This is a genomic window from Rhodohalobacter sp. 8-1 (genome assembly GCF_038150125.1).
GTDB lineage: Bacteria > Bacteroidota > Rhodothermia > Balneolales > Balneolaceae > SW132.
The window spans coordinates 115,343-173,013 of the sequence record NZ_JBBVMF010000010.1; the positions used below are offsets into that span (position 1 = coordinate 115,343).

The following is a 57,671-nucleotide window of genomic DNA, read 5'->3' on the forward strand; positions in this document are numbered from 1 at the left end:
CTACGTTTACATACTTAGAAGTGTCAATGAAGATTGGCAATATTTTGGGTACACTTCTGAATTAAAGCATCGGCTCAACGATCATAATCAAGGTAAAGTCAAGTCTACGAAAGAGCACCACCCTTTAAGATAGCTAGTTATATTGCCATTTAGAATAAAGAGATCGCTATAAATCTCGAGAGGTATTTAAAGAGTGGTTCGGGTATAGCGTGGCGAAATAAAAGATTACTTGATGTATGAGTACTGCTTGATCTCCGAAGCTTCAGCGCAGGAGGTCCGGGCCCACTTTTATATTTTGGGATGAATTCAGGGCAAAAATGCCCATTTATGCACTTCTGCACCCCAAAAATCCCTAAAACTTACAGTTTGAAAGCGACCTAAAGTGACCGGAAACGAGTCACTCGATCACTTTCACTCCCATTCGTGGGGCCACTTTGGGGCCAAGATATAAGAGAGAGTGCTAATCAGGGTCTATTTTAGAGAGAGAATGTGGTCTCGATAAGAAAGTCATATTATAAGAATCTACCCAAGTTGTGGTTAAAAGCCTCCGTGGTTCAAATTCACTTCTATATTTCAGTTTCCAACAAAGATTTATTCTTTTAAGTTAACTGAAACACTCTTCTCAGTTTTTAGCATGCCAATCACTGCTCAGCAAATCAAACTCTTCCAATCTCTTTTCAAAGGTCGGGAAGATGTGTATGCCAGACGCTGGGAAAAGGAGGGTCGCAGCGGATATATGCCGGCTTATGATGTGGATTGGGAACGGTATGAGAAGCATAAAGCGCTTGGCGGGACATTTCAGGATTTCAAACACAAAACGTTATCACCTCTGACACCACACGTCATCAAAAATCATTTGTTGGGTAAAGAAACGGTTGGAATCTACCCGCTGCTGAAGAATAATACATCTTGGTTTTTAGCGGCTGACTTTGACGGGGAGAACTGGCTGGATGAAAGCCGCCGATTCATCAATATCTGCAAGCAGTATCAAATTCCTGCTTATTTAGAACGGTCCAGATCCGGAAACGGAGGTCATGTGTGGATCTTTTTCCAGGAACCGTATCCCGCCTGGAAGAGCAGGAAAATTGCTTTCAATCTGTTGCGAAACGCAGGCATACTTTCGGAGTTTGAAAAAGACGCAAGTTTCGACCGACTGTTCCCAAATCAGGATTCACATTCTGGTAAAGGATTTGGACACTTGATTGCCCTGCCGCTCAATAAAAACCGTATGGCTGATGGAAACAGCTCATTCATTGATCCCGAAACCGAGCAGGCGCTCAATGATCAGTGGAGCTTTTTGGAGAGTATTCAGAAAGTAACAACTGCTGAACTTGATCAGATCTACCGCTCAATTTATCATTCTTCTTCAAAATCTACCGTAAGTCCTTCTGCATCCAGCGAAACGCTTCAAATTGTCTTGAGCAATCAGGTGAAGCTAAACAGAGAAAAGCTATCTCCTGAAATTATTAAATATATCCGGGATGAGCTAAATTTTATCAATTCGGACTACTTGGTGAAAAAGCGGATGGGGCGAAGTACCTGGCAGATAGAAAGATACTTCAAACTAATTGATGAGCAGGATGACAGCATCACAATACCCAGAGGGTTCTTACCGAAACTGATTGCTTTTGCTCAAAAACAGGATATTCAATATAGCATTGAGGATCGGCGTAAGAAGCTCTCTCCGGTTATTTTCCATTCAAGTATAAAACTTCACGCATGGCAGCAAGAAGCATTAGAGCCGACAACAAAAAAGGACTTTGGCGTGCTTGTAGCTCCGCCCGGATCTGGGAAAACAATTATGGCGCTGGAGCTCGTTGTCCGAAAACACCAGCCGGCCCTCATAGTGGTGCATCGCAAGCAGCTGTTCGATCAATGGATTGACCGAATTGAATCTTTTTTCGGGATTCCTGAACGGGAGATTGGCAGGTATTCCGGATCTCATAAAAAAGAGGGAAAGATAATTTCAGTAGGGATGATTCAAACCCTGAAACAGCAGGAAATCAGTGAAAAAATAAGATTCATTCGGGACAATTATTGTGGATGAATGCCATCATGTTCCGGCGAAGACATTTCGAGAATGCATCACCCAGTATAAATCCTATTATTTGTATGGGCTCACGGCCACCCCGATGCGGAAGAATAATGATGAAAACCTGATTTACGTTTATATCGGAAATATTCTGTCTGAAATACCTTCGGATTATCTTAATTCTGATAAATCCGCAACTATTCAGATTAACATCAGAAATACAAAACTGCAGGTCCCGTTTGATTATAAGGTTGATGATTACGAAACTCTTTCAAGAATACTGGTCCATGACACTGCCCGAAATCAGCTAATCGTCGACGATCTGAAAAAAGTTACAGATCAGAAAAAGACCGTTTTACTGCTTACAGAGCGTAAAGCCCATATCGAGGTACTGAACCTTTATCTGAAAGAACAGTTTGAGACCATTAGCCTGAGCGGGGACGACTCCAAAGGAAGCCAGCTATCTAAAATGAAACAGATCCGGGCGGGTCATTTTCAGATTGTGCTGTCCACCGGCCAGTTTTTTGGCGAAGGAATCGACGTGGATCGGTTTGACTGCCTGTTCCTGGTTTACCCGTTTGCCTTTAAAGGGAAGTTGATTCAGTATATCGGCCGGATAACGCGGTCGAACCAGCTGCCTGTGATATATGATTATCGTGATCGTCAGATCAGTTATTTTGAGAAGTTATTCAAAAAGAGGAACCGGTTTTACAATGACATTCGAAAAGCCAATCAGGTAACACTGGATTTGTAGAGGGCTTGCTCCAAAAAGAGGCCATTGACAGAAAACCTTTTTTTCAGATTTCCATTTTATCACTATACTATCGAGTGAGCGAAGAAATATCCTGACCCGCTCTCTCAAACAAAAAATGTTTGAATGATTTTATCCATGAACCCGGGCCGATTATGCTTCAGGGAGATCACGGACCTATTGAATTTAGAAAACTTGTGATAACTCCGTCTTCAAATTAATTCTCATAAAGTAGTCACCCATTAACGGGCAGAGCGGTTCATTGCCGCTCTGTGCATCCCGGATGTATTTATGCTATCTCTTTCATGTTGACAGGGTCCCAACGTATCATTCGCTCTTCATCCATGCTGGTGTTCGTTAGCAGGGCGGGAGCTGCTGCACGGAACCCAAATGTAGAATCTTCAAAGACAGGAGATCCGTTTCGAATTGAGTCAAAGAAGTTCACGAAGTGATCCAGTCTTGAGTCGTACCCATCAGGAGTGCGATATTCTTCGGTCTGATTCATTTCGGGTTGAAACTGTACTTCGCCGGCATGTTCTTGCTTGAAATTTTGTATGAACTCTTCCTGAACCACTTCTGAAAATGTGAGCAGAGAGTTATAGCCTTTGAGATCTTCCAATGTGGGTTCTCTACGCGGAATCCGGGTTAATTTTACATTATTTCCCGGAGATACCTCCATCGCACCTTCATCGCCGATAAACTGAAATCGCGTACCCGTACCGCCGCCATCAGCCAGGTTACTTTGCAAAGTAAGTGTAAAATCGGGGTGATTGTCTGTTTCGGGATAGTGATACTGGCCGTTGATCACATCAGGTGCTTCTCGTCCGTCAAACCAGGAACGCAGGCCACCGGCAGCAGCTATGCGTGTTGGCCCCGCAGAGCCCAATACTGTATGAATACCCGTGAAAAGGTGTACGAAAAGATCACCGGGAACGCCTGTTCCGTAATCATCATAGCATCTCCATCTGAAGAACCGTTTTGGGTCCCAGGATACATCGGGAGCATTTCCAAGGAATGTGTCCCAATCCACCGTTTCAGGAGTAGCATCTTCAGGCATAGAATATTGCCAGGCTCCCAGAGAAGAGTTACGGTTATAGACGGCCACTACTTGGTTCAATGTCCCGATAGCTCCGGATTCATACAACTCTTTTGCTTTCAAAAAGATCAGGTCGCTGGTAAACTGGCTGCCAACCTGCAGAACAGCATCGCTGTTACGGTCTGCATTGATTACGTCTGCCCCCTCTTCAATTTTTTGGACCATTGGTTTTTCACAATAAACATGTTTACCGGCCTCCAGGAAATCAATTGAATGCCGGGCGTGCCAATGGTCTGGCGTGCACAGAAGAACGGCATCCACATCATCCCGATTCAAGATTTCACGATAATCTTTAGTTGTAAATACATCTTTACCAAACACCTCTTTAGTTCGTACAAGACGTGAATCATAACAATCGGCTGCAGCTACTAACTCCACCCCGGGAACTTCAAGTGCGGTGGGCGTATCATAATGAGCAATAATTCCCATGCCTATTGTAGCGATTTGGATACGGTCATTTGCTGCAAACTTTTTTTTCCAGTCCCGGCTCTTAAGTTCTTCATAGCGACTTGCTGCTTCTCCCTTAAAAGGATTAAAAGCCAGGCCAGCCATACCAAAAGCACTGTTTCTTAGAAAATTCTTGCGAGAAATATCAGACATGGTAAACTCCTTGTTAAGTGATCAAAAGTTGGTATTTGTGCTTAAAATCAGAATGATTATTTAATATCGACTAAAAATTACTTTTAACTCTGGCAGATTATCTTACTGTTGTTCGTTTCATCAAATCGGGGGCTGAAAATGATTGCTAAAAAATTCGCCAATTCGTGAAAGAGATCAAATCTCCTTAATGTAAATATTTCGAAATTGAACAAGGGAAGGTGAACTTGCCCATTCTCCATCAACTTTGTTGCCGTGATGCTGAAGTGCAATAGGTCCGCGATCGTCTACATCGGGAAGCTGCACATCTTCAATGATTGTTTGTTCATTGAGGACGACAGTCAAACGGTCTCCTATCATCGTAATTTCAAACGTATTCCACTCACCGATGTGATTATCAGCGAACGTTGAGGGTGTAACTCCGGCAACTACCTCAGGTGGCATATTGGAATCCATTCTGTATCCGTAAACTTCACCTGAACCGATTGGCCAGCTCCAAATATTAACCTGGGCTTTCGACATTCCACGCAAATAGATACCTGAATCGGCATCAGGGACTGACATTCTGATAGCCTCACCATTGGCATTCAGTTGATGAGAACCATCAGGCCGAATGATTGGAACATTTGGATTGGTAAAGGGAGTATCTTTAAGCCGCCAATCGATGCGGAGAACAAAATCTCCATAGTCATCCTCTGTCCAGAGGTTTTTATCTCCTTCCGCTTCACTCATTGCATCGTAATCAATTACCCCGTCTATGACCTGCCAGTGACCGCCATCACCTTCGGGAATCATCCATCCGGAAAGGTCCTGTCCATTAAAAATAGACGTATAATCATCGTTCTGGCCATTACTTTCCGTACACGTTACGATAAATGCGAAAAAAAAGAGTGTAATAGCTAGAAGTTTAATTTTTGTAATGTAGAGATTATTCATAAGTCAAAATATTTGATTCAGTTAGCTGAACAATTGATCGGGATTGTCAATTAAAAAGGCCGTTAACCTGAATATATCACAGTAATTTAATTGAAATATGTATAGTTACATGCGATATATAAGTTAAGATCAAATGTTACGTGTTTAACAAAGGTACTGAGTCTTCACGGCAAAAATTTAACGCTTCGTTTCGTTTTCCTAAAGAATCAATAAGTGAAAGGGTAAAATCGCTTGCTCAAAAATCCTTCAGCTGCACAACTTTACCGCCGCTATGTCATCTTAGCCTTGCTGAGCGTTAAATTTTTTAGTGAAATAACTGGAACAATATATAAATATAGTTGAGATAATCGAGTGGAAGGAGATAAATTCTCAAAATGATATGGCCTTAGAGTTTAATCGCTCAGAGTTTTATCGAAAAGTTGGGGTTAATCCAAGTAGCCATAAGCCATAATTAAAGGTTTTAGCTACCGATTTGAACACAGCTTTTATAAACATAGCAGATAGCCTGCAATGTTCTTTGTACTCTACCTATATGTGTGGGCCTTTGGAGAATTAGAAAAATTAAAAGTCGCTGCTCAGGTTGGTGAATACAATGCTGAGGGTTTGAACTATTTAGTGATGGTGAATAAATAAGGTTCTATGTTAATCGGGACAGGATCGTATTGTTGACTTCAAAATACCAGTGTAGATTGGAATTGTATTTTACAAGAATAAAAGGGTATTTATTTTTACCCACACCTATCAACATAGCCATAAATAAAAAAGCCCGGCTAAAAACCGGGCTTCGTAATATTTAAAAGAAAAGTATACCGCTTCACTGTAGATGAGCAGGAGGGGATGTTGCTTCAATGGCCGTAAATGTTTCGAGGATCTTATATTTGTGTTCAGATCCCTTGGGTACAAAGTAAGAGTCGCCCTCGGTAAGTTCTTTTACCTCGTCAGCCAGGTGAAGCTCTGCTTTGCCTTTAAGAACATAACCAACTGTTTCGTAGGCACTTCGATGAAATTCTTTATCCGCGCCGGGCTCTTCATTTTTCCAGATTCTGAGTCCAACGTTTTCACCCGTTGCCAGGATTTCTTTGGGTGTATCTTTTTCCGGCAATTTTCCTTTTGATGTTTCTTCTATCTCTGAATTCATAATAGTTTTTATATAATTAGTTAATCTTTACTTCTTATAAAACACAGGTCGCGCCTCAGTCATTTCATAAGGATATTTATTTCATCAAAAAGGCAAAAGGATAAGTGCCGGCGTAACAGGTCGTAGTCTAATCTGAATATTATTATAATGATAATCGTGAGGGACCAGGTTCTTAAATAAATAGCATGATTTCGATTCATCAGACAGGAGCATATTATGGTGAGGAATAGTGACTGTATATTTGCGCGATTTATTTTGAATTTTCAGGCAGCAATTAATTGTTAGGATAAATAAAGAGGTTAAAAATTCCTCTAATACACATATCAAGATTAATAATAAAATATAAGGAGAGTATTATGATTGCAGTTACAGGAGCAACCGGCACGATTGGAAGTGAACTCATCAGGCTATTGTCTGAGTCTGGCGTTGAAGCAAAAGCACTATCCCGTAATCCGCCAAGAAAATCGGAGCTTCCGAATATAACCTGGGTCGAGTGCGATTTAGAAGACCCGGACTCACTGAGAGACGCTTTTTCAGGATGCGATAAACTGTTTCTTCTAACCGGGAATACGGAAAAGATGGTGACATTACAGACGAACGCCATCGAGGCTGCTAACAAAGCGGGCATTAAACATGTGGTTAAGTTATCGGCTCTTGGGGCGTCTGAACACTCCAAATCAATAATTGGTGTTTGGCACTATATTGTCGAGGAGTATTTAAAAGAATCCGGACTGGGATGGACCATGCTCCGTCCTCACGTATATATGCAGAATCTAATTGAGCAGGAAGATTCAATCAATCGGGAAGATGGGATGTTCTATTCACCATCCGGTGACGCTAAAATTCCCCTGATCGACACGCGGGATATTTCCCTGGCAGCCAAAGAGATATTATCCGGGGGCAGCCATAGCGGAGAAACCTACACGCTGTCGGGACCAGAGGCGATTTCGTACCATGACTGCGCTGCCGTTCTCTCTGATGTTTTGGCCCATACGGTAGAGTATGTCCCGGAATCGTTTGATGACGCCTGGACCAGAATGCGAGACCAGGATTTTCCAATCTGGCTGATCAGCGGCCAGCTTGCCCTGGCAGAGTACCACAGGGAAGGTAAAGGCACCCAAATTATTACCGACTCAGTTAAAGAGATCACCGGGCAGGAGCCCCGTTCGTTCGAAGCATTTGCAAAGGATTACTTTGGTGACCTGGAGTGGAAAGAGTTGTGGAGATCTCCTTTGGGTGAAAGTTAAGTGGTGCAGCTGTTTTTATAGAACCGATTAAAGGTAAAGCAAGACACAAGATCCGCCCACAGGAGCTATAACCGAGCGGGTTTTTTAAGCTTATTGAGGCTGTCCAAAAAAGGCGTTTAATAAAGAACTTTACTGTCAATATTGTCATGCCGGACCCGATCCGGTATCTCCTGCCTATATTGAAACGGGAAATCCCGCATCAAGCACGGGATGACGCCCTTTTGGAGAATCTCAGTGTTAGGTATAAGTCGTTCGTTATGCCATTGTATTACGTTTTGGACAACAAATAAAACTTATCACTATCTTCAGATGGTTAATGTCAACTTTACAGCCTAACTGCAACATGAGATTCATCCCTCTTCTTCTATGTATATTAATGGTTAACTGTCAGGCCGAGCCTGAAAAAGCAATGGTAGATGAAACCGAAACTCAGGCGATAAATCAGGTCTCGTTCCCCGAGAACAGATCCGTAGAATTTGTAACCGGTCAGTTTGAGTTTGAGGATCATCCTGATTTTGTACGTGTTGCCGATAGTCTGTCTGACAAGGAGATTTATCTACAGAAACCGACATACGAAGCTTTCCTGGATATGGCGGCACATGCGGAAGCGGATGGTGTTGAGCTGATAGTTATTTCAGGTACGCGAAACTTTATGGTTCAAAAATTTATATGGGACCGTAAATGGGAAAACTCAGAGGAAGAAACAGGGATGGCCAAAGCGAGAGACATATTGCTATACAGCTCCATGCCAATGACGTCGCGCCACCACTGGGGGACCGATATTGACCTCAACAATCTGACCAATAGCTGGTTTAAAGAGGGAGAAGGAAAGATAGTGTACGACTGGCTCACGACTCACGCCAACGACTACGGATTCTATCAGCCCTACACCGATAAATCGCTGAATGGCCGCAACGGCTATGAGGAGGAGAGATGGCACTGGACGTACATGCCATTGGCTGATCATTACCTGGAGTTCTACAATCAGAACATCACGAATGAAGATATCACCGGATTCGAAGGTTCTGATCTTGCACCACAGATTGATATGGTTGCCAACTACGTGAATGGGGTTTCCGTGAAGGTGAAGAATTACTGATATGTCCAAAATTTAGGGGTAAGAACCGGTTTACCCGTTCCGAATCATTGGGAGATGATTGACCTGAAAACTCTTCTCCTTGCATAAACATATCAAATCAATTCTCCCAAAGCTCCTGACGCCAATACCGCGGGGGACGCTCGTCAACTACCTCTATGGTGATGGTATCTGAAAATGTACGCCCATTGCGATCAGTGCTGATCACTTCGATTAGATGTACACCTAAGGGCAGAACCGATAGCTGTACGCGCCATAGGTGCATATTTCTGTTAGAAATGGTTCGCTGCGGCTGAGGAGGGGCAGGCCCGAATTGACTCCCGCGGTAGAGTTCATGACCCTGTGCACGCTCGTCACCTGACCGGCTTTGAAACGCATATCTGGCAACGGACAGTTGCCTGGCCGCTGCGAACGGATCTGCCCACTCAGCACCAAGTTTCTGAGATTCCCCATCTCCTGCTTGCGTTCGCTCCATGGTGAGGATAGTTCCGTCAGGCAGGTGGGCTTCAACAATTGTTTCGGAAGACCCAGCCCAGACATTTGCTGTCAGCCAGACGGTCTCATCAAAATCGGCGGGTGTCAGGATGTTTGGATCCGGAAGGTCGTTAATAGATGCGGGTGGCAGCGGGGCTCTGTTTTCCGGATTCTCACGATTCCAGGCCATAATCGTATCAAACCATTCGCGAAAAGCTGGTGTATTCAATGCAACCCACTGTCCGCGCTCTTTTCCAAGACGATCGCCTATATACTGCTCGGTGTAGTCGGTGCCGGTAAAATCAAGTCTTAGGAACCCTTTTGGCGCACCCATTCGCTGCAATCCCATCGGTATGCCGTCTATCGAGAAATCTCCCTGGAACCAGGCGCCTGATGCAGCGCCCGCTATGATATGACGAAAGGGGAGAGGTCCCGTGCCTGTATGCTCGGTCCAGCCGTCAAAAAGCTGACCCGGCGCATGGTTTTCAATGGTATGCGTATGGCCTGAGAGGGACAGCGCTTCATGGCCGTTAAGCATGCTGTGAATTTGGTCAAGGTTGTCGGTTTGATGCGTGATGCTGCCGTGATCCACAAATGAAATAAATGGTATGTGATGGTTAAGAACGATGAGCCGATCGTCGGGTGTGCGCTCAATCAGCCCCTCAAGCCAGTCAAGCTGAGTGTCCGTTACTCGTCCGTTGTATCGTGGATTGTCTGCGTTATTGCAGTAATCGTGGCCCATGGCAACATCCTCTTCGTTACACGGATACACTACATTATCAAGAGCAACAAAAAGTACATCTCCCTGTTCAAATGCGAAATAACTTGGCCCCACAATCCGTCGCCAGCTATCAGCTTTGTCGCTGTTGGTTCTGGCGTCAAAATCGATATCGTGATTTCCGATAACCAGCCACTGAGGAATGCCGGCAGATGCGCCGACCCGAAGAAGACGATCTAAAAGTCCAAGATCATCACCTACTACATCACCAAGATAGATCATGCAGTCCGACTGCCCGAGCCCTGAGTTGATCACGTCAGTCATTACTCCGTCTCTAAACCAGCCAATTTGTTCGTTGCTGTAGGTTTGGGAATCTCCAATCATAGCGCAGGAAAAGCTGGAGCCAGAGGCCTCAGTTTTAGTCAGCGGGAAGTTAATTTGTTCGGGTGCCGGGCCGGTTGGAGAGAGACCGCCGAATCGCATGTCGTAACCCGTGCCGGTTTCCTTATGGATATAGAAAAACTGCGGAACCATGCGCTCATCGGTGGGGACCTGCCAGCCCGAAGGCTGAACAATCGTGAGATCCATATCGTCACGAACCTCAATTTCATAGGCTCCATTCTGGTCTGTTGTGACCCAGTCTCTGCCATTTGAGACATGAACGCCTTCCATGCCACTCTCCCCGTCATCAAATGAGGAATTCAGATTGATGTCTTCAAATACAAACCCTTTGATTGTGTTTTCGCCAAATCCGTCATTAATGATTTCCGGCTGGCCGATCCACTGCCGGGCGTTTGATACATTCGCTGAAATAAGAAGAGCAAGCAGAGTGAAAAATAGTCGAGCAGTCATAGTTGGAGTATTGATTTGAACAGGATTGATTGCATACAATTTCATATAACTATTTAACATACTCAACTCTTGTATTCATCAAGGTTAAGAAAGAGTAAATATTAATGTGTATATCTTAGCCATCTCACTTCATTTAAAGCAGAGTAATAGGTCTAATAATATCTCACTTAGGGATTGAGTGCTGTTTTTTTTTGATATAAAATAATCCACTCAACAAACTTACAGCCAATTTAGGCTAAAGTGTCCTAAGCTTAATACTCAATACATTCTATCGTAACACTGCTAATCGATATTAAAAGTAAATATGTCAGCGCTGCGAGGCTGATTGAAACTGTAATAGATTAGTAAAAAAAGAGTCATGTTTAAAAGCAGAGAAATTGAGTGTTTTGAAGATCAAGATAAAATCACAGAGACCGAACCGCCTCAGTTTACGATTACAGAAGCATGTTACTTTGTAACAATTGCAAAAAACGACCACGATGTAAAGCAGGCACTGAAGCTGAGATATGAGGTTTTCAAAAAGGAGTTACAAGCGATAGGTGACAGGTTTGATCGTGAGGGGTTGGAAATGGATGATTATGATACGCAGTGCCATCACCTCATCGTAAAGCACAGAGAATCGGGGCGGGTAGTGGGGACATACCGTCTGCAAAGCTGGGAAATGGCGGATATGGGTATAGGATTCTACGCAAATACTCAGTTTGATATTAGTGGCATTCCAAGTCCATTTTTGAAGCAATCTATTGAAATCGGCCGCGGATGCATTCATAAGGACCATCGAAATGGCAGGGTGCTATATATGCTGTGGAAAGGCCTCGCAGCGTCTCTGATTGGTATGGGTAAAACAACATTGTTGGGGTGCTGCTCGCTATTTTCGCGAAATCACGATGAGGGGTTATTTCTAATGAATAGTCTGGAGGAGAAGAAATATGTTGCCAGAGGGTTGAAAGTTTCGGCAAGGCAAGATTATAAATGCTTTCCGAGTAGGAACTTTGATGCACCTGTGGCAGTACCGGAAATACCCATGCTCTTCCAGAAATATCTCGATTTTGGTGCCAAAGTTTGCAGTGACCCTGCAATAGACCGGGAATTTGGCTCAATCGACTATCTTGTTATGCTTCATTTTCACCAAATGGATCCACAGATATACCGGTTTTTTACAAGAGACCTATTGCTGCAAACAGGATGATTGACCCATCAGCTGATAACATCTGCGTAATACTGAGGTAACTTTTTAATAATGGCTGGTTTTTACTTTACAAATTGTGGCTACATGAATAGCGAATAGATGGAGAACTGATTGACCACGTCGCGAGATAAACTGAAGACTGTTTTAGGTGGTTACACACCTTTCTACAAGTGGGGGGCAGTCATACTTTTGATTTACCTGCTTCTTGCGGCGGTATCAATTATTGGTAATGGGTTTGAAATCGCCAGCGGAGGCGCTGCATCTCAGCTCTTTGAGTTCGCCACAAACCCGGTCATTGCTCTAATGATTGGAATTGTAGCCACGGCAACTATTCAAAGTTCAAGTACAGTCACGTCTATTATTGTAGGGCTGGTTGCCGGTGGCCTGCCCATATCAATGGCCATCCCAATGGTGATGGGGGCCAACATTGGTACATCACTTACAAGTACAATCGTGAGCCTTGGGCACGTGAGAGACGGCGAAGAGTTCAAGCGCGCTTTTTCGGCAGCTACGGTTCATGATAGTTTTAACGTTTTTGCCGTTGTGTTGCTGTTGCCAATCGAATTGCTGTTCCATCCACTTGAGAATATTTCTTTATGGCTCGCCGGATTAGTTTCAGGTGATGCCGTCATGGCTGACGTAAGCGTCAGTGGCTTTAATATTATCTCCATTGCCATTGCACCGGTTGTTGACATGATCATGTTCTCTTCATCACTTTTACAGGGCACCTGGCAGGGTATTGTGCTTATTGTCGCCGGAGTGGGGATCATTCTTTTCGTTGTTCACAGCATCGGAAAGATACTTAAAAAGCTAATGACCGGACGTGCACTGGACATTATGAATACGGCGGTTGGTCGTGGTCCGATTTCGGGGATAGGGGCAGGCAGTCTTATTACAATCCTGGTTCAATCGTCATCAACAACTACAGCGCTGATCGTCCCCATGGCGGGCAGCGGGGTAATGTCGATGAAACAGGTATATCCGTTTACGCTGGGTGGCAATATCGGCACCACGGTGACGGCTCTTCTCGCTGCTACTGCTATTACAGGCCCAACTGCCATACTTGCGCTTCAGATTGCGCTGCTTCACTTCTTATTTAATGTATTTGCGATTCTGATCATCTTTTGTATTCCGTTGCTGAGAAATATTCCGCCAACCATCGCAGAGAAAATGGCCGAAATAACCCAAAAAAATAAATGGTTCGTTGGAGCTTATATCCTGTCTCTGTTTTTTATTTTTCCGCTCATTGCACTTGTGATTTCAAGGGTACTTTTTTGACTGTAATTGCCACTGATAAATGGTCGTTTTAAAGTGTGAATCACTCAGAGGCGTTTAGCCCGTAATTTCCATAAAAACTAAGGATGATAGCGGATGTAGAAACGATTGACATAAAGGTTCACGGAACAAGATGAACATATCCGCTAAGATTGATGAACAGAAAATAGCCGACATCATCTAAACCGCCAGTCACTTCTGGTGCCAAGCAAGAGATTTTTGGCTAAGAACCTTCAAGCGTCCGAAGGTCCTTGAAGCGTTCGCGTTCAGTTGTCAGCGACGCCGTGACGCTTGGAGGTCTTCCGCCCGATGAAACAGGGGCTCCAGACGCTGCAAGGTCACTTCTGGTGCCAGGCGATGAAAGAGGTTTTTAGCTAAGAACCGTCAAGCGTCCGAAGGTCCTTGAAGCGTTCGCGTTCAGTTGCCAGCGTGGGCCGTGACGCTTGGAGGTCTTCCGCCCGAAACAATCAGGGCTTCAGACGCTTCAAGGTCACTTCTGGTTCACCTGCATTCATGTAGATGAAGAAATGCGTAAGAGAGGGGTTATTTTTTTACCTGTAGCCCGATCTTTTCTAAGCGTGCTTAAAGCCTGAGGGTCAATGCCAATAAATGAAGCAATCATCTTCTGCGGTTCACACTGAGTAATGCCTAAATAGGTCTCTGAAAAATAATCATACCGCTCAATTGAAGAGGAACTCAGCAGCATGAGGATCCTTTTTTGTAGTGGTTAGCCTGCAAATTATTTCATCAGTCCATGAATTTTTGCGTGTTGCAGCAGCATGATGGTCTTTCCGTCTTTTATCTCACCAGTAGCAATCATAGCAAAGGCTTCGTCAAAATCGAGTTCCAACACTTCTATATACTCCTGTTCGTCAGCGATACCGCCTCCGGAATTCACTTTCATCTTCTCGTCATATTCCCCGACAAAAAAGTGCACGATTTCCGTGACTGATCCCGGCGACATGTAGGACTCAAATATCTTCAGCACGTCTTTGATTCTGTAACCCGTTTCTTCCTCCGTCTCCTTTTTGATGCAGTTGAGTGCATCACGCTGATCAAGCAACCCGGCACACGCTTCAATCAGCATGCCTGTGCTATTGCCATTCACATACGTGGGCAGTCGGAACTGGCGGGTCAGGATTACGCTATGCTTTGTTTTATTGTAGAGGAGAATTGTTGCCCCGTTTCCGCGGTCGTACGCCTCGCGGGCATGGGTTTCCCACTCGCCACTCTTTTTTTGATAGTCGTACGTCACCTTGTTCAGGACATACCAGTTATCCGAGAGTGTTTCTTTTTTAAGAATTTTTATCCTCTCGTTATTCATTGACAGATAGGGCTAATGGGTTGATGTTTTTGGATCCAGAATTTTTAGATCACAGATGCTCTCTTGATGTTCTAAGCTCAAGCCATACCAACGTCAATATGACCATTATTTCCCCGATAAAGTAAGCGATTCCAATCCAGGTTAATGTGATCACGTATAGAATAATCAGCCCAAGAGTGAGGATACAGTAGAGCAGATTGGCAGCTGCGATCACTTTCAGGAATGTAGCTTTATTTTTCTCTACCAAGAGATAGCACGAGGAAGAGTAGATCGCAAAACAGATAGCGATCGCTGTCAGGATATATAGAATGTGCACGGGTATTCCGAAAACCGACTCATATCGTGCCAGTACTTGGCTTAAGAGAAGTGCGGTTGTACATGCACCTGCAGCATCAATCAGGAATAAGGATTTGGTGGTATAACGCATGTCGTTCATACTATTCTGGAATTGGGAAGTTGCAAAAAGTTTAAACGCTGGCTTTGCTCCAGTATTTACTTGCCGCGGTAACAGTATCTGGAAAAAAGTGAACCTCTGGTTTACTTGTCCGACTATATAGCAAAAGTTACTACACTCTGCTTCAATCAAACGGATGATTATAGATTCATGACAACACAGATTTTAAATACTCTATTTAGTGAGCAGGAACGACCTGGTGACGCAAAATGGAACATCATACGGGTTGTGATGATGGGTTGTGTTCTCGCTTTATTGGGCTCAATTACGATATGTTCGAGTCAATCGGTAATGGTGGATATATCAGGATTGATATTATCTCGATAGGTTGTGGGAATCATTGGAATATTGGTCTCTGCAGTCATGCTTCACTTTCTGTCTGAACAGGCAGAAGCTATACTGATATAAGTAATCACTGAATTTTTAGTCATCTTCTAATCTGTATTAGGCAAGATCTGGTTAAGCCTGTAGAAATAATTTCGAACTTTTGGTTACGCTGCACGACATCCGGGTGGGAATTCAGCAGCTTCAAATGTCGCAAAAGATAGTTTTGTCGATGTTTTACCTGGAAAATCTAAACCTGTCCGAAATCAGCAGCGTTCTTGATGTGTCAAAAGGCACGGTTAAATCGAAGCTGTTTTATGCGCGGGAAAAGTTAAAATCTATCATTAATAACGAACAGCAATAGCTATGAAAATTGAAAATGAAAAAGGAAATCGATCGGTTAATCTCAGAATCATTGAATTAAGAAGAGGCTGAATTTACGCTTCGCTTGAGGAGCAGGGGCTGCCATAAAAGGTCAGCAGACAGTATCGCGGCAGGTTTGGTCGGATGGCAATCTTATCTGCTACAGTACATACAATTGCGGTTGTTTTTGCGGTTTATTGTGGCTATAAGCTTTTCACATCACCTGATGTCGTGGAGATCCTTCAATATACGGCGGCCTTGTTTATCGCCTGGAGCTTTGGGATCATGATTAAACTCTGGCAGTGGATGCAAATGGATAAAGATTCCATCCTGCGCGAAATGAAACGCCTTGAGTTCCAGGTGGCTGTGCTGATGGAGAAAAAATCTGATCAATAGTTACAGGAACTGGCGGCATACGGTTACATAATATCTTATATGGTTGTAAAGCTTTAACCTTTGGACAGATAGCCGCTACATTTATTCCGTCTGTGTTAAATGAAAGTATTTTATCTTTTGTTTATTGGACAAGTAAAAATGTGTCTGGATACGCCCTGTTACATCAAATGACCTATTTCAAGAATGGCGTATGATAAATAGAGTCAATCAAGACACGTCAACACTAAACAGAGGTGACAATATGAATACTTTATCAGCAAATGATGTTCGCGAAAGTATGAACTCAACTGAAGATACTATACTGGTTAACACGCTTGATGCAGACAGTTTTCAGGCAAAACATATTCCGGGCTCCATCAATATTCCCACAGCAAAAATTGATAATATTGCTGGTACCGTTCTGCCTGATAAAAATCAGGAAATTATTGTTTATTGCGCAAACGAAGACTGCACCGCTTCACCGGAAGCTGCCGAAAAGTTAGAAGGGATGGGTTACACCAACGTATATGATTTTGAGGCGGGACTCTCCGGTTGGCTGAAATCAAAATTCGATTTGGTGAAAAAGGAAGACTAAGCAAATAGACACTCTACAGGGTCACAAAGTTAATTTGTGTAGTACAAGCAGACCAAATTTAAATAGGCGCTGCAGGCGCAGCATCACCCGAGCTCTGAATTAAATATTTACCGTAATATTCAAATAGATAGCCTGCGTCGTATTCAATAAAATCATTTGGGGTGGTCGTTGGACAGGGTTGCTGACATTTCGCACCTAAAGCGCTGCCATCCGCCATGTTCGATCTGGAACAAATAGGTAAAACTGCACAGTGAACATGGACTAAGGATATGGCGTCTCGGAGTGAGGCTGTCATTTATTGAGTCACTTGCTTTTACCGCAGTTTGGTATCCAAAATCTTCTTTGAAAACGTGACGATTGTGCGGGATTTTATGTTTTCCCGTTTCCAGGTTACAGAGACTGCGTTTTCTCTTTGATAAGAACGTTAAGAATGGAATGGTTTAGTGAGTAATCTATCTTTAAATCAATGACATGCACACCCTTGGAATTCAGGCACTTATTGAGTGTTTTCTGAAAATCTTCATCACTTTCAGGCCGGTGGCCAACAGCGCCATAGCTTTCAGCATAGGTTACAAAATCGGGATTATCAAAATCGAGACCGAAATCATCGAAGCCCATATCCTCTTGCTTCCACTTAATCATTCCATACGATTTGTCGTTGACTATGATTACCACCATGTTCAGGTTGTTACGAACCGCCGTTTCCAGCTCCTGTGAATTCATCATAAACCCGCCGTCACCACAGACAGCAACGACTTTTTTATCAGGGTTGATCAGTTTTGCAAGCATTGCTGACGGCAGACCGGCTCCCATAGTTGCCAGCGCATTGTCCAGCAGCAGTGTGTTAGGGGAATAGCATTTATAATTTCGTGCGAACCAGATTTTGTAAATGCCATTATCAAGCGTGATGATATCCTCATCGGCGAGAGTATCCCGCATAATACTAACCAGCCGCTGCGGCAGCATCGGGAAGCGTGTGTCGTTGAAATATTTAGTGAGGTGGGAGTCAACATCTTTTTTGATCAGCCTGAAGAAAGCGGAATCCCATTCCGTCTCTTCGCTGATATGGCGACAGATGTTTTTAATAGAAGTTCGTATATCTCCAACAACGTTAAGCTGGGGGAAATAGACGGCATCTACTTCGGCGGGGAAAAAGTTCAGATGGATCACTTTTTTCCCGCCTTCATGCATAAAAAAGGGTGGTTTTTCCACAGCGTCATGCCCCACATTTATCACTAAATCCGATTCATCAATCGCGCGATGGAGGAAATCATGATCGGATAGTGCCGCCGTGCCCAGGTATTGAGGATGACGTTCATCGATGACGCCTTTTCCCATTTGTGTACAGAAAAAATAAATGCCTGTACGGTCAATAAATTCTGTTAACGCATCTCTTGTATTCTTGCGATTAGCCCCGGCACCGACCATGAGCAGAGGCTTTTCGGCATTTTCTATCATCTCAGCGGCCTTCCGGATCGCCTCCTCATCAGCATCGGGGCGCCGATGGCCCACTACTTCAAACAGGTGGGTGTCAGTGTCTTCACGGGCAATATCTTCAGGAAGCTCAAGGTGCACCGCTCCGGGTCTCTCTTCTGTTGCAAGCCGAAAACTCTCGCGAACCAGTGACGGTATGGTATTCCCGTTTACAATTTGTTTGGTAAACTTCGTGATCGGCTGAAGCATATCTACAACATCCAGAATTTGAAACCGGGCCTGTTTGCTTGTTTTGATTGGTTTTTGGCCGGTAATCATCATCATGGGCATGGCACCCAGCTGGGCATAAGCTCCCGGTGTCATCAGGTTGGTTGCTCCCGGACCAAGCGTAGCGAGGCAGACACCCGGTTTGCCGGTCAGCCGGCCGTAGGTCGCCGCCATAAACCCCGCACCCTGCTCGTGGCGCGTAACTATTAATTTGATTGAAGAACTTTTCAGGGAGTTCAGCAGATCCAGGTTTTCTTCCCCGGGGACTGCAAAAATATACTCTACACCTTCATGTTCAAGGGCTTTTACAAAAAGGTCGGATGCTTTCATATTAGTGATGGTGCAAAAGGTTAAATGGATAAAGGATCATGAAATATTTGACTAAGCGATAAGAAAATAACTGCCTTTCCAGCAGTTTATACTTAGTCCTAAGTTGTCAGTCACGTAGCTATAAAGCATTAAAATGACGGCTTTCGTGCCCATAGATTTCCGTTGAATCGTAAGATTGATCTGCAAAACTGCCCATCTGCCCGCTCCCGGGGGTATCGATACTCTTCAGCTGACTCTCGGAGATACTATTTAGATGGTGGATTTAGTAGGTTTTGGGTTTATAATAGAAGGCGTTATGTTTGCGCAGTCCAATAAAAAAAACAGATGTCTGTTGATGAGTGACTCATCGATTAATGGATTCAATTGCATCTCTACCAGTCCATTAATTGAACAATTGTTGGATTTTTAAAGATGTTACAATTTGATTGCGGTGTAGAATAGTTGTGACTTTAAAGAAGCTAAAACTGTTCCTTAATTTGTTTGAATACCCGTTCCGAACTGCGAACGGCACCGTCCATGTATCCGGGAGATATAGATGAGGTTTCTGCTCCCGCCATAAAGAATGTGCCATCGAACAACGGCATATGGTATATTTCGTGACCATTGTTATGATGGGGCAGCAGGTGCCGATCATATGGGGAATAGGTGAACGGCTCGTTCGCCCACACAAGTTCAAAGTAGTTTCGATAGCTATCCGTTCTTTCTCCGTAATAGCTGCGTAGCTGGCTAAGGATTTTTTCCAGACGTTGGTCGCGGGTAAGGGAGACATAGCTGCTATTTAAAAAACCTATCAGTGCAGCATGAGATCCCCCGATGTCTGAATGATCATACATCTCGGTTATCGGTCCGGCATTGCTAAAGACTGTTCCGGTGCTTTCTTTTTCGCGCCAAAATGGGTGATCATAGCTCAGTCCGAATTTGATGGACTCTCCCATCCAGGTATGAGTGGTCGACATTATTTCCGAGATATCTTTGGGTAGTTCTGGCTCAAAAGTTACACATTCCCAAAGTAGTTTCGGGGGAAGGGTAGAGACTACAATGTCAGCTCCGAATTCGGCTGTCTCGGTCACGACCAGGAGTTTGTCATTCTTCTCAGATATTTTCCGCACCTGCTGACCAGTGTGAATGCGGCCGGCACCGACATTATTGCATAGGGCCTGAATCAGGGCCGATGTTCCGCCCCTGATCCGCCAGCTTGGTTGCTGTCCTGCAGGCAGGGTTACGATCTGATGGGACGTCATTGAGTTGGGTTCATATATGGCTTTCTCACCCATGTGTTGTTCAAAAGGTGCCACCTTCAGCTCATTCATAAGCGCTTGCAAACGCTTATGTGCCGGCCCCAGCCATGTTGCGCCCAGGTCTATGGACGCCCCTTTATCGTCTTTAGCTGTCACAATTCTGCCTCCAACCCGATCCCTTGCCTCAAGGATCACGCTATCAAACCCATCTTTGCGGAGAAGGTAATGGAGGGTGAGTCCGGACAGTCCGCCGCCAATAATTACAACAGACGGGCGGTTCATTCTGTGACGAGTTCAATTTTATCGATGAGAAGCCGGAAGGTCTGTGGACGTCCGTTGCCGATCAAAAAGGTTAGCTCTTCAATCGAATCGTAGTCAAAATTTGGACGGTCCAGACGCCGTCCGCGATAAACCGGGTACATACTGTCAATGGGGATTTCAATAGTCTGCCATTTTCCGGATGTTTCAAATTCATGTACATAAGCGTATTCATAACGCCGGTTATGCTTAATTCTGAACTGGTAAGTTTTACCGTCTCCTTTTAGCCGAATATGTACGAAACTTTTATCATCTACAGGTAAATCGTTAATGCCATATCGTACCGATGAGAAGCCCCCATTATTTTCAAGTGATATCTCTCCGCTGAATACGCCATGGCCATCTTCCGATAGGGAAAAGCTACCATTGGACCTTCCGCCCATTACGACGTCGTCCACAATTCGCCAGTTTCGAATGTCAGATGTTGGGGAGAAATCAAAAATAATATCTCCGTTAAGGGAGAGAATCAGGAATATTGTTACGATCAGGTATTTCATAGGGCTGGAGCTGTAATGTTAATGTGTTGCTCAAAAGCACACCCAACTGAATTCGTTCCTGAACTGTAAAAGATCGGGTTAGAAATAGGATGTCAGTCCCCGGTAAATTAAGTTTTATCAGTTTTAAGTTCATAGATGAATGCGTTTGTTACGGACCCATCTTCGAGCATTACCTCAGTGATTACCCGCTCATAGTAGCTGCCCTCGTACCTGTCAATTTTGTCCCAGTGGTCCGAGAGGTTTTCAGAGGTGAAAACATAACCTTCTATGGTATCACCCGCATCATCAAGTATTACGCCCGGGTAAGGGAAGCCGGGAATATCGTTGGCGTTAATAAGCTCTCCCTGTACAGTACCTTTTTCCCATGTTCCACCAATATCATTTAGCAGATTATTCATGGATTCACCAGGTTTGAGTGTCCCGTAAACAAATAGTCTGTCAGGCATAATTAAACTGATTACAAGTAAAAATATTGAGACATATGTACAGATTATCGTAGAACCTGAAAATGAGCATCTCCTGCGTCAGGTTGCGAACTAATTATCTGTAGTCAGATTAAATTTAATTGAATGTTCAACGATTTAAAATTGTCATATATCAACAAGATTAATAAGAAATAAATTGTTAGCAATGGCATATACTGTAAATATTCTTGACACTGAAATGGTTACTCACAACGTAAAACGGCTGACTTTCGAAAAACCTGAAGGTTATACATTTGAACCGGGCCAGGCAACGGAGGTTTCAATTGATAAAGACAGCTGGCGGGACGAAAAACGCCCCTTCACATTTACATCCCTCAATGAGGATGAACACCTTGAATTCACGATAAAAATCTATCCTGATCACAACGGTGTTACAGAACAGATCGGCAAGCTTACGCCGGGCGATAGCCTGATTATCGACGATCCATGGGGAACCATCCAGTATACCGGCGAAGGCGTATTCCTGGCAGGGGGTGCCGGCGTAACACCATTTATAGCAATCTTCAGGGATCTCCATAAGAAAGGCGAGATAGGGAACAATACACTTATTTTTTCCAACAGCACAGATAAAGATATAATCCTGAAAGAGGAATTTGAAGAGATACTCGGCGACCAGTTTATAAACGTAATTACCGATGAACCGACGGAAGACCATATTTTCCTTGATGGTTATATTGACGAAGAATTTTTGGATTCAAAAATTGATGATTTCAGTCAGCCGTTTTATGTCTGCGGACCGCAGCCTTTCAATGAAAACATGATGGAATATTTGAAAGAACTCGGAGCGGATCCGGACGCACTTGTTTTTGAAGAGTAATTCATTTGTTAAATCAAAAAGATCAGAATTTTAATAATTTAAATAGGAGAAATTATGGGCAAGACTATGAGGGCAGCTTACTACGAAGAATTTGGTGAATTGGATAATATAAAAACCGGAGACATAGATAAGCCTGAACCGGGTGAGGGAGAAGTGCTTGTGAAAGTGAAAGCTGCCGGTGTGAATCCGGTGGATGCAGCTGTGGCCCGGGGCATGCTGAAAGATGCAATCCCGACTGAATTTCCTGTCATCCCCGGATGGGATGTGGCCGGAGTTGTGGAGGAGAATGGATTTGCTGCCCGCCGGTTTAAAGAAGGTGATGAAGTGTATGCATACGCTCGCCGCCCAAAGATTCAGCACGGCACATTTGCCGAGTATATCGCACTTCCTGAAAGTTACCTGACCCGGCGCCCGGAAAAAATCTCGATGGAGGAAGCTGGCGGAATTCCGCTCGTAGGCCTGACCGCTTACCAAGCGATATTTGATGCTGGAAGTTTAGAAAATGGTCAAACTGTGCTCATTCTTGGTGCTTCCGGAGGAGTTGGTACGCTGGCAATTCAACTGGCGAAATCCGTCGGAGCGACAGTTATTGGAGTAGCAAGTGAGAAGAATCATTCATACATGAAAGAGCTTGGTGCTGATGAAGCTGTTGACTACAGCGATACACAAGTAGGTCAACAGGTTGACAAGCTGGCTCCAAACGGCGTCGATCTAATTTTTCACTGCTCAAGGGGAAATTCTCTGAGCCAATGCATGGAATCAGGCGTGTTGTCGAATAACGGAAAAGTTGTATCCATCACAAAAAGTAAGCCCGACGAAAGCTGGGATGTAAATTATCAATATGTGTTTGTAGAGCCGAATTCATCGCAGCTGGCCCACTTAGCGGAGCTGGCTAATGACGGTAAGTTAAAGATTCCATCAACAAAAACTTACAGCATTGATGAAACAGCCCAGTCGTTGAAAGATGTTGAAACACTTCACAATCGTGGCAAGCTTATTATCAAACCCTGATAGGCCATTGATATTTATCATAAAGTGATGATTGAGTTAGCTAAAAAACCGTGAGGAGCTGAGAAGTCTGAGGTTTTAATATCGAAGAATAACTATCAGCAGTCTCAACCTGTTCAAATTTCACCGATGACACAGACCTATGTTTAAAAAATTACTTTCTCCTCGATTAGACGAATGGGTTAGCCCGGATGTGGCCGTCTGCCTGCTTCGAATTGGTGCGTCGGCCTTGATTATGACACATGGGTTTCCAAAATTCTTGAAGATACTGGAGGGTGATTTCAGTTTCGGTGATCCACTCGGTATCGGCGAAGCCCCATCTTTATTCCTGGTCGCATTCGCTGAATTTATATGTGCCATACTTGTACTGCTTGGTCTTTGGACTCGTATTGCCCTCATTCCGCTGATCATCACTATGATAGTTGCAGTTTTCATAGCACATGCCGGAGACCCGTTTGGCAGGAAAGAGCTGGGTTTGTTTTTTCTGATCTCTTTTGTAGTCCTTTTTCTAACAGGGCCCGGAAAATATTCGCTGGATAAAAGATTGTGGGGTAAATGAAGCGATTAAGCCGATAAAATTTAAATTTCTCAATTATCCAGCGGCGAATTAAAGCGTTATTTCTGCTTTATAAACAATTTCCAGAGGAGCCTTTTGAATTCTTTTTCTCAAACGTTAGCCTGAAAGTTAATCCGCCAGATATGTCATATTCTAAAATACCGTTCAGTTGCTTTGTGAGAATCTGAACTAGCGATAGCCCCAGTTTTTGATATGAATTTAAGTCGAAATCCAACGGAACATTATCTCCGTTGTCGGACACTCTGAGATTGATCTGGCTGGATGATTCATTAATTTTAACGTCAACCTGTCCCTTCGGATGACTGTCAAAAGCGTGTTTAATGGCGTTCGTAATAAGCTCATGAATAATCAGGCTAAGTGGAATTGCCTGGTTTATATTGATGTCGACCTCATCGATATCAAGAATAAACTTAAGAGAAGATTTCTTATCAGTCCAGTTGGTGCGGATGGTATCCGTTAGCTCTTCCACATACTCCCGTAAATTTACGTTCGAGAGATTATTGCTTTTATACAACTTCTCATGCACGATGGCCATCGACTTGATTCTCGTCTGACTTTTTCTGATGAAGTCAATCGTTTGCTCGTCGTCACTATCATGCGTTTCAAGTTCTAATAAACCGGATACGATAGCCAGGTTGTTTTTTACCCTGTGATGAATTTCAGCCAGCATCACATTTTTTTCTTTCAATGATTGACGGATTTTTGCCTCCATTTCAACCCGGTCTGTGATGTTATCTTGTATGGCAATATAGCCAATGTGATGACCCTCATCATCAATAATGGGATTCGTCGAGTAGTGAACATTCACCAGGTCCCCCTCTTTCGTTTTGTTGACGATTTGTCCTTCAGCTGATTCTCCGGATAAAATAGTGTCCCAAAAACTCTCGTAAAAAACGTCGCTTTGTTTGCCTGATTTTAAAATTCGTGGCGTTTTACCAATCACTTCATCAACGCTAAACCCGTATTGAACCTCAAACGCGGGATTAGCATACTGAATATAACCATCCTGATCAGTAATATAGATGGGATTGGACGATCGGTCTATCCCAAGCCTGAATTTTGTGAGTGCACGGTTAAGGTTAACTTGTTCGCTGATATCTTCCACCAGTCCCACACCACCATTAATTGTGCCGCCTTCAGTTTGAATAGGAGCAAATATCACTTTTACGGGGGTCATTTTCCCTGAAGTAATAGACTTGTAGTGGCCATCGTAAAACCCTTTTTCTCCATTCAGTGCCATCATTACAGATTCGGAAACTTTTTTGTCGGGCAGCTTCGTCATATCAATTCCGATCAGTTTATCCATGGATGATCCCAGGATTTCCACAAACTGTTGATTGCATGCGGTAAGTATCCCCTTCTTATCGAAATGAACAATTCCGATAGGGGCATTTTCAAATATCAGGCGGTATGTAGACTCAACTGTAGATGACATATAGGTACAAAAATTATGCTGTAAAAATAGATGGAGGAATTCATTCATACAAGCTATGAAATAAAAAATTAGGAATGATCTATTTTTCCTATAATCAATAATTGAAAAGAGAATCTGTGATAGTTTCCTTACATGCAGAAATAGCGGATACAAAAAATTCAGGAGCCAACCAGATCATAAGAATAGTCTTTCGCTGGGAGTAACTTTCCGAGCCGAGATCTTTTAGAAATTGATATGATTGATCAATAGACGTTGAAGATTATGTAGCATATATAACATCAATGGCATTACTGGCCCGTATATAAATATTTTGGTCTGATATTCCCCAATTTAAAGTCGATGCAAGATGCCGGGAATTACATCTTAGCTTCTGCATCTCTATTTTCATATTTTGTTTATTCTAATATACGTTACCTAAGCGGGGCCTGAAGTCTGCGACGACCGGAAACTTTCAGGTTAATTATATCCATCACACTAAACATACTTCAGTTTGATCCAACGAATACAAACAGTCTACCTGTCACTGGCTGTGCTTATAAATCTTTCAATCTTTTTCTCACCCATTTACAGGCACGCGCTCAACGATCCGTCTGGTTGGATAGGGACAACCTTTGCCGGATTTCTGACTGTGGCAATGGTGCTAAGCTTTGTTTCAATTTTTCTATATGGCAACCGAGTTAATCAAATTAAATGGGTGAAAGCCGCGAGCTATTTTCAGATCGCTGCATTAGGTATAGCTATTGCAATACTTTTCACCCTGGGTGGCTTTGGACGTTTTTTGTGGGAAGAGGTGGTCAGCACCGCTTTGCTTGTGTTAGCGCTTGTGCTTTTATGGATGGCAGGCCGCCGGATTAAAAAAGACCAGGAACTGGTTGATTCGATGGATCGGATCCGCTGACCATTTTGAATGCTCAGTCAGACGTTTCAACCGGTAAAATCACTGCGCTTCTGCTTGTTGGTATATCCACATTTGGCATGGCGCCGATTATGGTACGATTTGCCCCAGACACAGACCCGCTGGCACTTGCTGCCCTTCGCACCGGCTTCGCTGTTCTTTTTTTGTTTCCTTTTTGGTTTCCGCAAAGAAAAACGATATCCGAACTAAAGTCACTTGGCATTAGCAGGTTTTTGTTGGCACTGACGGGAATATGCCTGGGGCTACACTTTTCATTCTGGATTGCATCACTGCACTACACATCGGTTGCGTCTGCCTCAGTGCTTGTAACTATTCATCCCGTAATGCTGATTGTAGCGGAAAGCCTGGTATTTAAGCGGCGTTTTCGCGGAATTGTCTGGGCCGGAGTTTTTGTCGCTTTTATGGGATCAGCCCTTCTTGGCATAGCGGATGAAGCCAGTCTTGAGGCATTTCCGGATGCTCTTTTTGGAAATGCCCTGGCCCTTACGGCGGCGGTTATATTTGTAGCCTATTTTATGCTGGGCCGAAAGATTCGTCAATATACCGACTGGCTCGACTATGTCTTCTATGTGTATTTATATGCTACAGTAACAAGCATTACCCTTGCAATAATCTGGGTGGGGGGAATTCCGGCTTTTAGCGGCATGGCACTGCTGGTGGGAGTAGGCCTTGCACTGGGCCCGACCATTCTTGGACATGGTTCTATAAATTTTGCTGTGAAATACGTGTCGCCCACACTTCTGTCTACGCTGGTTCTTTCTGAAGGTGTGTTTGCCGCAATTGCAGCCTATTTTATATTTGGTGAAGTACCGTCGGTTTTATCAATAGGGGCTATGACAATTATCCTAATTGGTGTTTCAATGACATGGTACCGCCGCGTGAACAGGCCGACATTCAAAGATTAAACTAAATAAATAAAAATCAGTCATTTGGAAGCGGTTCTGTTAGATTGTTCTATAACATTGGAAGATCTCAGTAATTTGTCAGATCTTGGACACAATATAGAAGTGAGAAAACGATTTGTCATGGCATAACGTTATTCAGATAATATGAGAAACAATCATAAAATTATCATTAGCAATACGTTAGCGCTTCATTAATTGTAACGAATCCATTATAAATGGAAAATGGCTACAAAAAGAATACTGTTAAACAAAGATTAAAAGAGGGGCTGACGGTCCTGCTTTTACTGACGGCGATAAGTTGTGCAGAGTCAGATGAGCAAACGGACCTTAAAGCTGAAGAAAGCACTTTTTCACCAGAGGTATCCGAACCTGTTCAAAGAGATCTTGCAGAAATTGAGAAACGGGGCACGTTTCGGATGATTACCTACTATAGTTCAAATACCTATTTTCTGAACCAGGGAATAGAAGTTGGGTTTGAATATGAGCTTATCAGGGAATTTACGCGGGAAAACGATCTCGCACTTGAGGTCGTCATTGTAGGTGCAGATGAAAATCCATTTGAACTCTTGAATAGCGGAGACGGGGATGTAATTGCAGCAAATTACACGATCACACCGGAACGAAGGGAAATTGTTGATTTCACGCGTCCTTATAATCTTGTGGACCAAATTCTTGTGTTTTCTACTGAGTTATCGCCTATCCCAAAAACATTAGAAGAACTTGTAGAGCGGGAGATCCCCATTTCTGTTCGGAGAAATAGCTCTTACTATACAAAACTTTCAGAATTACAGGACCAGGGATACGATCTGAATATTCAGATGTTGCCGAGCGAACTAGATACGGAAGCGGCCCTCGTTGAAGTTGCACAGGGTAACCTTATGGCAACTGTGGCTGACGATAATATGTTCGACGCAACCAACCGCTACATGGATGGCCTGTTTCCCGGGCCAACTATCGCCGAGAATGATACGATTGCCTGGGCCGTCCGCAGTAATGCTCCGGATCTGAAGAATGAAATGAACAAATTTTTGTACAAGCACTTTAGGTTTACACAGGACAGGGAGAGGCCGCGGCGTTCAACATTTTTAAATATACTGAGGCAGAGATATTTCCAGGAAGGACCACAAATTGCACAGTATTACAATCCCGAGTGGCAATATCAAACCATGGGGATTATTTCACCTTATGATGAAGTTATAAAAAGTGTATCGGACTCATTGAATGTAGACTGGCTGATGGTAACGGCCATGATTGCACAGGAGTCTGAATTCAACCCTAACAGCAAGAGCTGGGCGGGGGCCGTAGGTTTGATGCAGGTTATTCCGAGATTTGTCGAAGTTGAATACGAGCAGCTTTACGATCCCGTAACAAACATCAAGCAGGGCGTAAATATCTTCAAGGAGCATCTCGAACACTATTCTTATCTCGATTCAACGAATCAGGTGAAGTTTGCACTCGCGGCATATAATTCTGGAATGGGCCATATTGCCGATGCCAGGCGTTTGGTAATTGACCAAAATAAAAATCCTAATGAATGGGAAAATGTTGCCGACGCGTTGCTGAAACTGATGCAGCGGAGATATTATCAGCAGGCGCGTCATGGGTTTGCACGCGGTATAGAAACCGTTCAGTATGTAGATGAAATTATGAACCGATACCGAACATATGAAACCATTTTAGCTCTTTCGGAGCGGCAGCAAGGACAAGGTTTCTCCAATATAACCGGCAACAGAGATTTTAGTGTGCCTTAAAAATTACCAGTGTCACATCATCAAACTGATGCCCGCCTGCAAACTCTGTTACAGACTTGATAATTTTGTCCCGGATAACAGACGAGCGCTCGTTCCTGTTATTACGAATTACCTCATACAGGCGCTCCATCCCAAATTCCTCTTCCATATCTTCTGATTGAGCCTCATTTACGCCATCGGTAAAACATACCACAAGATCACCGGGCTCAAGCGTCACGTCTTTTGACTCGTAGGGTGCCATACTTTCCATAGCGCCAAGCAGCAGCCCGCCTTCAGAAAGCTCGCTAAAATTGTCTGATCCTTTACGCAGCAAAAGTGGCGGATTGTGCCCGGCGTTTACATACTTAAAGACTCTTGTATTATGGTGATACTTTCCCCAGAAAAACGTAATGAACTTATCACTTGGGGTATTTGCAAAAATAAGGTCGTTTATCCGTTCCGTGGCCAGTGTCAGCGTAATATCGAACGGTAGTAAGATGTGCAACATCGACTGTAGATTTGCCATCAGTAAAGCTGCGGGAAACCCTTTTCCCGTTACATCAGCAATCGCAAAAATATGATTACCGTCGGGCGTTTCCGCTACATCGAAATAGTCACCGCCTACTTGGTAAGAACTAACGGTGATGGCTGATAGATCGAGGCCTTTTACATCTGGAATAGGATCGGGCAGCAGTCTGTTTTGAATGGATTTGGCAAGTAATAGTTCTTCCTCCATCCGCTCTTTTTCAATTCGTTCTTCAAGCAGATAAGTTCTTTGAATAGAGTTTACTGCAAGGTTGGCAAGTGACTTCAGGAAATTATAGTCGCTTTCAGTCAGAGGCTTTTCATTAGCCCTGTGCCCAACACCAATCACTGCTATTTTTCGTCCCTGAACTGAAATACTAATCAGCGAACAAATACCTGATGTCTTAAGTGATGGGATCGATTCGCCAAGTTCTTCGGTAACGTGAGTAATCTCTTCTGTGCTGTCGAACAGCTTTTGGAGTATATCGGGTGAAGAGGCCCCGGAAAAATTACTGGATGTAAGCATCTCTATACCGTCTCCAGTTCTGTAAATCAAAAAGAACGATCGAATGAGAAGCTGCCCCATCAGGGCAAACTTAAAAATGCGGGATATTTTATCCCGGTTCGACAGCAAATTGAATTCTTTGGAGAGGTCAAACAGTGTGTTCAGCTCATGAATTCGCTGGTCGAGTTTGCGATTTGCCTGGTTCAGCTGATCGATAATACGGCTGTTGGCAACCGCCGTAGATGAAATGATACAGAGACTCTCGACAAACTCCAGCTCTTCTTCTGTAAAATCATTTTGAGTAAACTTCTGTGATATCACAAGAAAACCAAGGTGGCTTGTGCTGGTTCTCAAATTGAAAAGGACGCCGCCGGGAAGGAGAGAATTTAACTTGTTCGAGGTATCACGGAGATCTTTTAATTGAAAATGTGGTTGATCAAGATCTTCAGCATCCAGATTCAGAGTTAAAGTACTAATCTTTTTAAGATCAGCGCTGCCCTTTGCGGCATGTACCGAATAAATAGATCGTTCATCATCATAAAGAAGTATGGCGGCTCTCGAGACCAGTAGTTTACCCATCGAAATTCTTACCAGGTTTTCCAGAACAAACTGAACGTCCTTGGCTTCAATGAGTACACGGCTGGTTTCTAATACCGTTTTGAGATCTAATCGCGAGCGCTGCCTGGCATTTTGATGAGAAGGTGTCACTATAATTATGTTCTGTATTTACACATTACCATTTTATTGGAGTCCTCTTCGCGGCCGTATGAAACATCATCCATGAGAGAGTGAATTAAATAGACGCCCATTCCGCCACGTTTTTTCTGCTTAATTTTTTCTTTGATGTCAGGCTGGGGGAAAGTTCTGAGGTTGAACGTTGTTCCGGTATCAAACAGCTCAATACAAACTCGATCATCTTTAAATATCACTTCAATCTCTATGGTGTGATTTTCTTCACCATTGTAAGCATGCTTAATAATATTGGTGATAGCCTCATCCACAGCAAGCCTTATATCAGCGATTTGCTGGTGTTCAAAGCCATGGGATGTAGCGTGCTGTGCCACAAAATTTCTGATCTCAGAGAGATTTTTTGTGGATGCCGGTATTGTTTTCCGATATGTTGTGTTCGTACCCAAATGCAGACTCACTTATGAGTTAGAGAACTTATCAATTGCTTCAGATTCGTCATCCAGAATATCATATAGAGCAGGAAATCCAAGGAGGTCGAAAACATTGTAGACTTTTTTATTCATATTTGTAAGCTTTATGTCTCCTCCTTCGCTTCTTACATCTTCGATATAGGCCATGAAAACACCAAGACCGGCACTTGCTATATAGTCGAGCTGATCGAAATTCACAACTATTCTAAGATTTTCGCGGGCAATAAGGTCTTGTAAAACAGCTTCAAGTTCAGAAGCGGTGTGAGCATCCAGTTCACCTTGCAAATCTAAAATCGTGCATCCGAGCTTACTTCTTTGATTAATGCTAAAAGTATTCATGTAATATTGGAGTTGTGTTAGGTGGATGCTCAAATATAGAATTATCGAGTCAGGGGGCAAAGTTAACTACGAATATTTGAGAAACGTTGTTACAGGAAAGCAGAAAAAAATAAGGCATCACACGTATCCGGCGTGATGCCCTGACTATTCATCAAGAGAGACGCTACTTGAGCGCATTCACAGTATAGTAAAAAAGTTTGTGAATTAACAGCAGAAAAAACGTAATCTACTCATTCAGAACAATTTAGGCGTATTCGACTAAGTGTATTACGCGATATAATATTAATTACTCTGCATGGCATCTTTTTCAACAGGCTGTCCGATTCTGCTTATCCATGATGCAGTTCCGTATTCCTCTTCCAGTTCAGACTTAAGCCTTTGTGCCATTTCACGTGAGTCAAACTCTCCAACTCTGACTCTGTACCACACATTTCCCGTATCCTCATTACCATACGATACAACATAAGCCTGATCATATCCTCTGTTAATCCATTGATTAGCCTGCTGTTGAGCCTTCTGCTGAGATCTCCACGCTTCAATCTGAACAACATACTCTCCATCTTCTGAATATTCAATCCGGTTTTGCTGCTGTTCCTGCTCCTGAGCCGCTGCGAGGCTGTCTTCTCTTGCCTGTGCAATACTATCCTGTCTCATCTGCTCCATTTCGGCTTCATATACCTGTTCTAATGAATCCTGTACTGCTTCTGTAGTTTGCTCAACTTCAGGCTCCTCGGGCGAACAAGCCTGAAATAATGCAATTGTAAAAAAAATAGTTGTTATATAGATCAGCGCTGATTTCATGGCAGAAGGTTATGTTAATAGTTATTAGTCACATATGTAAAAATACAATATTAATTATACCTGTGAAATGTATTTCTGATCTTATTGAAATGAAAAAGTTAATTTTTTGACATGCCCGATTAACGCCCGTGTCTCATTCGGGCCGGTATTATATGATATTGTCACTCAACATTTTAGCTGCATGTAAGGATTCGAATGTATCCGATGGATGGAGCTTCCGGCAGATATTGAATTACGGTGGATTCAACTTATTCGGTATATGATTTAACTATTCCCGGATGATTGTGGATTTGAATCTTTACATGCAAATTGCTTGAAACTCACTCATTATCTGAGTCATCTTCATTACCGATACATTTTAGATGATGAGGTTTACGGTATCAGAAATATTCGCTATTTTATATAGACTGAATTTAAATAAGCTGGTGCTTCCGCTGGATAACCCCGTTAGAAACAAAAGATGTTACTAGTCGTTGATCAAATTGAAAAATCCTACGAAAAAAACAATCCTGTTGTAAAACAGGTGACGTTTCATGTGGGGAAAGACGAAATATTTGCTCTCCTCGGACCGAGTGGTTGTGGAAAGACGACGACACTGCGGCTTATTTCCGGTTTCGAAAAACCAGATTCTGGTTTTGTGATGCTTAACGGCGAGATCCTCTCATCAACCGGAAACCATGTGCCGCCTCAAAAAAGGGGTATTGGGTTTGTATTTCAGGATTATGCATTGTTTCCGCATATGACAGCACTTGAAAATGTTGCTTTCGGGTTAACCGATCTGCCTAAGCATAAGCGTAAAGTATTCGCTGAAGAGGTGTTGTGCAGAACGGGCATGGGAGATTTTAAAGACCGGAGTCCCGCAGAGTTATCTGGCGGTCAACAGCAAAGAGTGGCCCTCGCCCGTGCAATTGCCCCGGAGCCGGAACTGATTTTACTTGATGAGCCGTTTTCAAATCTTGATGCCATGCTCCGAACTGTGACCCGCAAAGAGGTGCGGTCGATTATCAAGAAAGCCCGGATGAGCGCTGTGCTTGTAACACACGACCAGGAAGAAGCCCTTTCGTTTGCTGATAGAGTTGGCGTAATGAATAACGGGAGAATTGAACAGATCGGCACGCCGGAAGAAGTTTACTATAAGCCAAAAACTAAATTTGTAGCACAGTTTCTCGGGAAAACAAACCTGTTCGAAGCAGATGTCAACAATACCGATTATGTTGATACAAATCTTGGGTTGATGCGGCTGAACTGCCGGGCACAGGGACACATTACCTGTTCAATCCGTCCGGAGCATCTCACACTCGAGAAACCAAATGGTACTACTGATGAATCGAAACTTGGCATAATTGCAGCAAGAGAGTTTAAAGGCCACGATATTACCTACCATGTAGAGTTTGGAAGTGACCGCTACATTGTTCATACCGATAACAGGGTGCTATTTGAACCAAGCGATGAAGTTGTCGTGAAGCCCCTTGAACCGGCTGTGGTACTCGAAGAAGAGGACTGATCGCCTCAAACAAAACTGAGATTCTATCGCAACGCTGGACTTACTGTATGCGTATGAGTGGCATCCCCCCCGACTTAAATCAAACCACTTGTAATGACTCTTTCCCGTCCCTTGCTTCTGCTCATTGCGTTTCTGTTTGCTATATCATACCAAGCCGCCCAAGGCCAGACAGTCAACGGAATTATAACAGACGCCAAAAGCGGGGAGCCTCTTCCGTCGGCCACTGTACTCTATGAGGGTACGTTTCGTGGCACAATAGCCAATCTGGAAGGTGAATTTTCGATTGATGTAGACCAGTTTCCCGCTACACTCCTGATCCGATATATAGGCTACGAAAGCGAAAAGCTTGAATTGACTGAGCAGCCAGCTGATACCCTGCAAGTTCGCTTGAATCCATCTGTAACCGAGCTTGGCGAAATCGTGGTAACAGACCAGGACCCGGGGCTATCCATCATGGAACGCGTTATCGCGAGAAAACAGCTGTGGCGAGCAGAGCTTAATACCTATGAGGTGGATGCTTTTACTCGCCAGGTACTTAAAAATGATACGTCTATTGTGTCTATCACCGAAAGCGGAACCCGTTCTTTTTGGGACCGCGAACAGGGGCATCGGGAGATTCAGCTTTACAGAAGGCAGACCACAAATATCGGGGCCGATCAAAACTTTGCAGGTGTACGGTTTCTCCCAAACTTCTATGACAATAATATAACGGTAGCGGGTTATGAAATGGTAGGGATCACGCACCCGGATGCCCTGAGCTACTATGACTTCAGGTTGGTTGAGACAACACAAATTGACGGTGACCCCGTGTATGTCATCAACATTATTCCGGCCCGTCGATTACAGCCTCTTTTTATCGGAACCGCTTATGTTCACGGTGTTGACTATGCACTTCTTGAAGTTAATTTAAAGCCAAATAGTGTGGTTTCCTTTCCGCCTCCAATAAAGGAATTTAATCTTTCATACCGTCAGCAGTACAGTAATTTTGATGGAAATATTTGGCTGCCGATTGATATGCGAATCGATGGAACGGTTCGGATTGAGATGGTGGGCCTGAGGTTCCCGGCAATAAAATTTAACCAGACCTCACGGCTGTCGGAATACAAGGTAAATGTCGATCTCCCCGATTCTTTATATGAGCAGGAGGATGTTCTCACGCGTGTAGATGCAGACAGTATGGCCGATTTTTCCAGGCAAATGGTTCCGCTAACAAGGGAGGAAGAGCTTGCCTACGAATCAATTGACAGTACAAATACACTTGAAAAAGCATTTAAGCCCGAAGGATTTCTATCGGGCCTCGTAATGGATGACGAGGATAGCCAATCCGTTGCGATGGGATTAGGATCAATTCTGCCGTCAGGTCTTGAGTTGAAAGGCAGCTTTAATCGGGTTGATGGATTTAATGCAGGGTTCGGTTACCGGAATGTGATTAATGAGATCGGGCTTGATGCGTCTGCTTATTCCAGCTATAGTTTTCATGCAGACTTTCTTAATTACGGGGCCGGAATTCGCCAGAAAATACCGGTTAAAGATTCAAGAACACAGATATTTTTGATGGGTAATTACGACAATCACATTACCGCAATACACAGCGGCAGCATCTACAGTAGTTTTATGAATGGTTTTCAAGCCGTTCTGGGTGGTGTGGATTATTTTGATTATTTCCGGCAAGAGAGATACTCGGCGGGTATTGACGTGAGGCGGCTTTTACCGTTAATGGATGTGTCACTTTCCTTTGTCTCAGGCAGGGATCAATCCATTCAAACCGGGGAAAACACGATTTATGATTACAGTTTGTTTGGATGGCATAATATCAGACGGCCGAATTTGCCGGTAACAGAGGGGCAAATAAATACAATGCAGCTGACTTTGGATCTGAACAGGCAAAATTCAACATTTGGAGTAAGTGGTAGCCGCCAGCTGAGATTGTCAGCCGAGCGATCGGTACCGGCACTGGGAAGTGACGTGATGTTTACAAAACTGAGCATGAGCGCGAACTGGAATATGGAAACATTCTTTAGAAGACGCGTTTTTGCAAATACGCTCGATCTGAAGTTTTCTGCAGGCGTTTTGATGGGAGACCACGTTACCCAGAAGATGGGAGTGGTTGATGGATCACTGTCAGGGTTTACGCCATTCGGTACACTAAAAACCAGGCGAAACCGGCCCTTTACAGGCAGTGAGTACTGGACTGTATCAGCCGAGCATAATTTCAGGACAATTCCGTTTGAGCTGATGGGTCTCAAACCCCTTGCAGACCGGGGTTGGGGAGTGATTATTTTTGGGGCAGCCGGTTATGCAGAATCTGATAATAACTCAATAATGACTCCATCAGACCTTACCACCAATAGAATACATATTGAGGCAGGAATAAGCCTGAACAGTATTTTTGGTATTATGAGAATTGACGTTGCAAAACGACTTGATGCCCAGGGAACCTTTATTGGAATTAGCGTACCCAGATATTTTTGATTTGACCGGAGAAGTGTTGACGTTAAAAGCGGTTTAAATGGATATCTAACAACGCTTTTTTTACACCTCTGAGGCTCTCTTTTCTGATCTTTATTTATGCATGCATACATGCAACCAAGAGGAACTAATTTATCCGTGTTAATAAATCAAACACAGGTTACCTATACAAGTGTGAGTGGAGAATATATTCCATGCATTCAAAATAGTTTGAATGAGCAGAAATCAGAAGTGAGATGTTAACGCCGGGTCTATTTTTAAGTGGATGAATTCGTAAACGGAAGAGATAACTAGAATTTAAAGGAATAAAAAAAGGCGAGTGAAAATCACTCGCCTTTTTCGCATCAAATATATGTTATGTACTTATTAGTACTGTACCGGGTCTACAGCATCATAACTTGCTGGTGAGTACTGATAAGGATTCAATGGATGAGTCTCTGCACGTCTGTTTTGCTCACAGCCAGGAGTGTTCTCATCTTGTTCTGCTTCAGAACATGGTACGGGTGCTTTTCCTAAGCCACGGCTTTCAATTCTGTCTTCGCTGATTCCGTTGTCGGTATAAAAGCTGACAACAGAGCTTGCGCGGCGGAGACTAAGTCGGAGGTTATATTGATCGCCACCAACATGATCTGTGTATGCATCAACACGAACTCTGAATGCGGGAATATCCAAGAGTGTCTCAACATTTTCTGATAGTCTCTGTGCAGCACGGTCGGTAATGTCAGATTTATCGAAGTTGAAATATATTGTGGTAAGCTCTTCAATATAAGCAGGATCATTGGCATCGAGTGGGTCTGTGCCCATTTCGATTTCCTGGCCATCAGCAAACCCTTCTCCATCCGTGTCAGGATTGAGAGGCTCTGTGCCGTATTCATTTACTTCCTCTCCATCCGAAAGCCCATCGCTATCGGTATCCGCATTTAATGCGTCTGTGTAATACTCATTTACTTCTTGTCCATCAGAAAGGCCGTCGCTATCGCTGTCGGAGTCGAGTGGATCAGTGCCATAGACTGTTACTTCATCACCATCGGTGAGGTTATCATTGTCGGAGTCATCGTTCAGAGGGTCGGTTCCATGTACGTTTATTTCGTCATAGTCATTGAGCCCGTCGTTATCAGTATCTGGTGATAGTGGGTCAGTGCCGTGCTCATAAATTTCATCATAGTCGTTTAAGCTATCTCCATCGGTATCTCTTTCCATCAGCTGCTCATCAGATAGAGACATCAGCCATTCAAGTGTTACAGGATCGGGTTCCGGGCCAGGGCCGCTTGTTCCGCATCCATAAAAAGTTAACCCTGAAATTAAAAGGGCTGTTAAGATATATTTTGGTGATTTTAGCATAAAAGAATCCTCTGTACGGTTAGTAAAATATTAGAATGCTTAATTTATATATTAATATCAAAAATACACAACAAACGATCTCAAACAAAAACCTTTTTTTGGATTCTGTTAAGAAATCGTGATATATTGGCACCTCATTGAATGGGGCTATAGCTCAGCTGGCTAGAGCGTCGCGCTGGCAGCGCGAAGGTCCGGGGTTCGAATCCCCGTAGCTCCACTCTTTTCGAGATTACAAGTTTGTTGTAATTTTTGAGTTTTTAGTCAAATTTTCAAGCTCATCACGGCAAGTATTTACTTACCATAAGGCTTTACTGATCAAACTTAATCGCAATATATTGATCACAAATCTTCTGTGTTCATATAAGTGTAAAGATTTTGGGAGTCTATATGTTCCAACGAATTACGATTTATTATCAATCTCAATAAGGCCTGTTAATCTTCGCTTGCCTGTTCCGATTCAGTTCGTGTCTCCAAAATTGTCCAGCACCTGATACCTTCCCTTGTGTGTGCAATAATCTCGTTGTTTCCATCACCATATAAATCAGAAATCAGCGGGTAGCTCATGCCTGTGGTCGGCAAGTCATATAATCGTTGCTCCGTTAATATTTCCCATGCATATATTCGCCCAAAATCGGCCAGTGCAACAATGTCCATGCGCTGGTCTTTATTTATGTCAAGCACAGCGGGTGGAAAATTATCGGATGAGGGCTGGCCCATCGATTTCGTAAAACGAAGGATTCCCGCCAGGTTGTACATGAAGACTGATCCATTGCTGTTCTGAAGAATGATCAGATCTTCACGGAAAAACCCATCTTCATTTCTAAGTAAAATGTTTTCAATCTGAGGTTTCGTATTGAGGCTTCCGCTTGACACCTGGAGCCGCTGAACAACCAGTGAATCGTCTCTTGTAATGCTGCTTAATGAGTCAGCAAACAACGGTGTCGACCCAATCGAATAGAGATTACCATTGCGGCCGGCGCTGAGCAAATGGTTTTTGTAAAGCAGCGGTACACCGTAAACAGACGTTTCCATAAACAATGGGAATCCGTTTCTGATTTCACCCTCTGTATTCCATGCGTGAATTGTGTTTTCAGTAGCTGCAAAAACAATTCGATCTGTTCCGAATGCCATGATCGACGGCCGGCTTGAAATCACTGCGTTAACTTCCTGCGGCCATCCCGATAGCGCTTCTCCTCTTGAGTTTAAAATATGCAGGGAGCGGTCGGCGGTTGCTACTATTATTTCAGCTATACCGGTGCGTGTTACATCCTCAATTGTGAGTGGCGTCGTGATCTCTTCATCAAGTGTGATTGGGAAATTGGGTAAAAGTGACCCATTGGCGTTCCAGGCAAAAATACTATTGCCGGCCGCCTGCAATATTACGTTTTGATTGTTTCCGTACCAGTCGTATACAATTGGCTGGCCAATGGGTGTTTTGTCCTGTGTGGAAACCTGTAAAACTTCGGTGCCATCTGTGGCAAGTGCGAACACCGATCCCGCAGATGTGGTGAAAATAACCTCATTTCTCGCATTCGATGTGATATCTGCCAGCACAGGCTGTCCGGTTATATCAGCTCCGGCAATGGGAAAGATCCAGCGTTCGCGGTACGGTTCATCCGTGACTTCACGCTGGAAAGACTGGATAGATAACGTTGTGGATTCCGGGGCTTCACGGGTTGATGAGATCACCAGCAGATCGAGATTGGAAATCAGAGATCCAAAATTATTTTGAGGAAAAAGCCAGGGCTGGATATAAGTTTCAAACCGGTCGGTATTCACGTAGGTGAGCGAACTGAGGTTTTCGTTCAGATTATCTCGCACCATCATATAATCATCGTTGTAGTACATTACACGGCGCCTGTTAGCATCTCCGGGGACACTTTCTGCAAGACCTCTTCGCTGTGCAAGAATTGCTACATCGCGGTGGATATGAAGATAAAAATCGCGCATGGAATTTAATTCGGAACCGATTAAGGAGCCCAGAAGCCGGCTGGTGACAATATATGTATTACCGTCTCGTGTGACGCCGCTGAGCGTGGTTAGTTGATTTAGCTGGGTTCGAAGGTCTGAAGCACTAGATAAATGACGCAGAAACAGATACTCACTGGTGCTTTCTGAGCCTGATTCGGCAAATGACACAAACGCTATTTCTTCGCTCAATGATGAGGCGATAGCACTCCAGATGTCACTGTTTTCTGTGAGATACCGGTCGGTTTCATTCTCGGGGTCAGTGCCATTTTGTGGGACAGCACGAGGTTCAAGCCGAAGAATTGAGAATGCTGCTGCATTATTTGGAATGTAGCGGTCGAGCGTGAATTCCTGTGGAGAGGATGTCAAGGACCGGAGCAGGGCAGAGGGGTCATCTTCAAGTGAAAGCTGGCCGGTAAGCCGCCAGGATGCACTGTCAGCCGGAGCATCATCAAGCTTGAAGTGTATCGGTTCGCCGCCCCGGAATGTATCATACAGAAACGGCCGGTAAGAGATATCTGCGAGCTGCATGATCCAGTTTGGCAGAGACTCTGTGTTGGCAATAAAAGATCCGGGCTGAATATTTTCATCAGACAGATCCATGCGTTTTTCTTGCTCAAGAACGGCACGGAGCGAATTTTCCACGCCTAAACTGGATTCAGAAAAGATCAAGTAGTCACCGGACGAAACAATATAAATCTCTCTGTCCGATATCTGGAGCCTCTCAATGGTGTAACCCCTGAAGGTGTATCTGTTTTGAGCAAATTCACTTTGATATTGATCTTTCAGCGTTGCCATAATGCCGGGCATGTAACGAATAATCCAGACCGGCTGCCATTGATTGGATTGATCTGTATAAAGAACGACAGCTTCAACATGTGTCTGCTCAGCGGCGGCCTGGTTGATACTGCCGGTGAGCTGCATCGCTGACGGTGTAAGATCATCCAGCTGCGGTATGAACGGACGATCGAGGAGATCCGTAATCGACTGATTTTGCTCAGGAACGATCAAAAAAGGCGCGTCGGCGGGAACCAGGTCAGACCAATGACCGGCACTCCCCGTTGAGCAAGACGTAAATAGCAGGGAGAGCAAAATAATTGTGCCCAGTGTAAATCTGGAAAGCTTATTTAAAAAATGCACAGGTTATAATAAGTTTGTTAAGAATGGGTTAATAGCATAGCTTAATAATAAATCAGGCCATTTGTTCCTGTTGTTTTCAAGCAACAAGGTAAAAAACTTTTCTGTTAATGAGTTTTCTGAATCCTCTATTTTTAATTGCGCTTGTATCTGTGGGCATTCCACTGCTCATTTATCTTTTAAATCTCCGCAAGCCAAAACGTATTCGATTTTCAACGCTTGCTTTTTTTGAATCATTGAAGAGCACGTCCCTCAGAAAGATAAAAATAAAGCGCTGGCTGCTGATGGCCATTCGAATGCTGGCTGTTGCGGCTCTTGCTTTTGCTCTTGCGCATCCTTATTTGCCTTCCGGCATGGGGGTGATGTCAAGTGGTGAACCGGCTGTTGTCGGCATTATCATAGATAATAGCCCGAGCATGGAGCAGATCGACAGGAATGGTCCTTATATTGAACAGGCCAAAGAGATAGCCTCAGATATTATCGATTTGCAGGATTCTGATAACCGTATTGTGCTCAATGTGTCGAACGGAGAATCGCTGACGCTGCCGTATCTGTCAACGTCGGCTGCAGAGCGGGAAGTAGCGGAGCTGGAAACAGTTTTGTCGGGAAACTACTTGAATCGCTCTGTGAGCCAGGTTGTCCAGCAGCTGAACAGTGCGCCTGAACCTAATAAACTCCTCTTTATCATTTCTGACGGTCAGGAATCCCAGCTAAATATTCTTGGTACCCCGGAACAGACGGAGGCGTATGACTTGAATCTTCAGTTCATAAGAGTTGGTGAGGCAAATCCTTCGAATGCGGGGATTGATGATGTGAGCCTGGAAAAATCTGAAGGGGACAATTTGATTCGAAGTGTTATTAAAAATTACGGGGATCAGCCAACGGGTAGTCAGTTTCTTAACGTATTTGTTGATGAAGAGCTATTAGCGCAACAGGTATTTGATATTGAAGCGGGCGGTTCTGAGGAATTTTTGTTTAACCTTCCGGAATCTGAGGATCGTTTTCTGCACGTTGAACTTGAGATTGAAGGGGACGAGCTGGTTTATGACAACAGGTATTTTGCTGCCATAGAACTGCCCGAAGAGCGCAACGTGCTATATGTTAGTGATAACACTTCTCAGCGTGGTGAGTTTCGGTCGTATTTACGGCCCTTACTTGAGGCTTCTGAAGAAAACAGCGAACGCCTTCAGTTTCAGTTCGAGTCAGCTTCGCAATTAATGCCTGACCAGTTTGAGAATGCCGATGCTATTGTTCTCGACGGTATACCTACAGTGCCTGATTACATGATGCAGCCTATTATTGAGCGGGTTCAGGCGGGCGCCGGTTTACTGCTTATCCCTTCCGCCGACGGAGATATTCAAAGCTACAACAGGCTGCTCTCCCTCAGTGATGCCGGGCGCTACAGCAGCTTAGTTGGAAGCTATGGTTCGTTTGACCGGCATGATCAGCTTGCACCACCTGAAAGCGGACACCCCATTCTTGAGGTGATGTTTGAACGACAGGAGGGCGAAGACATCAGGGTTAACCTGCCCGAGCTTTACTATTACTATAACATCAATACCGTGGAAGGCCGGGCTACAGCCCCGATAATGTGGTCTCGTACGGGAAACATCATCCTGAATGAGGTTGCAGTGGGCAATGGAAAACTCATTTATTCGGCAATCGGCATTGATCCGGGCTGGTCGAATTTCCCTGTGAAGCCTCTGTTTGCACCACTTTTTTACCGGACGGTAGAGTACCTTGCAAGTGGTGAAGATGCTGAAATGAACCAGCATGTGTTGGGCAATCCGTTTGATATTTCGCTTTCCGGCGCGGCGACTGGCACTGTAGAACTTGAGTCGGAAGGAGAGCAAATTCTGCCAACTACACGACAAACGTTTTCCGGACTGAACGTGTTTTATCTGGCAGAGGAGTGGAGACCCGGCTGGAAACGAGTAAGCTTTAGCGATGACAATATTCTGTTTGCATCAAATCTTGACGCAATGGAATCGGAATTAGAATCGTTAAATGAACAGGAACTAAATGTATTTTTAAGTAAGTTATTTAATTCCGTGGACATAAGCTTAGCTGAGAGCGATCAGCAAGAGCGCATTGCCGGCCTGGAGGCTGCGTCTGTCGGAAAAGATATTTGGTACTGGTTTATTATTATTGCAATTATTTTATTATTAACAGAGTCGATGATATCAAGGCATTATAAGGCTGAAACAATATCCTGATGAGTATTATTACAGAAATCCATAGTCTATTTGTACTCCTGCTTGCATTATTTACGCTTGCAGCTACATTTTTAGCACTCTATTCAATTAGTAATGCTATCAGACTGCGAAATGTGAGAATGAGCTGGAATTCAGGCAAGCTGGCAGGCTATCCGCTTTTCTCAACTCTCTTTTTATCATCTGCAGCCGTTATTACAGGCGTATCATTGATGTATGAGCTCAATCAATACTATACTATATTTGCGTGCTACTCCTGGATGGGGGTAAGCTGGTGGATTTCCAGTTATATAGCTTCTAAAACGTATATCACCGATCATGGTATCGTCAAAAATATAAATGACCCTTCTCAGACGATAGCCTGGCATCAAATTTGCGACTACGTAGAGAGACCGAAATCACGCGGTTCTGATTACCTGTTTATGTATCAGAATCTCAATGGAGAAGACGAAACGGACCGGTCGGTAACACGGCTGGAGCTTTTCGTACCCGACAGACGAGTTGACAAATTTGAAAAAATAGTCTCTCTTAAAGTTGGCAAATATCTTTCATCAGTCTCAGATATCCCTATTGATATCGAAACGCTGGAATAATCAAAAATAGACCGATAATAATTTGTTAGAAGACGCTGCAACACCTTCCATTGCTAAAGAGAAGGCAATTCTTGTAGGTATATATGGCCCGGAAACCCCGAAATGGCTTGCCGGTGAATACCTTGAAGAGCTGGAACTTTTAGCCGATACGGCTGGTGCAATATGCGAGGATAAAATCCTGCAAAACCGGCCCCACCCCGATCCGTCAACCTATATCGGAAAGGGAAAACTAAACCAGTTAAAAGCTCTTGTTAGTGAGACAAACTCTGATCTTTTAATATTCGATGACGATTTGACAGCAACTCAAATTCGCAACATCGAAAAAGTGACAAATACAAAAGTTTTAGATCGAAGTGGTCTCATCCTTGATATTTTTGCATCCCGGGCCAAAACTGCTGCTGCGAAAACACAGGTTGAGCTTGCCCAGCTGCAATATTTACTACCACGTCTTACACGTTTCTGGACCCACTTATCCCGCCAAAAAGGAGGGATCGGCACGAAGGGCCCCGGAGAAACCCAGATTGAAACAGACAGGCGACTGATTGGGGACCGGATATCAACGCTTAAAGATAAGCTTGAAAAGCTCGATAAACAGAGAACAACGCAACGGAAAGGACGGGAAGGGAATCCAAGAGTAGCACTTGTGGGATATACAAACGCCGGAAAATCGACGTTAATGAATGCACTGACCCATACCGACGTGCTTGCAGAGGATCGGTTGTTTGCCACGCTTGATTCCACTGTTCGCCGCCTGGAGCTCGAAAACCATGATGTACTTCTGTCTGATACCGTCGGGTTTATTCGTAAGCTGCCGCATAACCTGATCGAAAGTTTTAAATCAACACTTGATGAAGTTCGTGAGGCTGATGTACTGCTGCATGTTGTGGATGCATCGTCTCGACTGGTGGATGATTATATTGATGTTGTTGAGTCGACCCTGGATGAACTGAAGGTAACCGGGCTCAAGAAAGTACTGGTGTTTAATAAGATTGATCTCGTGGATCCATCCCGGCTCATGGAGCTCAAAAAAGGATTTCCGGGAGCTCTGTTTGTTTCAGCTGAACGTTCAATGGGGCTGGATAAACTCCAGCGCCACGTTGAGTATATGATCGAACAGGATTATGAGCCTTTTTCATTTAAGGTTCCTGTTGAACATTACAAAGCCGTATCATTTTTGCACGATGCCGGCGTTGTTGAGGATGAACAATTTGAAGGTAATTACGTTATGATAAGTGGAAGCATAAAAGAAAAAGACCGGAAACGGTTTAAATCGATGCTTGAAAAACTTGAAACTGCCTTAACCTAATCCATTTGCCGTGTTAGCAAAACATATATTAAGTCAATCATTTACACCGCTGCTCTCATCAGATAAGGTAAGCTCTGCGCTCGCCAAAATGGAAGCCTGGCAAACCTCGAATATTCCTGTTATTGAGCCCACAACCAAAAAAGTAATCGGGCAGGTAACACTTGATATGCTGATGGAGCTGCCTGATGAGTCTCTAAAGCTATCAGAAATAGATCTTCAACCACCGATTTATGCATTTAAATATCAGCATTTGTTTGAAGTAGCACGGCAAATGCTCTCGAAAGAAGTGCGCTTCATTGCTGTAGTAGATAGCTCGGAATCGATTGTTGGCATTGTAGAGAAAAAAGATCTTCTCGAGGCTTTTTCTGAAATGCTGAATATCTCCAGCCACGGCTCTGTGATATCTGTAGAAGTGGGAGAGGCAGATTATACTTTAACTGAGCTCGTAAATATTATTGAAGCAGAAGGGGCTAAAATTCTCGGTCTTACCGTGGAGCACTCCCGTGGTGAAGAATCGGGAATACATGTATCCATCAAACTAAACCTGCAAGATACATCGGCAGTCGTCTCATCTTTAAAGCGCCATGGATATATTACTACATCTGAAAACAGGGATGACCTGCTTCAGGTTGATATGAGTTCAAGGGCCGACGAACTGCTTCGGTATTTGGAACTGTAACACATTTTTTTACGGCTCCATACGGAACAAAATTGCCGAAGTTGATATATTGAAAAGGTACCATTCTCTGAACAGGCAACTATACCGATTTCATGAACCGCACTTTACGCTTTGCGACCCTGATATTTTTCCTGCTGTATATACCTGCAGCAGTATTCTCTCAGCACGAACCTCAGACTAACAGCACAGTGCTGCAGCAGGGTCTCGATCTGTTTGAGAAAGGACTCTATTCTGAAGCTTCTGCAAAATTTGATCAATCCCTGGCTTTAAATTCAGGCGATGTACAGGAAGAAGAGCTGGCCGCTTATTTTTATGCACGCGCACAAAGCCGATTGGATTCGTCACGAACTGGCCAGCTTGCTGATCGTTATGTTCACAATTATCCTAAAAGCCGCTACGCTTCTGTTTTACTAAAAGAAGTTGCCGATCAATATAAAGAACGCGGTGAGCTCGATAGAGCCATAGCCAGAATGCAGGAAGCATTAAAGTATCCTCAGTCATCAAATAAAGAGGCAGAACTATATTATATGCTTGCTGAGACAGCTGCAGAAAATGGCCAGAATGATCTAGCCAGGTCAACATTTCTCGAGCTGTCTGATAATTTTCGAAGATCAAACTGGTCACCCAAAGCACTGTATGCCAGGGGACGATTGTTTTTGGCCGATGAGCAGTACGAAGATGCCTCAGAGGCTTTCGAGCTTCTGCGTGAACGCCATCCGTTCGACGCTATGACACGCAGAATTGGTACAGCACTGGGGGAATCATATTACCAGCAGCGACGCTATAACGAGGCAATCGAAGCCCTCGAACGGGCGTTGACACTTCTTGACGAAGAAAACAGGTCGAAGGCGGTATTTCTGATTGCTGAAAGCTACAATGCATTGAATGACTACGAGAACGCTACCCGCTATTATCGACGATTTATAAACAGTGCTGAAGACGCGGACCAGGAGCGCATCGCACACTATGGGCTTGGTTGGGTGTATCATAAACAAGAGATTTATCACTGGGCGGCAGATGCGTTTGGACGCGCGGCTGTTGGCGATGATGCCGTAGCCCGCAAAGGACTTTATTACCAGGCAGTGAACAACAAGCTTGCCGGTCGCTATCAGCGGGCGCTCGATTCATTCAGGGAGTTTAGCCAGCGGTTTCAGGGGGGAAAGTTTTTTGAAGAAGCCTATTTCGAGTGGGCGATGACAGCCTTTGAAATAGGGTTTAATGGAGAAGCTATTGAGGCGCTTCTCCCTCTTGCGAGAGATCTGGAAAACCTGGAAAATCCAGGGCAAACGCTCACGTTTCTGGGAGAAGTTTATTTTGCCAACGCGGAGTATACCCGTGCACTTGAAACGTTTCAGCTGGCTGAAGAGCTGACAGATATTGATGATGCGCTTAAGCGGCAGGCACGGTTTCAGAAAGCATGGATACAATATAGTAACCAGGCGTATCGTCAGGCTCAGCCAGAATTTGAACAAGTATACAGCCAGTGGCCCAACAGCGATTTAGGAAAAGAGGCGCTGTTCTGGAGTGCCGACGCACATTTTCAGTATCAAAACTACGGTCCGGCGTCGTCTCAATACGCCAGGTTTATTAGGGCGGCACCAAATCATGAACTTATCGGCGCTGCAAAGTATGCGCTTGGATGGTCCTATTTTAAGATGGGTGACTATGAAAATGCCACAGGACCACTCATCGATTTTCTGGAAAATTATGAACCGCCGTCTATTGCCCTGTTTCCATTTGATACGGACACGAAACTGAGAATTGGCGATGCATTTTATGCACAGGGTGAGTACAGAGAGGCGCTGGAGTACTATAACGATACAATAGGGGCTGAGCCGGGCGGTGATTATGCCATGTTCCAGGTGGCTAACAGCTATTACCGGATGAACAGGAATTTTGAGGCTGTCACCCAGTTCCGGCGTATGCTGCGAATTTACCCGTACAGCACGCTGCGGGAACAGGCTCAGTATAATATTGCCTATATTTATTTGAATACCGGGAATTACGACCAGGCCGTGGAAGAATTCAACACTGTAATAGAACGGTTCCCGGGAACAGAATGGGCAGCCCGTGCGCAGTACAATATTGGGGATTCTTACTACAATGCCGGCGAATACGACCGGGCCATTGAAGAGTACACCAAGGTTTTAGAAAACTATTCGGGGAGCTCATATATCTTGGAAGCGATTAATGGCATTCAGTTCGCGCAGCTATCGGCAGGCGAAAGCGATTCAAGCACCGCCGTATTAGAAAGTTTTCTGGATGAAAACCCTACATCTGAAACAGCGGACCGGCTTCGCTTCCGACAGGCAGAAAACACGCTTCAGTCAGGCGACTACCAGGCAGCGGTGTCCGATTTTCGTCAGTACCTGAGAATTACGAATAACCAGTCGATGATGCCCGAGGCTTATTTTAACCTGGCGGATGCCTACCAGAGAATGAACCAGCCGGATGATGCAGCCGAGGCATACCGAACGATAATAAATGAGTTCCCGGAATCAGACCGTATGGCTCCTGCACTTGCCGAACTGGGACAGATTCTTCTGGAACGCGAAGAGTATTCAGAAGCCCGAACAGTATTTGAGGAGCTCTCAGACACGGATCAGAGATTCAGACAGGAGGCGTTTTTAGGTATCGGACGTGCAGCCCTCGGACTTGGTGACACCAGCTCTGCCCGCCAATTTTTTGAACGGGTTCTTTCTATCAATGAAAGTAATGATGCGGCACGCGCTGGCCTTGGCAAAGTTCTTCTGGCCGACGATCGCATTGATGAAGCACGGCGGCTTTTTTCCATGGTGGCCAACGAAAATAATACTGCTGTTGGAGCTGAAGCACAGTTTTTACTGGCTCAGTCTTACCAGGAAACAGGTGATACAGAGCAAGCTCTGGAAGAATATTCAAAGGTGCGCGTGTTGTTTGAGGCGTATGATATATGGGTCGCTGAAGCGCAGTACAAAACGGCTGAAATATATATCCGTGAAGGCCGCCGGGGAGATGCGCGGTCACTCCTTACATCTATTATAGAAAACTACCCGGGAACGTCCGGTGCTGAGAAAGCACTAGAACTGTTAAATCAAAATCAATAGCTCAATGGTTGAAACAGTACAGCCGGCACTGGCACTAAACGGTACAATATCGCTTCCGCCTGATAAATCCATTTCTCACCGGTCGGTCTTATTTGCATCACTAGCCGATGGGGCCAGTACCGTTCACAATTACTCGTCTGCTGCAGATCCAGAAAGCACAGTGAGCTGCATGAGGCAGCTCGGTGTACGAATTGATAAGGATGACGATAATCTTGTTGTTCATGGCGTTGGGCGTAACGGGTTAAAAACACCGGAAGATCCACTCGATTGTGGTAACTCCGGCACAACCATGAGACTCCTGAGTGGAATTGTGGCCGGCGCAGGAATTGAGTCGACACTGATAGGTGATGAATCGTTGTCTGCCCGGACAATGAAACGGATTATCGATCCGCTTCGATCTATGGGCGCCGTGATTGAGGCGGCAGATAATGAATTTGCCCCTATTAAAATCAAGCCCCATAGCGGCATCAAGCCAATGCGGTATCCGCTTCCAATTGCCAGTGCACAGCTTAAATCGTGCGTTCTGCTGGCCGGGTTATTTGGAGAATCGGACACTGAGGTTGTAGAGCAGGTTCCTAGCCGCGATCACACCGAGCGATTGTTAGGACTTAGAAGTGAGCCGTACGGACAGGGAAAAATAATCAGCAGCAGCCGGTTGGATAAGCTGCCCACGCAGAGCTACACGATACCGGGAGATTTTTCTGCTGCCGCGTTCTGGATGGTGGGAGCCGCGATTCATGATGAGAGTGCTCTTGTACTGGAAAATGTAGGCATGAACCCCAGCCGTACAGCCGCCCTGCATATTCTTCAGCAGATGGGAGCATTAATTGATATTACGAATGAGCGGATGCAGGGACGTGAACCCGTTGCTGATATTGCAATACGTTCATCAGAACTGAAGAGCATTAATATCAATCCCGCACTAATACCCAACTGCATCGATGAGCTGCCCATTTTGATGGTGGCTCTCTGTTTTGCGGATGGGCGCTCATCAATTACAGGGGCCGAAGAACTTCGCCACAAAGAAACCGACAGGCTCTCCGCAATGTATAACATTCTGTCTGCGGCCGGTGCCGATGTCGATTTACGGCCTGACGGTATCATCATAACCGGTGATCCTGATTTTACACCGAAAGCGGCAGAATTCGAAAGTCATCACGATCACCGGATGGCAATGGCCGCTGCAATCCTTTCATCAGTTTCAGAAGAGCCTTCAACTATACTGGATGCAGAGTGCACGTCTATCTCTTATCCTCAATTCTGGACACATCTGCAGAGAGTTTCCCAATAGCGTCAGGTTAGTGGCGCGGTCTCATACGAAATTCTACGTCAAACTGACAACGGGAGAGCGCACATATTCTTTCTATGTCAATACGTCAGTGAGAATTGCTCATCTTTCTAATTGGCACTGTGGTTGCTCTTAGAATTGTAAATGGAGATTACCATGAACAATTTTAAGATGGATATCGAACAACAGCTTACATCACTGGGCCGGGAGATTCAGCAATTTGTTGAGCGCATCACACCGCTTGACGACGCACGGGATTTTAGTCCTGCCTGTGATGTAATTGAGAGCAGTACGCTATTGAAAATTATAGTTGACCTGCCGGGTATGGAAAAGAAGGATGTGAAAGTAACCCTGAAAGACGGCGTTCTGCGCATTGAAGGCACACGCGAGCTCTACCTGGAAAACGATGAGACACTGAAGCGTGGTGAGCGTGCTCAAGGATCATTTATTCGATCTTTCTCTGTGCCGGGACACGCTGATTCATCATCCATCAACGCATCGTTTAAAAATGGTGAGCTCACAGTAGAAATTAAAAAGAAAGATGATGGCGGGTCTGAAGCAGATTCTATCCCCATCAACTAAAGAACATTAATAACAGTAAATAAGAACAAGGTAATATTATGGGTAAGATTATAGGTATTGATTTAGGAACAACAAACTCATGCGTTTCTGTAATGGAAGGCAGCGAGCCTGTTGTAATTCAAAATGCTGAGGGTGGCCGAACAACCCCGTCAGTTGTAGCATTTTCAAAAGACGGCGAGCGGCTCGTTGGAGCGCCGGCCAAGCGTCAGGCGATTACGAACCCGGAAAAAACAGTGTCTTCTATTAAACGGTTTATGGGACGTATGTTTGATGAGGTTGCTGAAGAGAGCAGCCAGGCGTCTTATAAAGTTGTGAAAGGCGACGATGGCACAGCGCGTGTAAAAATTGAAGATCGACTGTATGCGCCGCAGGAAATTTCGGCGATGATCCTGCAAAAAATGAAGCAGACCGCTGAAGAATACTTAGGCGAAAAAGTAACGGAAGCGGTAGTAACTGTTCCCGCATATTTTAATGACGCACAGCGTAAAGCAACACAGGAAGCTGGTAAAATAGCCGGTCTTGAGATTAAGCGAATTATTAATGAGCCTACCGCCGCTTCATTGGCGTATGGTCTTGATAAGAAAGATACAGATCAGACTATCGTCGTGTATGACCTTGGTGGTGGTACATTTGATGTATCGATCCTCGAACTTGGTGATGGTGTATTTGAAGTGAAATCTACCAGTGGTGACACCCACCTTGGTGGTGATGACTTTGACCAGCGTCTGATTAAGTTTCTGGCCGATGAATTCAAAAAAGACGAAGGCATCGACCTTCGAAAAGATCCAATGGCGATGCAGCGTCTGAAAGATGCGGCCGAGAAAGCCAAGATTGAACTTTCAAGTTCACAAAAAACAAATGTGAACCTGCCGTTTATTACAGCAACCGATGCAGGGCCAAAACACCTGAACATCGACATCACACGGGCCAAGTTTGAGCAGCTTGTTGATGATCTTGTGAAGAAAACCATCAAGCCTTGTGAAAAAGCGCTGAAAGATGCCGGTCTCAAGAAAGGTGAAGTTGACCAGGTTATTCTTGTCGGTGGTTCAACACGAATTCCGAAAATCCAGGAAGTTGTAAAAGAATTCTTCGGAAAAGACCCAAGTAAAGGCGTTAATCCCGACGAAGTTGTGGCCGTTGGTGCTGCAATTCAGGGTGGCGTACTTACCGGTGATGTTGATGATGTTGTACTTCTTGACGTAACACCGCTTACGCTCGGTATAGAGACGCTCGGTGGCGTAATGACGAAACTGATTGAGGGCAACTCAACGATTCCAACCAGCAAGAAAGAGACTTTCTCAACCGCTGCAGATAATCAAAGCAGTGTAGAGATTCACATCTTGCAGGGTGAACGTGCCCAGGCACAAGACAACAGAACGCTTGGCCGGTTCCATCTTGATGGAATTCCACCGGCACCACGCGGCGTACCACAAATTGAAGTGACCTTCGATATTGATGCAAACGGTGTGCTGAATGTAAGTGCCAAAGATAAAGGCACCGGTAAAGAGCAAAGCATTCGAATTGAGCAAAGTTCTGGTCTGAGTGACGAAGAAGTTGAAAAAATGAAAAATGCTGCAGAAGAGCACGCGGAAGAAGACAAAAAAGTACGCGAGCGAATCGAAACGCTGAACAAAGCCGATTCACTGCTCTTCTCTACCAAGAAGCAGCTTGATGAAAACAAAGACAAGATTTCCGAAGAGAATCAAACCAAGATTCAGGAAGCTCTCGATAAGCTTGAAGAACTCCATAAAGAGGAGAAAGTGGAAGAGATTGACGATGCGATTGAAGAACTCAATAACGCATGGGCAGCCGCTTCCCAGGAAATCTACCAGGCAGCAGAAGCCGAACAGCAAGCAGAAGGCGCACAGGCGGGAGCCGGTGGCCAAACTGACGGATCAGCTGAAGCCGAAAGCAGCGAAGAAGACGATGCTGTAGATGCCGACTTCGAAGTGGTAGACGACGAAGACGAGAAGAAATAATATGATTTGATTCCGGCTCAGCCGGAGTTGTAACCACTTTCAAAAGCTCCATCGAAGAATATTCGGTGGGGCTTTTTTATGTTAAACCTGCATGATTATTTTTGAATAGCTTTAAAAAAAGACCCTGTCATCCTAGCCAAAATCGTTAGATGACGGTGGAGTGGAACTCAACTTTTCCCGCGTTAGCGCATCGAGCGAAGTGATTCCCATGAAATGAAATCTCCTTTTTCTTGAGACTCATTTTGCCTGAGCTTTTTGAAGGTTTATACCTATTTTCGAAAGATGTCTCCATGCACTCTCGATGTTCTGACAAAGCGTTGTTCAAGATGGATCTAAGAACGAGGAGATGTCTCGGCTTCGCTACCAATGACAGATTGTAAAAAGTGATGTTATTGGGCTTTAATCAATGCTTATTACCTTTACGAACACACCCCTAAATCCCCTCTCGAGAGGGGACTATAATCCTGTCACCTTTCAAATGGTGTTGCCCAGCCTTTTGGAGCAAAATTATAGGCTACCGATGACAGTTTGTAAAAAGTGCCGATTTTGAGCAGATTTCAAGGAGTCAAAAGCTCGGCTTCATCTGCGACACCTCCACTTGTTCTGTCACATCTGAAATAGTGTTGCCCCCGTTTTTAGGCATAATTAGGGGCTACCAGTGACAGATTTTTAAAACCTCGACTAACTCACTGGACACCCCTCCCTCCGCCAGCTGGCGGACTACTCCCCACAATGGGAGAATTAATCCTGTCACTTTTCAAATGGTGTTGCCTTGCTTTTAGGCAAAATTAGGGGCTCGACATGACAGGGCTCTGGTTTGTAAGAAGCGCGGCGCGCATGGTTACTGCGTAGAAACAGGCGCCAGGCTGCGCCGCTAAAAGAAAGTTATTCCTTGCGGCTTAAGACACAGAGCTGCATGGTTGGGGTTTTGATATGCCGCTCTGTCCATGTCAATTGGCCTGTCATCTCGACTGCAGGCCGTGTCTTTCGGCCGAAACGGAGAGATCTGCTTATCCTCGAGACACATTTTGCCCGGTTTTTTTAGAAGGTTCATACCCATCTCCGGGAGGGTGTATCCACATTCCACCGTTTCATCAACCTAAACAGACTCTTTAATGGGGTTAATAAAGAAAAAAATAACCTTGCTAACTTAAATCGATAAAAACAATAGTTTTTTGTTTTCTAAAACGTTTTAGACAGGTATAGTCGAAGAAATGAAATCACTTCGAATTATGACCTTCAGTTATTAGAGATTACTATAACTTTTATATTCCAGTTGAGATTTATATTTGTAGATCCGGGATGTCTTCAGTCTCTGATTCCCATCCGGCAACAGTCAGCCTCAATAAAAGACAGTAAAATAGAAACAAACCGATGGGGAAAAACTGAAGCGCAAAATACCAAGTTCCTGAATCGATGATAAAGTAGATGAAAATGGAAGGTGTTAAAACAAAAAGCGCGTAGAAAATCAGCCATCCATACCTTCTCTCTAGATATAATGTGCCAATTAGAACAGGAATAAACAGGACTATCACCGGTCCCAAGATATAGAGAGTCGCTATCCTGAAAAAACTCAGAAAGAAGAGTGAACTTGCAGAAAGCTCCCAGGTTAGCCAGAGCCGCAGGTTTTCAACATTAAAACTGAATATATTTATCATACAATTTTATCGGTAAACGGTTCGGCCTCTATAGTTTTTTGCCAATCTTGTTTTCATTGTCTATAATAGACCGTTGAATATCAGACGTTTATGAAAACAAAAGCTCAACAGTACTGGCGGCAAAATCTTATTTACCTGGCCATTCTGCTGGCCATATGGTTTATCGTGTCTTACGGGGCCGGTATCCTGTTTGTGGACTGGCTGGATCAATTCAGGCTTGGTGGTTTTAAACTTGGGTTTTGGTTTGCCCAGCAGGGATCTATCTATGTATTTGTGATTCTCATCTTCGTGTATGTGTACCTGATGAATCGCCTTGACAAAAAATTTGAATTCGACGAGGAGTAATGTAAATGGATATCCAGGGCTGGACATTTTTAATTGTCGGATTTTCTTTCGCGATCTACCTGGGAATTGCCTATTGGTCGCGTGCTGCCTCTACCGGCGATTTTTATATTGCGGGCGGAAAAGTGTCGCCGCTGGCTAACGGGATGGCTACCGCGGCTGACTGGATGTCGGCAGCCTCTTTTATATCAATGGCGGGTCTCATTAGCTTCATGGGCCGTGATGGCTCTGTCTACCTGATGGGATGGACGGGCGGCTATGTGCTACTGGCTCTTCTTTTGGCGCCCTACCTTCGGAAATTTGGAAAGTTCACGGTCCCGGATTTTGTGGGGGATCGGTACTATTCGAGAACAGCCCGGCTTGTGGCTGTGGTGTGTGCCGTCTTTATCTCGTTTACTTACGTGGCCGGGCAGATGCGCGGCGTGGGGATTGTGTTTTCACGGTTTTTGGAAGTTGAAATAACAACCGGTGTGATCATTGGAATGGTGATCGTCTTTTTCTACGCTGTGCTGGGCGGTATGAAAGGTATTACCTACACTCAGGTGGCGCAATACTGCGTGCTGATTTTTGCCTATCTCGTCCCAGCTATCTTTATTTCGATGCTGATGACCGGCAACATTATCCCGCAAATCGGATTTGGCGGTACTCTTGCTGATGGTTCCGGTACTTACCTGCTTGATCGCCTCGACGGACTGAGCACCGAAATGGGATTTGATCCCTATACAGATGGTTCAAAATCTACCATAGATGTCTTTTTTATTACTGCCGCGCTGATGGTTGGAACAGCCGGACTTCCGCATGTGATTGTGCGATTTTTTACCGTGCCAAAAGTAAAAGACGCCCGGATCTCTGCCGGGTATGCGCTTCTCTTTATCGCCATACTTTATACGACTGCTCCCGCCGTAGCGGCATTTGCCCGGGCCAATCTGCTCGAAACGGTTGATAATGCGCCCTATGCAGAAGTACCCGAATGGTTTACAACCTGGGAGGAAACCGGCCTGATAGAGTATAATGACCTTGATGGTGACGGTAACGTAAACTACACGCCGGATGAGAGTACGAATGAACTTGTGATAGACCCGGATATTATGGTGTTGGCCAACCCGGAAATTGCGCAGCTTCCCAACTGGGTAATTGGCCTGGTGGCGGCTGGTGGTTTGGCGGCGGCCCTTTCGACAGCTGCAGGCTTACTGTTGGTCATTTCAACATCCGTTGCCCGGGACCTGATCCGCCGCACGTTTGTGCCCGATATCACCCAGCAGCGTGAACTTCTGTTTGCACGAACAGCCGCAGGAGGGGCCGTGATTATTGCCGGCTATTTTGGAGTTAATCCCCCGGGTTTTGTGGCCCAGACTGTGGCCTTTGCGTTTGGCCTGGCGGCCGCGTCGTTCTTTCCGGCAATCTTGCTCGGTATCTTTTCAAGGCGTATGAATAAGGAAGGAGCCATCTCCGGAATGATAGCCGGAATCGTATTCACGGCAGCCTACATCATCTACTTTGCGTTTATGTTTCCGGAACTGAACAACGAAGATAACTGGCTCTTTGGGATATCGCCTGAAGGAATTGGGACGCTTGGTATGGTTATTAATTTAGTGATAGCGGTGGTGGTCAGCCGGTTTACAAAAGCCCCGCCGGTTGAGATCCGTGAGCTCGTGGAAACTATTCGTGTGCCACGGGATTTGGAGAAGGGAAGCGAGACCGGTGACGGGTGACGGAGGACCGAGGTTTGACGACCGGGGATTGAAGACGGAAGACCGAAGAACTTGTGGCCTGTAAACAGAAATTGATCTTTTGGTTATCGGTTTCTACATCGTCGGTCCTCGGTCGTCCGTCCACTGTCCTTCAGGTTGGAACTCCGAGACCAACACCATTCACCAGTTAATTCTTGCCGCTACATTTCCTATCTTTTACACATGAATATTCTCGGAATTGAATCATCGTGCGACGACACGGCTGCAGCAGTATTATCGGATGGAAAAATCTTGTCAAACGTAATTGCCTCGCAAACGGTGCATGAACAGTTTGGCGGCGTGGTGCCGGAGCTTGCCTCACGCGCTCATAACAAAACCATCTGGGCAACGGTGGACCAGGCGCTGGAAACTTCCGGGTTCAGTATGCCGGATGTTGATGCGATTGCGGTGGCTAAAGGTCCCGGGTTGATGGGGTCGCTGCTGGTGGGTCTGGGCTTTGCAAAAGGACTGAGCCTGTCCTGGGAGAAGCCGCTGATTGGTGTGAACCATATCGACGCACATATGTACGCTAACTTTATTGAACACAACGAAGTGTTTCCGTTTGTGGCACTGATCGTCTCGGGCGGACATACGCGCCTGGTGCACGTTACCGCACCGTTTGAACATACCGTGCTCGGAAAAACCCGGGACGATGCAGCCGGCGAGGCGTTCGACAAGATCGGCAAGATGCTGAACCTGCCATATCCGGCCGGACCCTATGTTGATCGTCATGCAAAAACGGGCAATCCGGAATTTGCAGACTTTCCAAGGGCTATGGCAAAAAAAGGCCTTGATTTCAGTTTTTCGGGACTAAAAACCAGTGTGCTTTATTATTTAAGAGACCAGCGGCAATCGTATATTGATGAGCATCTGGATGATCTGTGTGCCAGTGTTTCAGCTGCCATATCTGATGTACTGCTGGTTAAACTCCGGCGTGCCGTTCGAAAAACCGGGGTGAAACAGGTAATGGTGGCCGGCGGGGTCTCTGCCAACTCCATGCTCCGTGAAAAGGTTCGGGCGATGGCAAAAAAAGAGGGAGTCAACCTGATGATTCCTGCGATGGAGTATTGCACAGATAACGCCGCCATGATTGCTAAGGCCGGTGAAATGAAAGCGAGGCTGGATCAGTTTGACGGGATGGAACTGAAGCCGTTTGCAAGCCTTTAGTAAACGCTGAATATCGAATAACGAACACCAAATGTCGATAAACGCGCTCTTCGAAATTCAGTGTCAATTATTCGTTATTTATCAGATGTCTTGGCCCACGTAGATCGAAGCTCCCGCTTCGATTGTTGTGATACGGCTCAGTTATCAATTGCGAACTATTTAGCTGATAGAGATCGATGCCCCACGTTTGATTTCTTTCCTCAACGCATTTCCAATCCTGTCGAACGGGGACGTTCGACCTACGCAGTTATTCCCGTTTCGATTATTTTGAGACAAGCCATTGATTGTAATTCATTAACTGAGGCTTAAGTACCAAATAATTGCAACCACGACAAACAAAATTATTGACGTGCTCTTTTTATGACGTTCGAAGAGCTTCTGTGCTTGATTTCCGGCCAGGTACACAAGTATTGCAAGTCCATAATAGCGGATGGCGCGGGATATTGTTGTAGCGATGAGGAATAAAAATAAGGAATACTTCAAAGTGCCGGCGGCAAGCATCGCAA

General features: G+C 44.6%; 46 protein-coding genes, 1 tRNA gene and 2 pseudogenes (2 of these 49 running past the window's edge). 30 read left to right on the forward strand and 19 right to left on the reverse strand.

What is annotated here, in order from left to right:
* The 3 genes and pseudogenes from AABW11_RS20130 to AABW11_RS11835 form a co-directional block, all read left to right on the forward strand.
* Positions 1 to 133 carry the 3' portion of a GIY-YIG nuclease family protein gene (locus AABW11_RS20130; protein ID WP_445263767.1) on the forward strand. The gene continues 5 nt to the left of window position 1, outside the view, so the window shows 133 of its 138 coding nt (coding positions 6-138); the start codon falls outside the window, past its left edge; the stop codon is at positions 131 to 133.
* Positions 134 to 634: 501 nt separating this feature from the next.
* Positions 635 to 2,075 (forward strand): annotated as a pseudogene (locus AABW11_RS11830) (TOTE conflict system archaeo-eukaryotic primase domain-containing protein); the annotation flags it as partial.
* A gap of 57 nt (positions 2,076 to 2,132) precedes the next feature.
* Positions 2,133 to 2,786, forward strand: a complete 654-nt coding sequence (locus AABW11_RS11835) for a DEAD/DEAH box helicase (protein WP_340105316.1) — start codon at positions 2,133 to 2,135, stop codon at positions 2,784 to 2,786.
* 286 nt (positions 2,787 to 3,072) lie between these two features.
* Here AABW11_RS11835 and AABW11_RS11840 read toward each other — a convergent pair whose 3' ends face one another.
* From AABW11_RS11840 to AABW11_RS11850, 3 genes are all read right to left on the reverse strand, one after another.
* A complete protein-coding gene (locus tag AABW11_RS11840) occupies positions 3,073 to 4,479 on the reverse strand; it encodes a Gfo/Idh/MocA family protein (RefSeq protein WP_340105317.1) in 1,407 nt (468 codons plus the stop codon).
* Between the two features lie 174 nt (positions 4,480 to 4,653).
* Positions 4,654 to 5,412, reverse strand: a complete 759-nt coding sequence (locus tag AABW11_RS11845; protein WP_340105318.1) for a 3-keto-disaccharide hydrolase — start codon at positions 5,410 to 5,412, stop codon at positions 4,654 to 4,656.
* 814 nt (positions 5,413 to 6,226) lie between these two features.
* The gene (locus AABW11_RS11850; protein ID WP_340105319.1) at positions 6,227 to 6,550 is read right to left on the reverse strand and encodes a cupin domain-containing protein; all 324 of its coding nucleotides are present in this window, start codon (positions 6,548 to 6,550) and stop codon (positions 6,227 to 6,229) included.
* Positions 6,551 to 6,906: 356 nt separating this feature from the next.
* On the opposite strand from AABW11_RS11850, the gene AABW11_RS11855 reads away from it, so the two are divergent.
* Together AABW11_RS11855 and AABW11_RS11860 are read left to right on the forward strand one after the other, a co-directional pair.
* On the forward strand, positions 6,907 to 7,797 hold the full coding sequence (locus tag AABW11_RS11855) for an SDR family oxidoreductase (RefSeq protein ID WP_340105320.1): 891 nt from the start codon (positions 6,907 to 6,909) through the stop codon (positions 7,795 to 7,797).
* 376 nt (positions 7,798 to 8,173) lie between these two features.
* On the forward strand, positions 8,174 to 8,896 hold the full coding sequence (locus AABW11_RS11860; RefSeq protein ID WP_340105321.1) for a M15 family metallopeptidase: 723 nt from the start codon (positions 8,174 to 8,176) through the stop codon (positions 8,894 to 8,896).
* 97 nt (positions 8,897 to 8,993) lie between these two features.
* On the opposite strand, the gene AABW11_RS11865 is transcribed toward AABW11_RS11860, so the two are convergent.
* Positions 8,994 to 10,937 (reverse strand): calcineurin-like phosphoesterase C-terminal domain-containing protein, encoded by a 1,944-nt coding sequence (locus tag AABW11_RS11865; protein ID WP_340105322.1) that lies wholly within the window; start codon positions 10,935 to 10,937, stop codon positions 8,994 to 8,996.
* Positions 10,938 to 11,295: 358 nt separating this feature from the next.
* Between AABW11_RS11865 and AABW11_RS11870 the strand changes: the two genes are divergently transcribed.
* Together AABW11_RS11870 and AABW11_RS11875 are read left to right on the forward strand one after the other, a co-directional pair.
* Positions 11,296 to 12,126, forward strand: coding sequence for a GNAT family N-acetyltransferase (locus tag AABW11_RS11870; protein ID WP_340105323.1), 831 nt, complete (start codon positions 11,296 to 11,298; stop codon positions 12,124 to 12,126).
* Between the two features lie 111 nt (positions 12,127 to 12,237).
* Positions 12,238 to 13,404, forward strand: coding sequence for a Na/Pi symporter (locus tag AABW11_RS11875; RefSeq protein WP_340105324.1), 1,167 nt, complete (start codon positions 12,238 to 12,240; stop codon positions 13,402 to 13,404).
* A 736-nt stretch (positions 13,405 to 14,140) separates the two neighbouring features.
* Here AABW11_RS11875 and nudK read toward each other — a convergent pair.
* Together nudK and AABW11_RS11885 are read right to left on the reverse strand one after the other, a co-directional pair.
* Positions 14,141 to 14,725 carry a GDP-mannose pyrophosphatase NudK gene (gene nudK / locus AABW11_RS11880; RefSeq protein WP_340105325.1) on the reverse strand — a complete coding sequence of 195 codons (585 nt, stop codon included), beginning with the start codon at positions 14,723 to 14,725 and terminating at the stop codon, positions 14,141 to 14,143.
* A gap of 49 nt (positions 14,726 to 14,774) precedes the next feature.
* On the reverse strand, positions 14,775 to 15,161 hold the full coding sequence (locus AABW11_RS11885) for a hypothetical protein (RefSeq protein WP_340105326.1): 387 nt from the start codon (positions 15,159 to 15,161) through the stop codon (positions 14,775 to 14,777).
* 505 nt (positions 15,162 to 15,666) lie between these two features.
* Between AABW11_RS11885 and AABW11_RS11890 the strand changes: the two genes are divergently transcribed.
* From AABW11_RS11890 to AABW11_RS11900, 3 genes and pseudogenes are all read left to right on the forward strand, one after another.
* Positions 15,667 to 15,867, forward strand: a complete 201-nt coding sequence (locus tag AABW11_RS11890) for an RNA polymerase sigma factor (protein ID WP_340105327.1) — start codon at positions 15,667 to 15,669, stop codon at positions 15,865 to 15,867.
* Between the two features lie 122 nt (positions 15,868 to 15,989).
* Positions 15,990 to 16,262 (forward strand): annotated as a pseudogene (locus AABW11_RS11895) (DUF6768 family protein); the annotation flags it as partial.
* Between the two features lie 241 nt (positions 16,263 to 16,503).
* Positions 16,504 to 16,836 (forward strand): rhodanese-like domain-containing protein, encoded by a 333-nt coding sequence (locus AABW11_RS11900; protein WP_340105328.1) that lies wholly within the window; start codon positions 16,504 to 16,506, stop codon positions 16,834 to 16,836.
* A 390-nt stretch (positions 16,837 to 17,226) separates the two neighbouring features.
* Here AABW11_RS11900 and AABW11_RS11905 read toward each other — a convergent pair whose 3' ends face one another.
* The 4 genes from AABW11_RS11905 to AABW11_RS11920 all read right to left on the reverse strand — a co-directional run bounded on the left by AABW11_RS11905 (position 17,227) and on the right by AABW11_RS11920 (position 21,366).
* Positions 17,227 to 18,867 (reverse strand): acetolactate synthase large subunit, encoded by a 1,641-nt coding sequence (locus tag AABW11_RS11905; RefSeq protein ID WP_340105329.1) that lies wholly within the window; start codon positions 18,865 to 18,867, stop codon positions 17,227 to 17,229.
* 458 nt (positions 18,868 to 19,325) lie between these two features.
* Positions 19,326 to 20,387 carry a flavin monoamine oxidase family protein gene (locus AABW11_RS11910; RefSeq protein WP_340105330.1) on the reverse strand — a complete coding sequence of 354 codons (1,062 nt, stop codon included), beginning with the start codon at positions 20,385 to 20,387 and terminating at the stop codon, positions 19,326 to 19,328.
* Positions 20,384 to 20,920, reverse strand: coding sequence for a CIA30 family protein (locus AABW11_RS11915; RefSeq protein WP_340105331.1), 537 nt, complete (start codon positions 20,918 to 20,920; stop codon positions 20,384 to 20,386). The genes AABW11_RS11910 and AABW11_RS11915 overlap by 4 nt, the downstream gene beginning before the upstream one ends.
* A gap of 107 nt (positions 20,921 to 21,027) precedes the next feature.
* On the reverse strand, positions 21,028 to 21,366 hold the full coding sequence (locus AABW11_RS11920; RefSeq protein ID WP_340105332.1) for a gamma-glutamylcyclotransferase family protein: 339 nt from the start codon (positions 21,364 to 21,366) through the stop codon (positions 21,028 to 21,030).
* Between the two features lie 184 nt (positions 21,367 to 21,550).
* Between AABW11_RS11920 and AABW11_RS11925 the strand changes: the two genes are divergently transcribed.
* From AABW11_RS11925 to AABW11_RS11935, 3 genes are all read left to right on the forward strand, one after another.
* The gene (locus AABW11_RS11925) at positions 21,551 to 22,222 is read left to right on the forward strand and encodes an FAD-binding oxidoreductase (RefSeq protein ID WP_340105333.1); all 672 of its coding nucleotides are present in this window, start codon (positions 21,551 to 21,553) and stop codon (positions 22,220 to 22,222) included.
* Between the two features lie 54 nt (positions 22,223 to 22,276).
* The gene (locus AABW11_RS11930; RefSeq protein WP_340105334.1) at positions 22,277 to 23,233 is read left to right on the forward strand and encodes an NADP-dependent oxidoreductase; all 957 of its coding nucleotides are present in this window, start codon (positions 22,277 to 22,279) and stop codon (positions 23,231 to 23,233) included.
* Between the two features lie 139 nt (positions 23,234 to 23,372).
* A complete protein-coding gene (locus tag AABW11_RS11935; protein WP_340105335.1) occupies positions 23,373 to 23,789 on the forward strand; it encodes a DoxX family protein in 417 nt (138 codons plus the stop codon).
* A gap of 67 nt (positions 23,790 to 23,856) precedes the next feature.
* Here AABW11_RS11935 and AABW11_RS11940 read toward each other — a convergent pair whose 3' ends face one another.
* Positions 23,857 to 25,242, reverse strand: coding sequence for a PAS domain S-box protein (locus AABW11_RS11940; RefSeq protein WP_340105336.1), 1,386 nt, complete (start codon positions 25,240 to 25,242; stop codon positions 23,857 to 23,859).
* Between the two features lie 490 nt (positions 25,243 to 25,732).
* On the opposite strand from AABW11_RS11940, the gene AABW11_RS11945 reads away from it, so the two are divergent.
* The 3 genes from AABW11_RS11945 to AABW11_RS11955 all read left to right on the forward strand — a co-directional run bounded on the left by AABW11_RS11945 (position 25,733) and on the right by AABW11_RS11955 (position 28,814).
* Complete coding sequence (locus tag AABW11_RS11945; RefSeq protein ID WP_340105337.1) at positions 25,733 to 26,140, forward strand: DUF4293 family protein; 408 nt, start codon at positions 25,733 to 25,735, stop codon at positions 26,138 to 26,140.
* Positions 26,141 to 26,145: 5 nt separating this feature from the next.
* Positions 26,146 to 27,063, forward strand: a complete 918-nt coding sequence (locus AABW11_RS11950) for a DMT family transporter (RefSeq protein WP_340105338.1) — start codon at positions 26,146 to 26,148, stop codon at positions 27,061 to 27,063.
* Positions 27,064 to 27,278: 215 nt separating this feature from the next.
* Positions 27,279 to 28,814 carry a transglycosylase SLT domain-containing protein gene (locus tag AABW11_RS11955; protein ID WP_340105339.1) on the forward strand — a complete coding sequence of 512 codons (1,536 nt, stop codon included), beginning with the start codon at positions 27,279 to 27,281 and terminating at the stop codon, positions 28,812 to 28,814.
* Here the strand turns inward: AABW11_RS11955 and AABW11_RS11960 are convergent.
* The 4 genes from AABW11_RS11960 to AABW11_RS11975 form a co-directional block, all read right to left on the reverse strand.
* On the reverse strand, positions 28,801 to 30,531 hold the full coding sequence (locus AABW11_RS11960; RefSeq protein WP_340105340.1) for a PP2C family protein-serine/threonine phosphatase: 1,731 nt from the start codon (positions 30,529 to 30,531) through the stop codon (positions 28,801 to 28,803). The genes AABW11_RS11955 and AABW11_RS11960 overlap by 14 nt on opposite strands.
* Before the next feature lie 5 nt (positions 30,532 to 30,536).
* Complete coding sequence (locus AABW11_RS11965) at positions 30,537 to 30,959, reverse strand: ATP-binding protein (protein ID WP_340105341.1); 423 nt, start codon at positions 30,957 to 30,959, stop codon at positions 30,537 to 30,539.
* A 12-nt stretch (positions 30,960 to 30,971) separates the two neighbouring features.
* Positions 30,972 to 31,322, reverse strand: a complete 351-nt coding sequence (locus AABW11_RS11970; RefSeq protein WP_340105342.1) for an STAS domain-containing protein — start codon at positions 31,320 to 31,322, stop codon at positions 30,972 to 30,974.
* A gap of 282 nt (positions 31,323 to 31,604) precedes the next feature.
* A complete protein-coding gene (locus AABW11_RS11975) occupies positions 31,605 to 32,123 on the reverse strand; it encodes an SPOR domain-containing protein (protein ID WP_340105343.1) in 519 nt (172 codons plus the stop codon).
* A gap of 460 nt (positions 32,124 to 32,583) precedes the next feature.
* Here AABW11_RS11975 and AABW11_RS11980 point away from each other — a divergent pair, with 460 nt between their 5' ends.
* Positions 32,584 to 33,627: an ABC transporter ATP-binding protein gene (locus AABW11_RS11980; RefSeq protein WP_340105344.1), complete on the forward strand. Its 1,044-nt coding sequence runs from the start codon at positions 32,584 to 32,586 to the stop codon at positions 33,625 to 33,627.
* A gap of 93 nt (positions 33,628 to 33,720) precedes the next feature.
* Positions 33,721 to 36,099, forward strand: coding sequence for a DUF5686 family protein (locus AABW11_RS11985; protein WP_340105345.1), 2,379 nt, complete (start codon positions 33,721 to 33,723; stop codon positions 36,097 to 36,099).
* 363 nt (positions 36,100 to 36,462) lie between these two features.
* On the opposite strand, the gene AABW11_RS11990 is transcribed toward AABW11_RS11985, so the two are convergent.
* The gene (locus tag AABW11_RS11990; RefSeq protein ID WP_340105346.1) at positions 36,463 to 37,437 is read right to left on the reverse strand and encodes an OmpA family protein; all 975 of its coding nucleotides are present in this window, start codon (positions 37,435 to 37,437) and stop codon (positions 36,463 to 36,465) included.
* A gap of 143 nt (positions 37,438 to 37,580) precedes the next feature.
* Between AABW11_RS11990 and AABW11_RS11995 the strand changes: the two genes are divergently transcribed.
* Positions 37,581 to 37,654 (forward strand) — tRNA-Ala (locus AABW11_RS11995).
* Positions 37,655 to 37,869: 215 nt separating this feature from the next.
* Here AABW11_RS11995 and AABW11_RS12000 read toward each other — a convergent pair.
* On the reverse strand, positions 37,870 to 40,545 hold the full coding sequence (locus AABW11_RS12000) for a hypothetical protein (protein ID WP_340105347.1): 2,676 nt from the start codon (positions 40,543 to 40,545) through the stop codon (positions 37,870 to 37,872).
* A 107-nt stretch (positions 40,546 to 40,652) separates the two neighbouring features.
* Between AABW11_RS12000 and AABW11_RS12005 the strand changes: the two genes are divergently transcribed.
* The 8 genes from AABW11_RS12005 (at position 40,653) to dnaK (ending at position 52,268) form a co-directional block, all read left to right on the forward strand.
* Positions 40,653 to 42,758, forward strand: a complete 2,106-nt coding sequence (locus AABW11_RS12005; RefSeq protein WP_340105348.1) for a BatA domain-containing protein — start codon at positions 40,653 to 40,655, stop codon at positions 42,756 to 42,758.
* Entirely contained in the window at positions 42,758 to 43,348 is a 591-nt protein-coding gene (locus AABW11_RS12010) for a hypothetical protein (RefSeq protein WP_340105349.1), read from the forward strand. Before AABW11_RS12005 ends, AABW11_RS12010 begins: the two co-directional genes overlap by 1 nt.
* Before the next feature lie 22 nt (positions 43,349 to 43,370).
* Positions 43,371 to 44,654 carry a GTPase HflX gene (gene hflX, locus AABW11_RS12015; RefSeq protein ID WP_340105350.1) on the forward strand — a complete coding sequence of 428 codons (1,284 nt, stop codon included), beginning with the start codon at positions 43,371 to 43,373 and terminating at the stop codon, positions 44,652 to 44,654.
* A 10-nt stretch (positions 44,655 to 44,664) separates the two neighbouring features.
* Positions 44,665 to 45,333 (forward strand): CBS domain-containing protein, encoded by a 669-nt coding sequence (locus AABW11_RS12020; protein WP_340105351.1) that lies wholly within the window; start codon positions 44,665 to 44,667, stop codon positions 45,331 to 45,333.
* 92 nt (positions 45,334 to 45,425) lie between these two features.
* Positions 45,426 to 48,419, forward strand: a complete 2,994-nt coding sequence (locus tag AABW11_RS12025; protein WP_340105352.1) for a tetratricopeptide repeat protein — start codon at positions 45,426 to 45,428, stop codon at positions 48,417 to 48,419.
* A gap of 4 nt (positions 48,420 to 48,423) precedes the next feature.
* Positions 48,424 to 49,710: a 3-phosphoshikimate 1-carboxyvinyltransferase gene (gene aroA / locus AABW11_RS12030; protein ID WP_340105353.1), complete on the forward strand. Its 1,287-nt coding sequence runs from the start codon at positions 48,424 to 48,426 to the stop codon at positions 49,708 to 49,710.
* Between the two features lie 153 nt (positions 49,711 to 49,863).
* Positions 49,864 to 50,289 carry an Hsp20/alpha crystallin family protein gene (locus AABW11_RS12035; protein WP_340105354.1) on the forward strand — a complete coding sequence of 142 codons (426 nt, stop codon included), beginning with the start codon at positions 49,864 to 49,866 and terminating at the stop codon, positions 50,287 to 50,289.
* Positions 50,290 to 50,327: 38 nt separating this feature from the next.
* Positions 50,328 to 52,268: a molecular chaperone DnaK gene (dnaK, locus tag AABW11_RS12040; RefSeq protein WP_340105355.1), complete on the forward strand. Its 1,941-nt coding sequence runs from the start codon at positions 50,328 to 50,330 to the stop codon at positions 52,266 to 52,268.
* A 1,283-nt stretch (positions 52,269 to 53,551) separates the two neighbouring features.
* Here the strand turns inward: dnaK and AABW11_RS12045 are convergent.
* Positions 53,552 to 53,926 carry a hypothetical protein gene (locus AABW11_RS12045; RefSeq protein ID WP_340105356.1) on the reverse strand — a complete coding sequence of 125 codons (375 nt, stop codon included), beginning with the start codon at positions 53,924 to 53,926 and terminating at the stop codon, positions 53,552 to 53,554.
* A gap of 90 nt (positions 53,927 to 54,016) precedes the next feature.
* On the opposite strand from AABW11_RS12045, the gene AABW11_RS12050 reads away from it, so the two are divergent.
* The 3 genes from AABW11_RS12050 (at position 54,017) to tsaD (ending at position 57,165) form a co-directional block, all read left to right on the forward strand.
* Entirely contained in the window at positions 54,017 to 54,271 is a 255-nt protein-coding gene (locus AABW11_RS12050) for a DUF4212 domain-containing protein (protein WP_340105357.1), read from the forward strand.
* Between the two features lie 5 nt (positions 54,272 to 54,276).
* Positions 54,277 to 55,980, forward strand: coding sequence for a sodium:solute symporter family protein (locus AABW11_RS12055; RefSeq protein WP_340105358.1), 1,704 nt, complete (start codon positions 54,277 to 54,279; stop codon positions 55,978 to 55,980).
* 201 nt (positions 55,981 to 56,181) lie between these two features.
* Entirely contained in the window at positions 56,182 to 57,165 is a 984-nt protein-coding gene (tsaD, locus tag AABW11_RS12060) for a tRNA (adenosine(37)-N6)-threonylcarbamoyltransferase complex transferase subunit TsaD (RefSeq protein WP_340105359.1), read from the forward strand.
* A gap of 294 nt (positions 57,166 to 57,459) precedes the next feature.
* On the opposite strand, the gene AABW11_RS12065 is transcribed toward tsaD, so the two are convergent.
* Positions 57,460 to 57,671: the 3' end of a YqaA family protein gene (locus tag AABW11_RS12065; RefSeq protein ID WP_340105360.1), read on the reverse strand. The gene runs 313 nt beyond the window's last position; the window shows 212 of its 525 coding nt (coding positions 314-525); the start codon falls outside the window, past its right edge; it ends in the stop codon at positions 57,460 to 57,462.

Excerpts from the sequence above, each read along its gene's own strand:
- dnaK (WP_340105355.1), top strand. The coding sequence starts at position 50,328 with ATGGGTAAGATTATAGGTATTGATTTAGGAACAACAAACTCATGCGTT.
- AABW11_RS11930 (WP_340105334.1), top strand. The coding sequence starts at position 22,277 with ATGGGCAAGACTATGAGGGCAGCTTACTACGAAGAATTTGGTGAATTG.
- AABW11_RS12055 (WP_340105358.1), top strand. The coding sequence starts at position 54,277 with ATGGATATCCAGGGCTGGACATTTTTAATTGTCGGATTTTCTTTCGCG.
- AABW11_RS11870 (WP_340105323.1), top strand. The coding sequence starts at position 11,296 with ATGTTTAAAAGCAGAGAAATTGAGTGTTTTGAAGATCAAGATAAAATC.
- AABW11_RS11865 (WP_340105322.1), bottom strand. The coding sequence starts at position 10,937 with ATGACTGCTCGACTATTTTTCACTCTGCTTGCTCTTCTTATTTCAGCG.
- AABW11_RS11990 (WP_340105346.1), bottom strand. The coding sequence starts at position 37,437 with ATGCTAAAATCACCAAAATATATCTTAACAGCCCTTTTAATTTCAGGG.
- AABW11_RS11905 (WP_340105329.1), bottom strand. The coding sequence starts at position 18,867 with ATGAAAGCATCCGACCTTTTTGTAAAAGCCCTTGAACATGAAGGTGTA.
- AABW11_RS11925 (WP_340105333.1), top strand. The coding sequence starts at position 21,551 with ATGGCATATACTGTAAATATTCTTGACACTGAAATGGTTACTCACAAC.
- AABW11_RS11855 (WP_340105320.1), top strand. The coding sequence starts at position 6,907 with ATGATTGCAGTTACAGGAGCAACCGGCACGATTGGAAGTGAACTCATC.
- AABW11_RS11845 (WP_340105318.1), bottom strand. The coding sequence starts at position 5,412 with ATGAATAATCTCTACATTACAAAAATTAAACTTCTAGCTATTACACTC.
- AABW11_RS11840 (WP_340105317.1), bottom strand. The coding sequence starts at position 4,479 with ATGTCTGATATTTCTCGCAAGAATTTTCTAAGAAACAGTGCTTTTGGT.
- AABW11_RS11915 (WP_340105331.1), bottom strand. The coding sequence starts at position 20,920 with ATGAAATACCTGATCGTAACAATATTCCTGATTCTCTCCCTTAACGGA.
- AABW11_RS11975 (WP_340105343.1), bottom strand. The coding sequence starts at position 32,123 with ATGAAATCAGCGCTGATCTATATAACAACTATTTTTTTTACAATTGCA.
- AABW11_RS12045 (WP_340105356.1), bottom strand. The coding sequence starts at position 53,926 with ATGATAAATATATTCAGTTTTAATGTTGAAAACCTGCGGCTCTGGCTA.
- AABW11_RS12050 (WP_340105357.1), top strand. The coding sequence starts at position 54,017 with ATGAAAACAAAAGCTCAACAGTACTGGCGGCAAAATCTTATTTACCTG.
- AABW11_RS11985 (WP_340105345.1), top strand. The coding sequence starts at position 33,721 with ATGACTCTTTCCCGTCCCTTGCTTCTGCTCATTGCGTTTCTGTTTGCT.
- AABW11_RS12010 (WP_340105349.1), top strand. The coding sequence starts at position 42,758 with ATGAGTATTATTACAGAAATCCATAGTCTATTTGTACTCCTGCTTGCA.
- AABW11_RS11920 (WP_340105332.1), bottom strand. The coding sequence starts at position 21,366 with ATGCCTGACAGACTATTTGTTTACGGGACACTCAAACCTGGTGAATCC.
- AABW11_RS11885 (WP_340105326.1), bottom strand. The coding sequence starts at position 15,161 with ATGAACGACATGCGTTATACCACCAAATCCTTATTCCTGATTGATGCT.
- AABW11_RS11850 (WP_340105319.1), bottom strand. The coding sequence starts at position 6,550 with ATGAATTCAGAGATAGAAGAAACATCAAAAGGAAAATTGCCGGAAAAA.
- AABW11_RS11900 (WP_340105328.1), top strand. The coding sequence starts at position 16,504 with ATGAATACTTTATCAGCAAATGATGTTCGCGAAAGTATGAACTCAACT.
- nudK (WP_340105325.1), bottom strand. The coding sequence starts at position 14,725 with ATGAATAACGAGAGGATAAAAATTCTTAAAAAAGAAACACTCTCGGAT.
- AABW11_RS11980 (WP_340105344.1), top strand. The coding sequence starts at position 32,584 with ATGTTACTAGTCGTTGATCAAATTGAAAAATCCTACGAAAAAAACAAT.
- AABW11_RS11940 (WP_340105336.1), bottom strand. The coding sequence starts at position 25,242 with ATGTCATCTACAGTTGAGTCTACATACCGCCTGATATTTGAAAATGCC.
- AABW11_RS12035 (WP_340105354.1), top strand. The coding sequence starts at position 49,864 with ATGAACAATTTTAAGATGGATATCGAACAACAGCTTACATCACTGGGC.
- tsaD (WP_340105359.1), top strand. The coding sequence starts at position 56,182 with ATGAATATTCTCGGAATTGAATCATCGTGCGACGACACGGCTGCAGCA.
- AABW11_RS11910 (WP_340105330.1), bottom strand. The coding sequence starts at position 20,387 with ATGAACCGCCCGTCTGTTGTAATTATTGGCGGCGGACTGTCCGGACTC.
- AABW11_RS11955 (WP_340105339.1), top strand. The coding sequence starts at position 27,279 with ATGGAAAATGGCTACAAAAAGAATACTGTTAAACAAAGATTAAAAGAG.
- AABW11_RS11970 (WP_340105342.1), bottom strand. The coding sequence starts at position 31,322 with ATGAATACTTTTAGCATTAATCAAAGAAGTAAGCTCGGATGCACGATT.
- aroA (WP_340105353.1), top strand. The coding sequence starts at position 48,424 with ATGGTTGAAACAGTACAGCCGGCACTGGCACTAAACGGTACAATATCG.
- AABW11_RS12025 (WP_340105352.1), top strand. The coding sequence starts at position 45,426 with ATGAACCGCACTTTACGCTTTGCGACCCTGATATTTTTCCTGCTGTAT.
- AABW11_RS11835 (WP_340105316.1), top strand. The coding sequence starts at position 2,133 with ATGCGGAAGAATAATGATGAAAACCTGATTTACGTTTATATCGGAAAT.
- AABW11_RS11860 (WP_340105321.1), top strand. The coding sequence starts at position 8,174 with ATGGTTAACTGTCAGGCCGAGCCTGAAAAAGCAATGGTAGATGAAACC.
- AABW11_RS12005 (WP_340105348.1), top strand. The coding sequence starts at position 40,653 with ATGAGTTTTCTGAATCCTCTATTTTTAATTGCGCTTGTATCTGTGGGC.
- AABW11_RS11935 (WP_340105335.1), top strand. The coding sequence starts at position 23,373 with ATGTTTAAAAAATTACTTTCTCCTCGATTAGACGAATGGGTTAGCCCG.